The 57671-nt window shown below is 61.9% G+C and carries 46 protein-coding genes and 3 pseudogenes (1 of these 49 running past the window's edge); 32 read left to right on the plus strand and 17 right to left on the minus strand.

Annotated features, from left to right (window positions below; all coding sequences use genetic code 11):
- Positions 1–110: 110 nt before the first annotated feature.
- From recC to KCG88_RS12085, 6 genes are all read left to right on the plus strand, one after another.
- Positions 111–3563 (plus strand): exodeoxyribonuclease V subunit gamma, encoded by a 3453-nt coding sequence (gene recC / locus KCG88_RS12060; protein ID WP_047283809.1) that lies wholly within the window; start codon positions 111–113, stop codon positions 3561–3563.
- A complete protein-coding gene (gene recB, locus KCG88_RS12065) occupies positions 3560–7252 on the plus strand; it encodes an exodeoxyribonuclease V subunit beta (protein ID WP_210712444.1) in 3693 nt (1230 codons plus the stop codon). The genes recC and recB overlap by 4 nt, the downstream gene beginning before the upstream one ends.
- Positions 7249–9330 (plus strand): exodeoxyribonuclease V subunit alpha, encoded by a 2082-nt coding sequence (gene recD, locus KCG88_RS12070; RefSeq protein WP_210712445.1) that lies wholly within the window; start codon positions 7249–7251, stop codon positions 9328–9330. The genes recB and recD overlap by 4 nt, the downstream gene beginning before the upstream one ends.
- A gap of 116 nt (positions 9331–9446) precedes the next feature.
- The gene (locus KCG88_RS12075) at positions 9447–10028 is read left to right on the plus strand and encodes a YfiR family protein (protein WP_047335642.1); all 582 of its coding nucleotides are present in this window, start codon (positions 9447–9449) and stop codon (positions 10026–10028) included.
- Positions 10025–11293: a diguanylate cyclase gene (locus KCG88_RS12080; protein ID WP_047283812.1), complete on the plus strand. Its 1269-nt coding sequence runs from the start codon at positions 10025–10027 to the stop codon at positions 11291–11293. Before KCG88_RS12075 ends, KCG88_RS12080 begins: the two co-directional genes overlap by 4 nt.
- Positions 11294–11307: 14 nt before the next feature.
- Positions 11308–11802 (plus strand): OmpA family protein, encoded by a 495-nt coding sequence (locus KCG88_RS12085; RefSeq protein WP_015634043.1) that lies wholly within the window; start codon positions 11308–11310, stop codon positions 11800–11802.
- 46 nt (positions 11803–11848) lie between these two features.
- Here the strand turns inward: KCG88_RS12085 and KCG88_RS12090 are convergent.
- A pseudogene (locus KCG88_RS12090) lies at positions 11849–11995 on the minus strand (LysR family transcriptional regulator); the annotation flags it as partial.
- A gap of 37 nt (positions 11996–12032) precedes the next feature.
- Between KCG88_RS12090 and KCG88_RS12095 the strand changes: the two are divergent.
- From KCG88_RS12095 to KCG88_RS12120, 6 genes are all read left to right on the plus strand, one after another.
- Positions 12033–13418, plus strand: coding sequence for a tyrosine-type recombinase/integrase (locus KCG88_RS12095; protein ID WP_246882691.1), 1386 nt, complete (start codon positions 12033–12035; stop codon positions 13416–13418).
- Positions 13419–13937: 519 nt separating this feature from the next.
- Entirely contained in the window at positions 13938–14528 is a 591-nt protein-coding gene (locus tag KCG88_RS12100) for a recombinase family protein (protein ID WP_210712446.1), read from the plus strand.
- Between the two features lie 1257 nt (positions 14529–15785).
- Complete coding sequence (locus KCG88_RS12105) at positions 15786–16109, plus strand: hypothetical protein (RefSeq protein WP_210712447.1); 324 nt, start codon at positions 15786–15788, stop codon at positions 16107–16109.
- Between the two features lie 389 nt (positions 16110–16498).
- Entirely contained in the window at positions 16499–17179 is a 681-nt protein-coding gene (locus tag KCG88_RS12110; protein WP_210712448.1) for a KilA-N domain-containing protein, read from the plus strand.
- Between the two features lie 192 nt (positions 17180–17371).
- Positions 17372–18457, plus strand: coding sequence for a hypothetical protein (locus tag KCG88_RS12115; protein ID WP_210712449.1), 1086 nt, complete (start codon positions 17372–17374; stop codon positions 18455–18457).
- 468 nt (positions 18458–18925) lie between these two features.
- Positions 18926–19678 carry a trypsin-like peptidase domain-containing protein gene (locus KCG88_RS12120; protein WP_210712450.1) on the plus strand — a complete coding sequence of 251 codons (753 nt, stop codon included), beginning with the start codon at positions 18926–18928 and terminating at the stop codon, positions 19676–19678.
- A 140-nt stretch (positions 19679–19818) separates the two neighbouring features.
- Here the strand turns inward: KCG88_RS12120 and KCG88_RS12125 are convergent, their stop codons facing one another.
- A complete protein-coding gene (locus tag KCG88_RS12125) occupies positions 19819–21510 on the minus strand; it encodes a hypothetical protein (RefSeq protein ID WP_210712451.1) in 1692 nt (563 codons plus the stop codon).
- Positions 21511–21851: 341 nt separating this feature from the next.
- Here KCG88_RS12125 and KCG88_RS12130 point away from each other — a divergent pair, with 341 nt between their 5' ends.
- Positions 21852–22070: a hypothetical protein gene (locus tag KCG88_RS12130; RefSeq protein WP_210712452.1), complete on the plus strand. Its 219-nt coding sequence runs from the start codon at positions 21852–21854 to the stop codon at positions 22068–22070.
- An 81-nt stretch (positions 22071–22151) separates the two neighbouring features.
- Positions 22152–23261 carry a hypothetical protein gene (locus KCG88_RS12135; RefSeq protein WP_210712453.1) on the plus strand — a complete coding sequence of 370 codons (1110 nt, stop codon included), beginning with the start codon at positions 22152–22154 and terminating at the stop codon, positions 23259–23261.
- Positions 23262–23506: 245 nt separating this feature from the next.
- Here KCG88_RS12135 and KCG88_RS12140 read toward each other — a convergent pair whose 3' ends face one another.
- Entirely contained in the window at positions 23507–24454 is a 948-nt protein-coding gene (locus KCG88_RS12140) for a LysR family transcriptional regulator (protein WP_210712454.1), read from the minus strand.
- Between the two features lie 149 nt (positions 24455–24603).
- On the opposite strand from KCG88_RS12140, the gene KCG88_RS12145 reads away from it, so the two are divergent.
- Together KCG88_RS12145 and mmsB are read left to right on the plus strand one after the other, a co-directional pair.
- On the plus strand, positions 24604–26130 hold the full coding sequence (locus KCG88_RS12145; RefSeq protein WP_210712455.1) for a CoA-acylating methylmalonate-semialdehyde dehydrogenase: 1527 nt from the start codon (positions 24604–24606) through the stop codon (positions 26128–26130).
- A 10-nt stretch (positions 26131–26140) separates the two neighbouring features.
- A complete protein-coding gene (gene mmsB / locus KCG88_RS12150) occupies positions 26141–27028 on the plus strand; it encodes a 3-hydroxyisobutyrate dehydrogenase (RefSeq protein ID WP_047283815.1) in 888 nt (295 codons plus the stop codon).
- A 265-nt stretch (positions 27029–27293) separates the two neighbouring features.
- Here the strand turns inward: mmsB and KCG88_RS12155 are convergent, their stop codons facing one another.
- From KCG88_RS12155 to KCG88_RS12165, 3 genes are all read right to left on the minus strand, one after another.
- Positions 27294–27812 carry an RES domain-containing protein gene (locus tag KCG88_RS12155; protein WP_047283816.1) on the minus strand — a complete coding sequence of 173 codons (519 nt, stop codon included), beginning with the start codon at positions 27810–27812 and terminating at the stop codon, positions 27294–27296.
- Positions 27809–28294: an antitoxin Xre/MbcA/ParS toxin-binding domain-containing protein gene (locus KCG88_RS12160; RefSeq protein WP_015634047.1), complete on the minus strand. Its 486-nt coding sequence runs from the start codon at positions 28292–28294 to the stop codon at positions 27809–27811. The genes KCG88_RS12155 and KCG88_RS12160 overlap by 4 nt, the downstream gene beginning before the upstream one ends.
- Before the next feature lie 125 nt (positions 28295–28419).
- A complete protein-coding gene (locus KCG88_RS12165) occupies positions 28420–28764 on the minus strand; it encodes a cupin domain-containing protein (RefSeq protein WP_011059115.1) in 345 nt (114 codons plus the stop codon).
- Between the two features lie 287 nt (positions 28765–29051).
- On the opposite strand from KCG88_RS12165, the gene kynB reads away from it, so the two are divergent.
- The 3 genes from kynB to KCG88_RS12180 all read left to right on the plus strand — a co-directional run bounded on the left by kynB (position 29052) and on the right by KCG88_RS12180 (position 32375).
- Positions 29052–29705, plus strand: coding sequence for an arylformamidase (gene kynB / locus KCG88_RS12170; RefSeq protein WP_015634049.1), 654 nt, complete (start codon positions 29052–29054; stop codon positions 29703–29705).
- A gap of 93 nt (positions 29706–29798) precedes the next feature.
- Positions 29799–30650: a tryptophan 2,3-dioxygenase gene (kynA, locus tag KCG88_RS12175; protein WP_047283817.1), complete on the plus strand. Its 852-nt coding sequence runs from the start codon at positions 29799–29801 to the stop codon at positions 30648–30650.
- Between the two features lie 225 nt (positions 30651–30875).
- Positions 30876–32375, plus strand: coding sequence for a PLP-dependent aminotransferase family protein (locus KCG88_RS12180; RefSeq protein ID WP_210712456.1), 1500 nt, complete (start codon positions 30876–30878; stop codon positions 32373–32375).
- Between the two features lie 27 nt (positions 32376–32402).
- Here KCG88_RS12180 and KCG88_RS12185 read toward each other — a convergent pair whose 3' ends face one another.
- The 5 genes from KCG88_RS12185 to antA all read right to left on the minus strand — a co-directional run bounded on the left by KCG88_RS12185 (position 32403) and on the right by antA (position 38188).
- Positions 32403–33611 carry a benzoate/H(+) symporter BenE family transporter gene (locus tag KCG88_RS12185; RefSeq protein ID WP_210712457.1) on the minus strand — a complete coding sequence of 403 codons (1209 nt, stop codon included), beginning with the start codon at positions 33609–33611 and terminating at the stop codon, positions 32403–32405.
- A 186-nt stretch (positions 33612–33797) separates the two neighbouring features.
- Positions 33798–35198: an amino acid permease gene (locus KCG88_RS12190; protein WP_047283820.1), complete on the minus strand. Its 1401-nt coding sequence runs from the start codon at positions 35196–35198 to the stop codon at positions 33798–33800.
- A gap of 67 nt (positions 35199–35265) precedes the next feature.
- Positions 35266–36288, minus strand: coding sequence for an anthranilate 1,2-dioxygenase electron transfer component AntC (antC, locus tag KCG88_RS12195; RefSeq protein WP_047335604.1), 1023 nt, complete (start codon positions 36286–36288; stop codon positions 35266–35268).
- A 17-nt stretch (positions 36289–36305) separates the two neighbouring features.
- Entirely contained in the window at positions 36306–36797 is a 492-nt protein-coding gene (gene antB / locus KCG88_RS12200) for an anthranilate 1,2-dioxygenase small subunit (protein ID WP_047283822.1), read from the minus strand.
- A 2-nt stretch (positions 36798–36799) separates the two neighbouring features.
- Positions 36800–38188: an anthranilate 1,2-dioxygenase large subunit gene (antA, locus tag KCG88_RS12205; RefSeq protein WP_047283823.1), complete on the minus strand. Its 1389-nt coding sequence runs from the start codon at positions 38186–38188 to the stop codon at positions 36800–36802.
- Positions 38189–38557: 369 nt separating this feature from the next.
- Between antA and KCG88_RS12210 the strand changes: the two genes are divergently transcribed.
- Positions 38558–39571 carry a helix-turn-helix domain-containing protein gene (locus KCG88_RS12210; protein ID WP_011059124.1) on the plus strand — a complete coding sequence of 338 codons (1014 nt, stop codon included), beginning with the start codon at positions 38558–38560 and terminating at the stop codon, positions 39569–39571.
- A gap of 6 nt (positions 39572–39577) precedes the next feature.
- Here KCG88_RS12210 and KCG88_RS12215 read toward each other — a convergent pair whose 3' ends face one another.
- A complete protein-coding gene (locus KCG88_RS12215) occupies positions 39578–40051 on the minus strand; it encodes an Lrp/AsnC family transcriptional regulator (RefSeq protein WP_047284153.1) in 474 nt (157 codons plus the stop codon).
- Positions 40052–40238: 187 nt separating this feature from the next.
- Here KCG88_RS12215 and kynU point away from each other — a divergent pair, with 187 nt between their 5' ends.
- The 3 genes and pseudogenes from kynU to KCG88_RS30950 form a co-directional block, all read left to right on the plus strand.
- On the plus strand, positions 40239–41489 hold the full coding sequence (kynU, locus tag KCG88_RS12220; RefSeq protein WP_011059126.1) for a kynureninase: 1251 nt from the start codon (positions 40239–40241) through the stop codon (positions 41487–41489).
- Positions 41490–41600: 111 nt separating this feature from the next.
- Positions 41601–43074, plus strand: a pseudogene (locus KCG88_RS12225) (amino acid permease).
- A pseudogene (locus KCG88_RS30950) lies at positions 43001–43223 on the plus strand (IS5/IS1182 family transposase); the annotation flags it as partial. The pseudogenes KCG88_RS12225 and KCG88_RS30950, both read left to right, overlap by 74 nt.
- 466 nt (positions 43224–43689) lie before the next feature.
- Here the strand turns inward: KCG88_RS30950 and KCG88_RS12230 are convergent.
- The 3 genes from KCG88_RS12230 to KCG88_RS12240 form a co-directional block, all read right to left on the minus strand.
- Positions 43690–44061, minus strand: coding sequence for a MerR family transcriptional regulator (locus tag KCG88_RS12230; RefSeq protein WP_210712458.1), 372 nt, complete (start codon positions 44059–44061; stop codon positions 43690–43692).
- A gap of 64 nt (positions 44062–44125) precedes the next feature.
- A complete protein-coding gene (locus KCG88_RS12235) occupies positions 44126–44701 on the minus strand; it encodes an NAD(P)H-dependent oxidoreductase (RefSeq protein WP_047335609.1) in 576 nt (191 codons plus the stop codon).
- 56 nt (positions 44702–44757) lie between these two features.
- A complete protein-coding gene (locus KCG88_RS12240) occupies positions 44758–45639 on the minus strand; it encodes a LysR substrate-binding domain-containing protein (RefSeq protein WP_210712459.1) in 882 nt (293 codons plus the stop codon).
- 214 nt (positions 45640–45853) lie between these two features.
- On the opposite strand from KCG88_RS12240, the gene KCG88_RS12245 reads away from it, so the two are divergent.
- Positions 45854–46618 (plus strand): sulfite exporter TauE/SafE family protein, encoded by a 765-nt coding sequence (locus tag KCG88_RS12245; protein WP_047283827.1) that lies wholly within the window; start codon positions 45854–45856, stop codon positions 46616–46618.
- A gap of 9 nt (positions 46619–46627) precedes the next feature.
- Here the strand turns inward: KCG88_RS12245 and KCG88_RS12250 are convergent, their stop codons facing one another.
- Positions 46628–46942 carry a putative quinol monooxygenase gene (locus KCG88_RS12250; RefSeq protein WP_019095171.1) on the minus strand — a complete coding sequence of 105 codons (315 nt, stop codon included), beginning with the start codon at positions 46940–46942 and terminating at the stop codon, positions 46628–46630.
- Between the two features lie 203 nt (positions 46943–47145).
- Between KCG88_RS12250 and KCG88_RS12255 the strand changes: the two genes are divergently transcribed.
- The 8 genes from KCG88_RS12255 (at position 47146) to KCG88_RS12290 (ending at position 56997) form a co-directional block, all read left to right on the plus strand.
- The gene (locus KCG88_RS12255) at positions 47146–47736 is read left to right on the plus strand and encodes an NAD(P)H-dependent oxidoreductase (RefSeq protein WP_047283828.1); all 591 of its coding nucleotides are present in this window, start codon (positions 47146–47148) and stop codon (positions 47734–47736) included.
- 67 nt (positions 47737–47803) lie between these two features.
- A complete protein-coding gene (locus KCG88_RS12260; RefSeq protein ID WP_047283829.1) occupies positions 47804–48715 on the plus strand; it encodes a LysR family transcriptional regulator in 912 nt (303 codons plus the stop codon).
- 587 nt (positions 48716–49302) lie between these two features.
- Positions 49303–50970: a gamma-glutamyltransferase gene (gene ggt, locus KCG88_RS12265; protein ID WP_077933310.1), complete on the plus strand. Its 1668-nt coding sequence runs from the start codon at positions 49303–49305 to the stop codon at positions 50968–50970.
- A 227-nt stretch (positions 50971–51197) separates the two neighbouring features.
- A complete protein-coding gene (locus KCG88_RS12270; protein ID WP_011059136.1) occupies positions 51198–52643 on the plus strand; it encodes a SulP family inorganic anion transporter in 1446 nt (481 codons plus the stop codon).
- Between the two features lie 190 nt (positions 52644–52833).
- Positions 52834–54183 carry a gluconate:H+ symporter gene (locus KCG88_RS12275; RefSeq protein ID WP_210712460.1) on the plus strand — a complete coding sequence of 450 codons (1350 nt, stop codon included), beginning with the start codon at positions 52834–52836 and terminating at the stop codon, positions 54181–54183.
- A complete protein-coding gene (locus tag KCG88_RS12280) occupies positions 54184–55044 on the plus strand; it encodes a MurR/RpiR family transcriptional regulator (protein WP_047283832.1) in 861 nt (286 codons plus the stop codon). It begins immediately after the preceding gene.
- A gap of 1 nt (position 55045) precedes the next feature.
- Positions 55046–56512: a D-aminoacylase gene (locus KCG88_RS12285; protein WP_210712461.1), complete on the plus strand. Its 1467-nt coding sequence runs from the start codon at positions 55046–55048 to the stop codon at positions 56510–56512.
- A gap of 116 nt (positions 56513–56628) precedes the next feature.
- The gene (locus KCG88_RS12290; RefSeq protein ID WP_047283834.1) at positions 56629–56997 is read left to right on the plus strand and encodes a glyoxalase superfamily protein; all 369 of its coding nucleotides are present in this window, start codon (positions 56629–56631) and stop codon (positions 56995–56997) included.
- Positions 56998–57003: 6 nt separating this feature from the next.
- On the opposite strand, the gene KCG88_RS12295 is transcribed toward KCG88_RS12290, so the two are convergent.
- Positions 57004–57671, minus strand: the 3' portion of a protein-coding gene (locus KCG88_RS12295) for an AraC family transcriptional regulator (RefSeq protein ID WP_047283835.1). The gene runs 361 nt beyond the window's last position; 668 of the gene's 1029 nt are visible here — the last part of the coding sequence; its start codon lies off the right edge, out of view — the gene reads right to left on this strand; the stop codon is at positions 57004–57006.

Below are 57671 nucleotides of genomic sequence, written 5' to 3' on the forward strand. Positions count from 1 at the left end.
ACATAAAAGCCTGGCGCTTTCCTGTCACTGTTTGCTCGACCCGGCTGCCACTGCCCGGTGACAGTGCTAAGGTTCCGCCCTAGCTTTTTGCATTCTCCAAGGAAGCCTTTATGCCGGACGCCTCGTCCCTCAACCCTGGTTTCATGGTGGTTCACGGTAACCGCCTGGACGAGTTGCGCAGCCTGGTGGTCAGCTGGATGCGGCGTTACCCCCTGGCGCCCCTGGAAAATGAAATTGCCCTGGTACAGAGCAACGGTATCGCCCAATGGCTGAAACTGGCCCTGGCCGAAGACCCCGAAGTGGATGACGGCGGTGGCTGCGGTATTGCCGCTGCCATTGATGTGCAATTGCCGGGCAGTTTCATGTGGCAGTTGTACCGCTTGGTCTTGGGACGAGACGAAATCCCGCCCAAATCCCTGCTGGATAAAGCTCCCCTGACCTGGCGGCTGATGCGCCTGTTGCCGGAGTTGATCGATGAGCCGCATTTCGAACCCCTGCAACGCTTCCTGACCCACGACAGTGACCTGCGCAAGCGCTATCAATTGGCCGAGCGTCTGGCGGATCTGTTCGACCAATACCAGGTATACCGAGCCGACTGGCTGGAGGATTGGGCTGCCGGCCGCCACCAACTGCGCAATGGTCGTGGTGAAACCAAGGCCCTGACGCCTGCCAACTGCTGGCAGGCCGAGCTATGGCGCGCGTTGCTGTTGGATGTCGGCACCGAGGGGATGGCCCAGAGTCGCGCAGGCGTTCACCAGCGCTTTATCGAGCGGATCAACCAATTGGAGGTGGCGCCCAGTGGCTTGCCGTCCCGAGTGATCGTTTTCGGTATCTCTTCGCTGCCGGCCCAGGCCCTGGAGGCACTGGCCGGGCTGGCCCGCTTCAGTCAGGTGCTGCTGTGTGTGCACAACCCTTGTCGCCATCACTGGGCCGATATCGTTGCCGACAAGGACCTGCTGCGCCACCAATACAAGCGACAGGCGCGCAAGGCCGGTATGCCCCTGGCCCTGGATCAGCAAACCCTGCACCAGCACGCCCACCCGCTGCTGGCCGCCTGGGGCAAGCAAGGCCGTGACTACATCAACCTGCTGGACAGCTATGACGATCCCAACAGCTATCGCAGCGCTTTTCGCGATGGCCGGATCGATCTGTTCAGTGACAGCCAGCCGGCCAGCATGCTCCAGCAATTGCAGGACGACATTCTCGAACTGCGCCCGCTGAATGAAACTCGTGAGTTGTGGCCGCAGGTCGATATCCAGCACGATCAATCGATCCGTTTTCACATTGCCCACAGCGCCCAGCGAGAAGTGGAAATCCTCCACGATCAGCTCCTGGCACGCTTCAGTGCCGAGCCGGACCTGCGGCCCCGGGATGTGATCGTCATGGTCCCGGACATCGACAGCTACGCCCCGCATATCCGCGCCGTGTTCGGCCAGCTGGAGCGGGATGACCGGCGCTTCATTCCCTTTACCCTCACAGACCAGGGCCAGCGTGGCCGTGACCCGCTGCTGATCGCCGTCGAACATCTATTGAAGCTGCCGGACAGTCGCTTTCCGGTCAGTGAAATTCTCGACCTGCTGGACGTTCCAGCCCTGCGTGCGCGCTTTGGCGTCGACGAAGCCGACCTGCCGACCCTGCACCGCTGGATTGAAGGTGCCGGCATCCGCTGGGGAATGAATGCCGAGCAGCGCGCAGAACTGGGGCTGCCCCCGGAACTGGAGCAGAACAGCTGGCGTTTCGGCTTGCGGCGCATGCTCCTGGGCTATGCCGTCGGCCGCTCCGACGCCTGTGACGGTATCGAACCTTATGACGAGATCGGTGGCCTGGATGCAGCGCTAATCGGCCCCCTGGTCGCCCTTCTTGACGCCCTGCAGATCGCCTACCAGCAACTCACCCAGCCGGCGGTTCCGGCGGAGTGGGGCGAGCGCCTGCACAACCTGTTGGAACAGTTCTTTCTTGCCAGCACCGAGCACGATGATTACCTGCTGGGACAGCTCGATGACCTGCGGGAAACCTGGCTGGAAACCTGCGAGTCTGTGGGCCTGCAAGATCAGTTGCCGCTGACGGTGGTCCGCGAAGCCTGGCTGGCCGGCCTGGACCAGGGGCGCCTGTCCCAGCGTTTTCTCGCCGGAGCGGTGAACTTCTGCACCCTGATGCCGATGCGCGCCATCCCCTTCAAGCTGGTGTGCCTGCTGGGCATGAACGATGGTGATTACCCCAGGGCGCAGCCGCCTCTGGACTTCGACCTGATGGGTAGCGACTACCGCCCCGGCGACCGATCACGGCGCGAAGACGACCGTTACCTGCTGCTGGAAGCCCTGCTCTCGGCTCGTGACCAACTTTATGTCAGTTGGGTTGGCCGCAGCATTCGCGACAACAGCGAGCGCCCGGCCTCGGTCCTGATCGGCCAGTTGCGCGATCACCTGGCCAGCGGCTGGCGGCTGCCCGATGAGCAGGACTCCCTGCTCGATGCCCTGACCCAGGAACATCCCCTGCAACCCTTCAGTGCCCGCTATTTCCACGACAGCGACACGCTGTTCAGCTACGCCCGGGAATGGCAAGTGCTGCATCAGGTCCGAGAGGAACTGGGCGCAGTCGAACGCCTGGAGCCCTACGTTCAGGACGAGCCTCTGAGCCTTGCCCAGTTGCAGGATTTCCTGCGCAACCCGGTGCGGCATTTCTTCAGCCAAAGGCTCAAGGTGTTCTTTGAAGCCATGGAAGCACCGCTGGCCGACGAAGAACCCTTCGTGCTCGATGCCCTGCAGCGCTACAGTCTCAGCGACAGCCTGCTGGAAGCCGCGCTGAGCGACGCCGGGCAGCCCGAGCAAGCCTTGCAGGCCCAGGCCCAGAGGCTGCAAGCCAGTGGCCTGTTACCCATGGCCGGTTTTGGCGAATGCCTGCAGCGCGAACTGCTGGAGCCCTTGCCGGGCCTGTTGCAGCGTTATCGGCAACTGCTCGACCTGTGGCCGACCCCGGTAACCAGTGCGTTGCCGGTGAGCCTGGAACTGCAAGGCGTGCGCCTGGAGGGTTGGCTCAGCAGCCTGCACCAGCGAGCTGATGGCGGGTTGTTGGCTGTGAGCGCCATTCCCAACGGCATCGGTTCGACCAAGACCCGTAAATGGCATCGGCTGATCAAGCCTTGGGTCAATCATCTGTTGGCCTGCGCCAGTGGCTACTCCTTGACCACCGCGCTGGTGGCCAGCGATGACAGCCTGTTGTTGCCGCCGCTGGAGCAGGAGGTGGCCCGGCAGATCCTCGGCAACCTGCTGCTGGCCTGGCAGGCCGGCATGCGCCAGCCGCTGCCGGTGGCGATCAAGACCGCCTTCGCCTGGCTGGGCCAGAGCGACCCGGAAAAAGCCGCGGCCGCTGCACGCAAGACCTACGATGGCGACGGCCAGAACAGCGAGGGCGAACGCCGGCAAAGCCCGGCCCTGGCCCGCCAATTCGCCGACTACAACGCACTGATCGCCGATGAAACCTTCAGCGGTTGGGCCGAGACCCTTTATCGACCCCTGTTGAATGCTCCCTGGCGTTCGGCGCTCGGCGAGGAAGCAGGCGCATGACTGCACAAGCTCCCCTGGCCCTGGCATTTCCTCTGCGCGGCAGCCAGTTGATCGAGGCCAGTGCCGGTACCGGCAAGACTTTCACCATCTCCGCGCTCTACTTGCGCCTGGTGCTGGGCCATGGCGGCGAGGCGGCGGGTTTCGGGCGTGAATTGCTGCCGCCGCAGATACTGGTGGTGACCTTTACCGATGCCGCCACCAAGGAATTGCGCGAGCGCATTCGCACGCGCCTGGCGCAAGCCGCGCGCTTCTTTCGCGATGAAACCAGCGCCCCCGATGGCCTGATCGTCGAGTTGCGTGAGCAATACCCCGTCGAGCAGTGGGCCGCCTGTGCCAATCGCCTGGACATCGCCGCGCAATGGATGGATGAGGCCGCGGTCTCGACCATCCACAGTTGGTGCCAGCGCATGTTGCGCGAACACGCGTTCGACAGCGGCAGCCTGTTCACCCAGACCCTGGAAACCGATCACAGCGACCTGCTGGGCCAGGTTCTGCGCGATTACTGGCGGCTGTTCTGCTACCCGATGCAGGGGGATGCCCTGAACTGGGTGCGCAGCCATTGGGTCGGGCCGGCCGAGCTCATGCCCCGGGTGCGGGCAATGTTCGGCAACGAGCGTCGGGACCCACCCGAACAGACGCCGAGCGAGTTGATCGAAGCCTGCCTGCAAGAACGTCGTGAAGCCTTGGTGCAGATCAAGGCGCCCTGGCGCGAGTGGGCCGCGCAACTGCGGGAGATCTGCCTGCAAGGCGTGGCCAGCAAGAGCGTCGACGGGCGCAAGATGCAGGCCCGGTTCTTCGAGCCCTGGTTCGAAAAGATCAGTGCCTGGGCCGAGGACGAATCCGTCGAGCAACTGGACATCGGCACCGGCTTCACCCGCCTGACCCCTGAAGGCATGAGCGAGGCCTGGAAAGGCGCGGCCCCCGATCACCCCGGGCTTGATGCCATGGTCGGGCTCAAGGCCAGCCTCGATGCCTTGCCCAGCCCGGATGCGGCGGTCCTGCAACACGCCGCGCAATGGGTGGGGGCACGTTTCGAAGAAGAGAAGCGGCGGCGCGCCGAGATGGGCTTCGACGACATGCTGCTGCGCCTGGACAGCGCCCTGCAGAGCGATGGCGGCGAGCGCCTGACGACCCTGATCCGCGAGCAGTTCCCGGTGGCCCTGATCGACGAGTTCCAGGACACCGACCCGGTGCAGTACCGGATCTTTGAAAGCATCTACCGGATCGAGGCCAACGACCCCGAGACCGGCCTGTTCCTGATCGGCGACCCCAAGCAGGCGATCTACGCCTTCCGTGGCGCCGATATCTACACCTACCTGCGGGCACGCCAGGCCACCAGCGGGCGCCTGCACACCCTGGGCACCAACTTCCGCTCCAGCCAGGCCATGGTCAGTGCGGTCAACCATGTGTTCCTGCAAGCCGAGCAGCGGCCACAGGGACAGGGGGCCTTTCTGTTTCGCGAAGCGGATGGCGAGAACCCGGTGCCATTCCTGGCGGTGGCCGCCCAGGGGCGCAAGGAGCAATTGCTGGTCGACGGCCAGCCGGTGCCGGCACTTAACTTCTGGCAATTGCCTTCGCAACAGCCGCTGTCCGGGGCCCAGTATCGCCAGCATCAGGCGGCGGCTTGCGCCACGGCGATTGTCGGCCTGCTCAATGGCGGCCAGCAGGGGCGCAGTGGGTTTGTCCGTGAGCAGCAAGCGCTGAAAGGCCTGCTGCCGGCGGATATCGCGATCCTGGTGCGCGATGGCAAGGAGGCCCAGGCCGTGCGCGGCGAGCTGGCGGCCCGCGGGGTGCGCAGTGTGTACCTCTCGGACAAGGACTCGGTGTTCGCCGCCCAGGAAGCCCGGGATGTGCTGGTGTGGCTCAAGGCTTGCGCCGAGCCGGACGTGGAGCGGCCGCTGCGCGCGGCCCTGGCGTCCCTGACCCTGAACCTGCCGCTGCTGGAGCTGGAGCGGCTCAACCAGGATGAACTGGCCTGGGAAGCGCGGGTCATGCAGTTCCGTGGCTACCGGGCGATCTGGCGCAGCCAGGGCGTGCTGCCGATGCTGCGGCGCCTGCTGCATGACTTCCAGCTGCCCCAGGCGCTGATGGCCCGCAGTGATGGCGAGCGGGTGCTGACCAACCTTTTGCACCTGTCCGAGCTGCTGCAACAAAGCGCCGCCGAACTCGACGGCGAGCAGGCCCTGATCCGCCATCTGGCCGAGCACCTGGCGCTGTCCGGGCAGGCGGGGGAGGAGCAGATCCTGCGCCTGGAAAGCGATGAGCAACTGGTCAAGGTGGTGACCATCCACAAGTCCAAGGGCCTGGAATACCCCTTGGTGTTCCTGCCCTTCATCTGTTCCACCAAGCCGGTGGATGGCAGCCGCTTGCCGCTGCATTACCACGATGCTGCCGGCAAGCCCCAGGTCAGCCTGCGGCCCACTCCGGAGCTGATTGCCCTGGCCGATGAAGAGCGCCTGGCGGAAGACCTGCGGCTGCTCTATGTAGCCCTGACCCGGGCCCAGCATGCCTGCTGGCTCGGGGTGGCCGATCTCAAGCGGGGCAATCACAGCAGCTCGGTATTGCACCTTTCGGCCCTGGGTTACCTGCTGGGCGGCGGCGATGTCCTGGGCGAATCCAGCGCCTTGTTGCGCTGGCTGCTGGACCTGCAGCAGGGCTGCGCTGCGATTGGCGTGTCCGAGCTGCCCGTCGTCGATGACCAGCGCTATCGGCCACCGCGCAACGAGGCCACCCTGCTGGCGCCGCTGACGCCCAGCCGCCGCGCCGCGGAAAACTGGTGGATTGCCTCCTACAGTGCCCTGCGCATCAGCGACATCCTGGGGGCCGGCAGCACCGAGGCGCCGGAAAACCCCCAGGCGCAGAAACTCTTCGACGACGAACGCCTGGACCCCGAAGCCCCTCGGGAAACCCTGGCCAGCGGCGGCGATATCCACCGCTTCCCCCGCGGCCCGAACCCCGGGACCTTCCTTCATGGCCTGCTGGAGTGGGCCGGGGAGGAGGGTTTTGCCGCTGCCCCCGAGGCGATCGAGGACGCCGTGGCCCGGCGCTGCAATCGTCGCGGCTGGCAAGGCTGGATCCCGACCCTGAGCGACTGGCTGCAGCACCTGCTGCAAGCGCCCTTGCCCCTGGGCGAGGGCCAGGCACCGGTGGTGCTCGGGCAGTTGACCCAGTACCGGGTCGAGATGGAGTTCTGGTTCGCCAGCCACAAGGTCGATGTGCTCAAGCTCGATGAGCGGGTACGCCAGCAAACCCATCAGGGCGCGCCCCGAGTCACGGCCGAGCCGGTATTGCTCAACGGCATGTTCAAGGGCTTTATCGACCTGACCTTCGAACACCAGGGCCGCTATTACGTGGCCGACTACAAATCCAACTGGCTGGGCGCGGACGACGCGGCCTACACCGAGCAGGCCATGGAACAATCGATTCTCGACAACCGTTACGACCTGCAATACGTGCTGTACCTGCTGGCCTTGCACCGGCAATTGAAGGCCCGGCTGGCGGACTACGACTACGATCGCCATGTGGGCGGCGCCTTGTACCTGTTCTTGCGGGGCACCCGTGCCGCCAGCCAGGGGGCCTACTTCGCCCGGCCGTCTCGGCAGTTGATCGAGCAACTGGATCGCATGTTCCAGGGCCAGCCCGAGCCGCCCAAGGCCGAGCCCGCCTGGGAGCAGGGAGTGCTGCTATGACCCAGGACCTGTTCGATGCACTGGACCAGGCGCCGCCACCGGCCTTCGACCTGGCGCCCCTGAGCCGCGCCGACGACTTGCTGCTGTTGCTTGAACGCTGGGTCGAGCGCGGCTGGCTGCGTTCCCTGGACCGGGCCTTTGTCGGCTTCCTGCATGAGTTGGACCCGGGCTGTGATCCGCTGGTACTGATGGCCGCGGCCCTGACCAGCCATCAATTGGGGCACGGGCATGTCTGCCTGGACCTGTTCGAAACCCTCAAGGAGCCGGACTTCGCCCTGTCGCTGCCCCCCGAAGGCGACGCACAAAACGGCGCACCGGCGCTGCCATCACAGGTGTTGATGGGGCTTGAAGGGGCGCACTGGTGCAAGGTCCTGGCCGGCAGCCGCCTGGTGGCCCTGGCGGCGGATCATGCCGAGTCTTCCCGGCAGCGGCCGCTGGTGCTGTCCGGCAAGCGCCTGTACCTGCGCCGCTACTGGGCCTATGAGCGGCGTATCGACAACGCCTTGCGCCAGCGCCTGGCCTCGGCCGAGGCCACGCCGGAAAACCTCGCGGCGCGCCTCGACGGGCTGTTCGGCCCGGCCAAGGCGGCGGGGCCTGTCGACTGGCAGAAGCTCGCCTGTGCCCTGGCCACCCGGGGCGCCTTCAGCATCATCACCGGCGGCCCCGGCACCGGCAAGACCACCACCGTGGTGCGCCTGCTGGCCTTGCTTCAGGGCCCGGCGGTGGAAGCACGCAAGCCGCTGCGCATTCGCCTGGCGGCGCCTACCGGCAAGGCCGCGGCGCGCCTGACCGAGTCCATCAGCTTGCAGGTGCGTTCCCTGGCGGTGCCCGATGAGGTGCGGGAAATGATCCCCAGCGAGGTGACCACCGTGCACCGCTTGCTGGGCAATCGCCCGGGTACCCGGCATTTCCGCCATCACGCCGGCAACCGCTTGCCCCTGGATGTCCTGGTGGTGGACGAAGCCTCGATGATCGACCTGGAAATGATGGCCAACCTGCTGGACGCCTTGCCCATCCATGCACGCCTGGTGTTGCTGGGGGACAAGGACCAGCTGGCCTCGGTGGAAGCCGGCGCCGTGCTCGGCGACCTGTGCCGTGATGCCGAGGCCGGTTGGTACAACCCGCAGACCCGGGCCTGGCTGGAGGCGGTCAGTGGCGAGAACCTGGGAGCCAGCGGCCTGCAGGAAGACAGCGCCCACCAGCATCCCCTGGCGCAGCAGGTGGTGATGCTGCGCCATTCCCGGCGTTTCGGCGAAGGCAGTGGCATCGGCCAGCTGGCGCGTTGGGTCAACCAGCAGCAGGCCGATGAGGCCCGGCGCCTGCTGGCGGCTCGCAGCCATGCCGACCTGTATGGCCTGAGCCTCAAGGGCGAGCAGGATCGGGCCCTGGAGCGGCTGCTGCTGGAGGGTCATGGCGAGGGGCCGCAAGGCTACCGCCACTACCTGAATGTGCTGCGCAGCCAGCGCCCGCCGCCGGGTACGCCTCTGGAGGATCGGCGCTGGACCGACTGGGCGCGCCATGTCCTGCAAGCCTTTGATCGCTTCCAATTGCTGTGCGCGGTGCGCAAGGGCCCCTGGGGTGTCGACGGCCTGAACTTGCGGATTACCCAGGCGCTGTTCAAGGCCCGGCTGATCGACAGCGACCAGCAATGGTACGAGGGCCGCCCGGTGCTGATGACCCGCAACGATTACGGCCTGGGCCTGATGAACGGTGATATCGGCATCGCCCTGAAACTGCCGGAGCAGGAAGGCCCGGAGGCGGGGCGTCAGGTGCTGCGCGTAGCCTTTCCGCGCAACGATGGCCAGGGCGGGGTGCGGTTGGTGCTGCCAAGCCGGCTCAATGACGTGGAAACCGTTTACGCCATGACTGTGCATAAGTCCCAGGGCTCGGAGTTCGCCCACACTGCGTTGATCCTGCCCGACGCCCTGAACCCGGTGCTGACCAAGGAGCTGATCTACACCGGTATCACCCGGGCCAAGGACTGGTTCAGCCTGATCGAGCCCCGTGCCGGAGTGTTCGAAGAGGCGGTTCGGCGCAAGGTCAAGCGCCTGAGCGGGCTGATGCTGGAGTTGGACTGACACCCATGTTTCCGTCTTTTCTCAGGCGTCGTGCTCGGGTGCTGGTCTCGCTGCATTTTCCCGGGCTGTGCTATCGTTGCGGCATCATTTCCGTGAAAATCAAAGAGAATCCCTGCATGGACGTGGCTGTCTTGAGGACAGAGCGCATTTTGGGGTGGAGACAGTGTGTGCTGTCGACCATTCTCTGCCTGTTCAGCCTGTTGGCCTTCGCGCAGTCGGAGCCACCGGCGGCCGCGAGCCTGGCCGAGCAACGAGCCAAGGCTGTAACCCAAGTGGTGCTGGGCATTCTCAGCTACGCTCGCTGGCCCGTTGAGCCTGCGCAACTGCGTCTGTGCGTGGTCGGCCCCACCGAATACACCGATGACCTGCTCAAGGGCACGACCCAGGCCACTGGCCGCCCGGTGCTGGTGCGGCGTCTGCTGGCCAACAACCCGTCGCTGGCCAGTGAGTGCGATTCGGTCTACGTCGGCAAATTGTCCAATGATGAGCGTACCCGCCTGTTCAACTCGCTGACCGGGCAACCGGTGCTGAGCATCAGCGAGGGGGGCGACCAGTGCACCGTGGGCAGCCTGTTCTGCCTGCGGGTCGGCGACAGCCAGGTGTCGTTCGAGGTCAATCTGGATTCCGTGGCCCGCAGCGGGGTGAAGATTCACCCCAGCGTGCTGCAGCTTTCCCGTCGTCGTCCGGCGGCCCCATGAAACTGTTCAAGCCCAACGCCCGCCCTACGCTGCGGTCGGTCATCGGTCGCGGCCACCTGATCGTTGCTTTACTGGCGATCTCCATGGCCAGCCTGTCCCTGACCTTTCTCGGGGTGTTGGCCCTGCGCGTGTACGCCGATCACAACCTGCACCTGATCGCCCGCTCCATCAGCTACACCGTGGAAGCTGCAGTGGTGTTCAACGACAGTGTGGTGGCCACTGAGGCCCTGGCCCTGATCGCCTCCACTGAAGAGGTGGCCGACGCCAAGGTGTATGACAGCCAGGGCCAGTTGCTGGCCAGCTGGCAGCGCCCGGAAAGTGGCTTTCTGACCAATCTGGAAATGCACGTCGCCAGCACCTTTTTGGAAAAGCCCATCAGCCTGCCGATCCTGCACCAGGGGCGGGAAATCGGCACCATCAATGTCACCGGCCATGGCGGCAGTCTGTTGCGGTTTCTCCTCAGTGGCCTGGTGGGCATCGTACTGTGCATCGCCCTCAGCGCCTGGTTGGCGCTGTACCTGGCGCGCCGCCAGTTGCGAGGCATCACCGGGCCGTTGCGCAGCCTGGCCGATGTGGCGCACGCGGCCCGGCGCGAACGGGCCTTCGATCAGCGGGTGCCACCGGCGCAGATCGCTGAGCTGGACAACCTGGGCAACGACTTCAACGCCCTGCTCGATGAGCTGGAGGCCTGGCAGACCCATCTGCAAAGCGAGAATGAAACCCTGGCCCACCAGGCCAGCCACGACAGCCTGACCGGCCTGCCCAACCGGGCGTTCTTCGAAGGCCGGCTGATCCGTGCCCTGCGCAGCGCCAACAAGCTCAACGAGCGCATGGCGGTGCTGTTTCTCGACAGTGACCGGTTCAAGGAGATCAACGACAACTTCGGCCACGCCGCCGGCGATGCGGTGCTGGTGGCCGTGGCCACGCGGATTCGCGCGCAGTTGCGCGAGGACGACCTGGTGGCGCGCCTGGGCGGGGACGAATTTGCCGTGCTGCTGACCCCGCTGCACCGGGTCGAGGATGCCCAGCGCATCGCCGACAAGATCATCAGCAGCATGGAAGTACCGATTCAACTGCCCGGCAGCCTGTCGATCCTGACATCGCTGAGTATCGGTATCGCCGTGTACCCGGATCATGGCGCGACACCGGGCAGTCTGTTGAATGCCGCCGACGCGGCCATGTACCAGGCCAAGCGCGGTTCTCGCGGCGGGCAACACACAGTGGGGGCGGAGCCTCCAATCGTTCAGGTTCAAAACAGGAGCTAAATCCCTTGTTCTCAATGACGCAACGTTCGGTTCGACTGTTCAGCACTCTGGTGTTCATGGCCCTGCTGGCCCTGGCCGGCTGTCAGAGCGTGCCGCCCAAAGGTCTGACCCCGAAACAGATCGCGGTACTGAAACAGGAGGGCTTCGAACTGACGGATGAAGGCTGGGCCTTTGGCCTGTCGGGCAAGGTGCTGTTTGGCAGCGATGTGGAAACCCTGAACCAGGCCAGCACCGAGATCGTCCAGCGCATCGGCAAGGCGCTGCTCAGCGTCGATATCCAGAAGGTCCGGGTCGATGGTCACACCGACGCATCGGGCAAGGAGGCCTACAACGTGCAACTGTCCGTGCGCCGGGCCAAGAGTGTGGTCAAGGTGCTGACCCAGGTTGGCATGCGTGAAGAAAACATCCAGCTGCGCGGCCTGGGCAGCAGCGAGCCGGTGGCCTCCAACAGCACCGTGGCCGGGCGTACCGAGAACCGTCGGGTGTCGATCGTGGTGATCGCCGACTGATCGGCGACCAGCCGGGTAGCGGCTGCAGCCTTGCGGCCGCTAAGGGTCAGGGGGCGGCGAAGTGCATGCTGCGACTCTCGCCCATCAGCAGCGGCCGATTCTGCTCGGTCACTTCGCGGATGTAATCCCACAACAGGGTGATGCGCTTCAACTTCCTGAGATCCTCCCGGCAGTACATCCAGAACTTCAAGGAATTCAGGTTAACCCAATGATTACGGGGGCTAACCGCCATGAGCATCCTTGAAGTTCGATCTGCTGTATCAACCACTGTTACAAGTCTTACGACTCCCCTGAGGCCGGCCACAAGGCTCGCTAAGCCGTATTACTACCGACGCAACGGCATTTACTACATGCGTCTCAGGGCTACAGGCAGCACCACCAATCTCGCTTCGGTTTCCTTGAAGACCAACAACAGAAGGGCGGCTATGGATGCCGCTGAGCAGCTCTCGGGCATTGTCCGGGCTTTTCACTTGGAGAACCCAGACGCCCCTTGGAACAAGCTGAAGGAGCATTTTCGTTGTGTCTCGTTTGAGCTGTTTGGGTCTGAACGGGATAACGACGTTACGCAGGTGTGGGGCGGGTTTCATGAAGTCCACTCAGGTGATAAGGGCGGCTCAACGGGATCCATAAAGCCGACTGCGGATGTCCCGGTGTCTCTGTCTGAAGTGGCTCCAGCGATGACCTTTGAGATTCTTTCCAGTCTCTACTTGGCCGACCGTGGGCGGGATCAGAAGGCATCAACACTGAAGGAAACCAAGATTTGCCACGGCACCATCTCTGCGGCCCTAGGTGAACTGGACATGAGGACGCACTCACGGGCTGACCTCGTAGCTCTCCGTGATCGTCTTGCAGATGGTCGCATGCCTTCAACGGTCAATAAGCTGATTGTGAAGCTGTCGGCTGTCCTCGCATGGTCTGTGGAAAACGGTCACATATCCAAGTCATACGATAAGAAGCTGAAGCTTACTAAGGGTCTTGAGTCGAGCCGTAAGGCATTTACACAGGATCAGGTGGGCTTGCTGGTGGCTTACTCCAACACGCTCCCTGAGTACTCATGGAAGCGCTGGCTATTGAGTCTGGGTGCTATCACTGGCGGACGCCTCAATGAAATCTCACAGTTGACGGTAGGTGACGTGCAGACCCTTGCTTCAGGTATCACCGCCATACATATCAACGAGGTCGGTGAGGGTAAGTCGATCAAGAACAAACGTAGTGAGCGGCTAGTGCCACTGACAGACGGTGCCTATGGGTTCGACCTCACAGCCTTCATGCGGTATGTCGATGCGCGCAAAGTCAGCGGGTCAGACTCGTTAGCTCAGATCGGCTACAAAACAGCCGGAGAGTGGGTAAATCAACAAGCAATCCCAGAGGCTCTTGGTGACACGTATGGCCCAGGCTTGGTGTTTCATTCGTTGCGTCACTCGTTGGCTTCGCTAATGCAAGTCAAAGGAGTTCCTACGACGCATGCTCAGGCTGTGATGGGTCATGCTTCTGGCACGATTACTTTTGACACATACGGCTCTGGCGTTCCCGTTGAAACCATCGCTGAGGTGCTCAGGGGGCTTTTTGTCAGTAGCAATCACCTACCCCGAATCAAAAATGGTTTGCACCCGTGAGGGGTTTCCCGCCGGTGTGGCGCCCGTGGTTCCCCCGTGGGGGAGGGGCAATGGCCTCTGTGCTACGTCTGGCGGGCGAACGGGAGCCTTTATTGCCCTAGCCGGGGCGGTGCATGCACTCCGTTGTACCGGGGCGATGCGGTCTGATGGGGCTTGTCGGGTGGCTTGCCTCATGTATCACTCAGGGCCATTGCCGCAGCTCAAGTCGTGTTGGCGTATAGCGCTGTATGACGGGCTGTGAGGGCCGTTGCCCGTTACGCTGACTATGCCGAGGCTGTCGCTTTGTGTCCGCTGGTGGTTGGCTGACGAGCTGTGAGGTGCTGTCGAGTGATGCCGGTCTAGCTTGTCGCTGTCAGAAGGGGCTGAGGTCATGTGGTGTCAACAATCATCCGTTTAATGGCACTGGCTGGAAAGGTCGTGAAGCGGTGACATCAAACTATGGTTGAAACTTGTTGGCACCATCTGTATTCTTGTCACCATTAAATGGCACCACCGCCATTGACTACAGGATGACAGACCATGACCACTACAGGCCGCACCTTCGCCTACTGCCGGGTATCGACTGCCGACCAGACCGCCGAAAACCAGACACACGCGATCAAGTCAGCCGGGTACACCCTGCGCGCTAACCGTGTGGTGTCCGAGACTATCAGTGGCAGCGTGCCAGCGATGGAGCGTCCGGGCTTCCTGTCCCTGCTCAATAAGATGGAAGAGGGTGACACGCTGGTGGTGCTGAAGCTCGACCGCCTTGGCCGTGACAGCATCGACATCCAAACCACTATCCAACAGCTTGACGATGCGGGTATTCGTGTCGTTTCCCTCGACCTTGGAAATACCGATCTAACCAGCGGCGCGGGTAAGCTCTTGATGCAGGTAATTGCAGCCGTGGCAGAGATGGAGCGCGACCGAATCCGCGAGCGTACTCGTGAAGGTCTAGCTCGTGCGAAGTCCGAAGGCGTGAAGCTGGGGCGCCCTGTTGCCGATGACGTGACCGCACAGGTTCTTTCTTATCGCCGCCAAGGCTACAGCCAGTCAGCTACAGCCGCAGCACTGGGCATCTCTGTACGAACCGTGAAGCGACATTGTGCAAAGCTGGAAGCCGATGCATGACTTTTGGCAAAGGGCCGTTTCAGGGCACGCTCAGGGCGTTCTATAGCATCGAGGCGCTGACTGCCCCGGCCTTATCTAGCTACCCGAATGCATTACGCATAGGTCGAGATGCACGGTGAGAAATGCGGCCAGAGGCCCGCGAGAGGCTATTACAGCTCAACCGAGCAGCATCTGGGATTCGCTTAGGGGTGACGGCTTGAAATGGCTCCCGCGCGGCCAGATCCGCCGACTGTGGCGCTGGCGTTATTCATCGTCACTCACATTCCGCTATTGGTCGCCTGGCTCTTCCGTGACTGCATGTATTCCAATCAGCCTCAGACCACACTCAGACAGCGACCGGGCAGAATATAGATTGCCCCCCACCCAAAGCCTCAGGCGCTCAACGCGAGCCTCTGGGGCTTTCTCGTTTGAGGATATTCGCCCAAGTCTGACAAAAAGTCTCACACGTGAGACTAATACCGGATCGAGTTTTAAATTGCAGTATAGAAATAAACCTCCCGCGTGACTCGATTGGTAGATCTGGTCACAAAGTCTCACAGCGCCACAGCCCTTATAAACCGTGGTTTCGAGAGTCTCACACTATTTAAGTTGCAGTATAGAAGAATCCCCAGTAGCAACAGTAGTGTAGAAGCTACAGTAGCACCCTAGGGGGAGTAGGTTTAGTAGTCTCCAGTGGAAGATGTAGTGCATTAGCCTAGTAGAGATAGTTGTATTCCTCCCTTCTTCTCCTTATGGAGAAAGGGAGAGCAATATCTGCAATGACGTATCCCCTTCAGTAAGCCCTAGGCCGCTCACAGGCAGTTATGGGTAGAGTGCTGAGCCGAATACTGCCTAGCGCTTAAAAGACGAATGGCGGGCCTCTGGGGATTCTGGATTTGGCTTTAAGTCTCACGCGTTAGACAGATTTAAGTTGCACTATAGATAAGCGAGTCGAGTCTCGGCAGTAAACACCATTCAGTGAAACGCCCCCACCACTATTTCCCTATCTCAGGTCGATGCCCAAATGAGAATGATTCATGGGTTCATCGGTCTGTATCCCCATCGAAGATGGTAGCCACCAGTAGAACAAGTTCCACTAGTAGCCGCTCTTCTTGTTCTTCCTTGAAGAACAAAGCCAACGCAGTTGGTAGCAACCAGAAGCCGTTAGCAGCCCTTTCTTTCCGGGGAGGTTTGTTAGGACATCGTTTCAAGAACTAGACGATGCCCAGAGCGTCCAGCACTGAGCCAGTAACCACCTACACCAGAGAGGTAAGACCAATGTCCAATCAAGACCCAGAAGATTACAACAGCACCCATATCACCGGTGACCGAGCAGAGAACAAACGACGTTTCGGCATCACCCTGCACAACATGCCCGCAGTCCCTCTATCGGCCATCACTGACCCTAAGCACAGCATCAATATTAGTTCGGAGTCAGGTAAGCGCATGGGCGCTTTGGTGCTGGCTGTCGATGAACACTTCGAACTTACCGGTCGAATGCAGCTCATGATTGCCCACGGTAGCCGCATTACTGACGGCTGGTCGGCCATCTGGTCGAGTTTCGTGGAGCAGCCTCAGTTCATCCCCGGTGCATCGGAATGAATCGCGGCGTGCAAGTCCTAACTAGCGCGAGCATGGTAGACCTGACGGGCAAAGGCAGAACGCCACGTCAACCGGGCCAACCTATGGGCGTCATTGCCACAGGCCGCTTTGCTCATGAACCAGACCCGATAGAGCCGCAGGGCACCACCAGCACTACAGGCATGTATGACATGTCCAAGATGCGACGTAGTTAAGTTGCAGTAATGAATGAGGCAGGCGGTCGCTTGCCCATCTGCTACATCCTATTACATCTCCCTAGATAGAACATATAAGTCAATCATCGTGGCCGGTGGTTACGGTTGGTCGCCGCTCTTTGGCTGGCTGCTCGATGGTTGACTTATATGTTCCGTCTGCACACCAAATTCAAAACAGATTTCGAGAGGTCTACTATGACTATCGCACTGCCTATTAAACTGCCCGACGCACAGGGTAACTTGCACACCTTCCTGTCAAACAATGATGGGATGTATAACCTGACTGACATCTGGCGAGAGCTGGGCCTACCAAAGAAGAATCTACCCAGCCAGTGGGATAATGCGACTAAGCGCTACTTAGCGCAGAGTGGAAATTTCCATTCTGCAAATACTCAAGACAAGAACACCCTCGCCACTGAGATTGGAACCATCGCATATGCAATGTGGGTTAGCCCTGCATTCTTTGAACTGGTTGTTTCTGTCTTCATCACTGTCCGCAATGACGAGAAGTTAGCCGCTGCCACCTATCGCAAGCTGGCCGATGAGCATCAAGACATGTTCGCTGCCAATGCCCGGAAGGTTAAGGCATACGCACGATTGGATCGTACCTTGTTGCACTGGAGACATAGCTGTTACTTGGCAGACATTAACAGTCCCGACCTGGCTTACAAGTATGTAGTCAGCAAGTACATGCTTTGGTCTGTCCGTTACGTCGGCAAGATTACCCGGTATTCCCTCACCGCTGAGGGGAGGGCCGCAGGGTTCTACGTGGTCAATGGAGGAAACATGAGCGATGGCCTTCGCGTTACATCGGCAGGTCGCTGCTGGCTTATGGATCACGCCGACGAGATTAACGAGGCAACCCGTCATGCGTAAGTTGATCCCCGGATATTCCCCATCGTTCAACTACGGCGGGCCAATTGGTCACGCTGATGAAGACGACACAGTTAACGGGCGAGCGCCCTACCTACCGGCACCTACTAACTTCCTTGCTGCATTCCAGCCGGGGAAAGGTGCGCAACTAATGCAACAGACAATGACCAACTAAACAGAGAGGTTTAAGACCAAATGGACAACGTACAGAATATCAATGCACGATTCGACGCACTCAAAGGCGCAATGACCCATTCCCAACTGCTCAACGCAATGAAGGTGCCATCTGCTCAACAAGCTATCCAGCAAGTTGGCGAAGCCGAAGTTATCAAGATGCTGCAAATGAATGGCTTGGGCTACGCCGAAGGACAGGTGTGCAAACGCTTCACTGTGTTCACCTCCCAGCTAATCCCCGGTCGTGATAGCGATGACCAGAAGTTGCGGGAGTTCGCCCGCACTCGACAGGACGTTATCAACTCGCTCAAGCATTACAACGAGTTCGGCTATCTGAAACACCAGACTCCGAAGGGTATGCCGTCGCCATATGACGCTCAGTGCTTGTTCAAGTGGCTGAGCGACCTGCGATCTTTCATCACGACCCAGCTACCAGAAACTGACATGTTCAAGCAGGTAGGGGTGGGGAGTAGCCGTAGCAGCTTCCCAGAGTTCTCCGAGGTGCTGAGCAAGTACAGCCCTGACATCCTCGACCTTCTGGACGCGGTAGACCACGGGCGCTATCACAACTACGCCTACCACTCTGCGAAGGTGGGGAGCGATCTGGGGCGCACTATGCACTCGCTGCTGTTCGGTGCTGAAGGTTGGGGCAAGAGTACTGCTGAGAAACTCGCCGAGCTGTCGGCTGCTGCAAGCGGCCCGTACAACCAGCGCAAGCCAGCGACTGAGGCATTCAATCTGCTGACCACTGGCCTGCTGTCGGCTGAGGACTGCGCTTCACTGGTTGCTACCGGCACCTATACACCGTTGTTCGTGGAGCAGATGTTCCAGATGGCGGCTCAGGTCTACGGGCAGTTCAAGATGGGCGATATCGGCTATCAGGTCTACGAGTTCAACAGTGGCCGACTGAGTGATGCCGTTCGGGAGGCTGAGCGTCAAGCCAAGCTACTGGCGGATTTAGAGGCACAAGAAGAGGCTCGGCGCACCCGGATGGAGCGTGCCCAGAAGATCCTTAAGCGACTGGAAGAATTGAAGGCCAAGATGGCTGACGGTTCTATCACCATCAGCGAGCTGGATGAGCTGGAGCGCATGCAGGTCTTCGCGTAAGCATCAAGCAGCATAGGGAAGGGGCTGGCATAAGCTGGCCCCACCCAGTAGCAGCAAACGCCCAAGGCCACAGCGCACGGGTGACTATTGAAGGACAGGCTTAGCTCGGGGTATCTGTCTTTTGCAACCTGGCCCCACGCTCCGACCTCGTTACTGCCCTTCGCCTGTTGATGGTGAGATGATTCCCGCTGTCTTAACGTCGACCTACCTTGTGTGATTAATCTGTCATTCTAACCGAAACCGCGTTGGTATTTCGTTTCGGATTCAAGGACCGATTTTTATCCTCAGAAGGCGCAATCATTATCAGTTATTAGGGGATTTTAAAAGAGGTAGTGATTCACGGCTATTTGGGCTTTCATGATCCATCGGAATTTGGAACAATTGGGGGTGTAGAGGTTTATGAGCGTAATCCTACGAATCATCAACCTTGATAAACTAATAAGCTAGTCGAACTCAAGGAAGTACAGGATGCAGCAACTGAAAGATTTCGTTAATACGAAAGAGTTTGCTGACATGTTGGAAGGGTTGGTTCATCCTGTAATTCTAAGTCGCGAAAGCCAGGATGAGTACTACTCCCATTTTGGCGTGGGTACAGCTTTCGTATTGGCACTCGAGGGTGAGCTTTTCGTGGTTACAGCCCAACATGTGCTGAACAACCAAGGCGCGAGCCACGATGATTTGCGAATTTTGCTTCGCAATGCTCCCCTCTCGATCATTTTTGATCGAAGATCGGTCTTTCGTGATGAGATAGACCCTGACCTTGATTCGGATCTCGTTATCTTGAGAATTAAGAAATCTCAACATGAGTCACTGCTCGCGGCAGGACTTACTTGCGTGCAAGCAACAGATTGTATTCGAACTTCTCAGAATGAACTCGTTGACCTATTTCATGTATACGGCTATCCAGATGAGGGGAGAGGTTATGAATACGAAGAAAAATCAATTACTGCTGACTTGATGTACGTAGGTGGGGTTCTTTCTGAGTCTTTGGTTCCGGGGTTGAATACCATTCGAATCCAGAGTACGCGTCCAGCTGATCTAAATGGCATGAGTGGCTCGATGGTCATTGCTGAAATTCACGGTGAGTGGAAGTTTGCTGGGTTGGTCACGCTAGGAGGAAACAAGGAGGGGGTTTTAAGCTTCATTCCAGCTGATAAAATTCTCAACTATCTGTACAAAATGCTATTCATGGAGATAGCGGACTTAGTAGTTTCCAAGTAGCACGATTTTCATAGATGCTTTCAAAATCCGCATCGGTCGGGAACTTTCGCTTCTGGCCGTCTGCTCCCAGAGGAGTAGCCCCGGTAGTCAGTTAAATGTGGCATGTATCTGTTATTTAATGCTGTTTAGTGCCAGTGATGTCATCGCCTTCTTAAGGTTTTAATTTTGTACGCGCCGATCTTGAATGCGAAGTGAGCAAGTGTAATGATGCTTATTACAGCAGCTAGTGATGCGCCTATGCTGTAAAGTTTATTAAGGCTTTCGTCCGTTGAAACGAGTCCGAGGTATTTTAATAGCGGCAGTGTCAACTCGGGAGGTAGCGTTGCAGAAGCGATAATTCCAAAAATAATTGTGAGTCGCCGCGTGTTAGATTCCGATATTATTTTCTCCTCAAGTTCAAGTGATTTGCGGATGGTATCTATTTTCTTTTGTAATTGTTTGTATGTTGTGCTTAGCTGGCCGCCGACTTGCACTTCTTCAATGTATTTTGCTATCTCTCCATATTTGTGTGCCTGCAACAGCGTTTCTTCGAATTCGAGGATGTCTAATTCCAGTTGCGCTACATGAATTGCGGTTTTGCACTTCTTTAAGTTAAGGCCGGCATATGAGTAGTAGATAAGTATGTAGTCTGCTGCCTCGTTGAGAACTTGAATGTCTGAGGTAAGGTTTTGGAATGTATAATGATCCTGCTCCTGAATAAACTTTTCAAATTTTGCAGACGATAGTAAGAGTGAGACGGACTCTGAATAAAAGTTGTTGTAGTCATCAGCCTGTCGCATATCTCTTGCGAGCAGAACTGGGGAGTTACTATCTTTTTTAGAAGCTACGCTTCGAGCCATCACGCTATTCACTAGTTGAGAGTGATGCGACAGATTTTCTGATGCGCTCCATTTTTGTTGAGTGTGAGATTGAATGTAGACGATTGGTTTCCCCCGCCAGTGGTGTCCAATAGAATCATCTTCATATCGACCGGCATGCCAGTTGGCTTTTGTTTGTAGTGCCCCCATTTTTATAGTGCGAGCCACCACGGACAGAAGGTTTCTTGCTAGATCCGAGAGTGAAAATTGATCGGTGTGTACAAGCTCGAAGACTGTAAGTTTTTCTTCTAAGAATTCAATTGTCTCCGGGTTGTCAAACGCGGTTTTAATGATTGAGTCAAATGATTTTCTCTGCGTTAGTCTTTCTGTTCTCGACATCTGGGCAAGAAGCGATTCTGTGCAGGCTTGGTGAAGTTTTTTCTCGCATAGCAGGGATGTGATATTCCTTCTGGATTTGTTGACTTCACAATGGATGACTTCTGAAGTTGAAGCATTAGTAAACCCTGGCATAGTAGGCAGGACTATGCTGATAACGCCGCCAATATACACCCTTATATGTGGTGTTATAAATTCGTACGCTTTGTCACCGTCACATTTTATAGCGATTGGGCGCATGAATATCCGAGCGCTTTCTGTGGGGAAACCATAAGCAGTATTAAAAAGGTGCTTGTCGGATAGGATTAAATTGAACGCTGTGAGTAAGGAGTATGTGTTGGAGTCGCCGGGGTTGGTACGCAGAAAATTGTTGTGTCCAGAGACTTTTAAACCTTGCTCAGATATTTCATGGCGGATATTAAGTTGTTGCGATCTTAGTCTTCCAGCGTCTGTGAAGTATATTTTTCCGCGGTTAGTAAGCGCAAAGCTAAATGCGTCAGATTCCGCAAGTATTTCACATATTCCCTCTAAATTAACATTGCCTGTGATTTTTGATGAGTAGAGGTAAGTTACATTTCCAGAGTAGGTGCTAGCTGTTTCATCTGTGTTGTCGCTGGCTTCTGTGTTGTTTGCGGTCATCAACTATTCTTCCCTGTAAATAAAAGGGGTAGGAGTAATCATATATTCCAATCTTTACACGAAGCTACCGAAGCTTGCTAGGTGTCAAGGATCTAAGTGAGCAGTCGGAGCTGAAAGAAAAAATCGCCGATGATGAGTCTGTAGCGAACGTCCGCATAAGGCCGTAGCTGAAGGTCGCAGAGGAGCTGCAACGTGGATAGTTAGGGAATGTGCTGGTCAAAGCCGATTGCAAGGTACGTCAAATTAAACGCAAATGATGGAGAGGTCTGAGCAATGACCATCAAGCCGCAAACGACGGTAAGGTGAGCTAGGATCCACTTCAACACTTGAGGACGGTAGCCATGTCGAATAACTCAGAAGCCCAGATCGCAACGGCGGACGCACTCACATTGCTTTTGCATAACCAGCATGCCATCGCTGCGGCAATTGATGAGCTGACTTGTTGGCTCTCAGAGAATGGAGCTTCAGTTGTTGCTGACAACGCGACCATGGCCTTGGAAACGCTGGACGTGAATGCTCAAGGGATTACGGACGCCATCATGCGAATACGGCGGTCGTAGCCCCGCTCAGCCGTCTGACTTCCCACCGTGTCACCTACCTATTTCTTGGTCTACTCCTTGTAATTCTGGGAATTAGCCAAGATGGACCTCTGGTCGAAGGCCTTGGGGATGTCGTCTGCGTTCTACTTGCTGGCTGTGATGGGTGACCTTGCCGTGGTGCTAGCAGAGCACACTCCAAATGATTTCAATTTGCCTAAGGCGTGGAGCTATGCTTGGGCTTCCACTGAACGGGGAAGTGACGAAATGGCGGTAGTCGACCTTTATTCCAAAAGGAAGGAACGAGAGCGTAATGGTGTTAGCGATGTCTTCATCTATGACACGTTCTCGCCAAACTTTCGTGTTCAACTGTCCATGATGATCGATGACCTTTTAGGGGACCGCAATTCTGTGCGGGACGAACGCATGCCCTTGGCCGTCTATGGAGCCATCGTTCAGAGCTTAAAGAAAGAATATGGCGTTAGGAGCCTGTCCACCATTGTCCAACAGAATCCTTACGACGAGTTGCACCTCTTTCTATCGTCTGAACCCGACGTGGAACGATGCTTGGATGCCGTAGAGCTTTGCTACAAAATGGGGAATAAGCATGCGCGAGGGCAAGTCTACAGAACGATTCATCGCTGGGATGCGGATGACCACGTAGACAGCTGTATTGAGGAGCTGAACACAAGGTTCAAGGAAGCCCGTTGTGGTTATGAGTTCATTGATGACGAAATTATTCGTATCGATTCAGGATTCCTACATGCGGAGGCGGTTAAGCCTGCTATCCACTTCTTGAATTTTAAAGGGTACGAGGCTGCGCGTAACGAGTTTTTCGGAGCTTACGACCATTACCGACACAAGAGATACAAAGAGGCGCTGGTCGACGCGGCAAAGTCCTTTGAGAGCACTTTTAAGATCATCTGCACTCTGAACGGCTGGGTGTATGGGCCGAGGGATACCTCGAATAAACTCATTCAAATTCTCGTGGACAATGGCTTCATACCCGCCTTCAACCAAGCACATTTGTCTGCGATACAGACTGCCCTGACTTCAGGGATTCCAACACTCAGGAACAACCTTGGAGGTCATGGGGATGGCACTGATATTGTCGAGGTGCCCGCCGAGGTAGTGGCGTATGGTTTGCACCTGACTGCATCCGCCATCGTTATGCTCGCAGGTCTTCAAGCAAAGCGTGACAGATTGGACCTTTGAGAATCTGGCAGAAAAATCTGAATGACCACCTCACTACGGGTACGTGCGCGCATCCCCCCATGGGTGCCCTCGCGTGGTCCTTATCGCGCCTGCGTGGGTCCTTATCGCGTGCCCATGCGCGCCTCTGGATGAGGACTTTGAGGCACTTTCAGGTGTTACAAGTCACGTATCAACCCCTGACACAAAACCTTGGCAAAGGCCTGCTGACCTCGCTACGATGCGGCCACCTGATTCCTTGAAGATCATTAATCGGCAAACCGCATCTCGCGGGTCTGCCCCATCAGCAGACCCTGATTGCGCTCCGTCACCTCACGGATGTAATCCCACAACAGGGTAATCCGCTTGAGCTTGCGCAGGTCCTCCCGGCAGTACATCCAGAATTGCCGGGTCAGGTTGATTTCCTTGGGCAGCACTGGCAGCAGGCGCGGGTCCTGGGCCGCCAGGAAGCACGGCAGGATCGCCAGCGAGCGGCCCTGCTGCGCCGCCACGTACTGGGCAATCACGCTGGTGCTGCGCAGGTTAGCGCTGGCCCCGGGCACCACATTGGCCAGGTACAGCAGCTCGGAACTGAACGCCAGGTCATCCACATAACTGATGAATTGATGCTCGCCCAGGTCGCTTGCGCGGCGGATCGGTGGGTGGCGGTCGAGGTATTCCTGGGTGGCGTACAGCTGCAGGCGGTAGTCGCACAGCTTGCAGCACACGTAAGGGCCGTGTTCCGGGCGCTCCAGGGCGATGACGATGTCCGCCTCGCGCTTGGACAGGCTGATGAAGTGCGGCAGTGGCAGGATATCCACCGAGATTGCCGGGTAGGCGTCGAGGAAGTGGCTGAGTTGCGGGGTAATGAAGAAGCTGCCGAAGCCCTCGGTGCAGCCCATGCGCACATGGCCGGACAACGCCACTCCGGAGCCCGAGACCTGCTCGCACGCCATGTGCAGGGTGCTTTCGATGGACTCCGCATAACCCAGCAGGCGCTGGCCCTCGGCGGTGAGGACAAAGCCGTTGGTACGGGACTTTTCGAACAGCAGGGTGCCCAGGGCGGTTTCCAGCGAACCGATGCGCCGCGACACCGTGGTGTAGTCCACCGCCAGGCGCTTGGCCGCGCTGCTGGCCTTGCGGGTGCGCGCCACTTCGAGGAAAAACTTCAGGTCGTCCCAGTTCAGGGTGCTCAGCGAGGTGATGTTTTTTTGCATGTTGGACCGGATTTTATGTGCGTTCTTATTAGTAATTTGCACATCTATACTCCAAAAACCGTCCGACACCAACTCGCGACAGCCCCTCTTTCAAGGCGCTTGCCCGCCTTGGTTTCCCTGCATAAGAACTCAAGAAGTCAGGAGACCCCATGAACGCATCCCTCAAGCCCGACGGCACCACCCTGCAACAGGTCAAATTGCTGATTGACGGTGAATGGGTCCAGTCCCAGAGCCAGGAATGGCACGACATCGTCAACCCGGCGACCCAGGAAGTGCTGGCCAAGGTGCCCTTTGCCACGGCCGCTGAAGTCGACGCCGCGATCGCTGCTGCCCAGCGTGCCTTCCAGACCTGGAAACTGACCCCGATCGGCGCGCGGATGCGCATCATGCTCAAGCTCCAGGCCCTGATCCGCGAGCATTCCAAACGCATTGCCGCAGTCCTCAGCGCCGAGCAGGGCAAGACCCTCGCCGACGCCGAGGGCGACATCTTCCGTGGCCTGGAAGTGGTGGAGCATGCCTGCTCCATCGGTACCCTGCAGATGGGCGAATTCGCCGAAAACGTCGCCGGCGGTGTGGACACTTACACCCTGCGCCAGCCGATCGGCGTGTGCGCCGGGATCACCCCGTTCAACTTCCCGGCGATGATTCCGCTGTGGATGTTCCCGATGGCCATCGCCTGCGGCAACACCTTCGTCCTCAAGCCTTCCGAGCAGGACCCACTCTCTACCATGCTGCTGGTGGAGCTGGCGCTGGAAGCCGGAGTGCCGGCCGGCGTGCTCAACGTGGTACACGGCGGCAAGGATGTGGTGGATGCGCTGTGCACCCACAAGGACATCAAGGCGGTGTCTTTCGTCGGGTCGACCGCGGTAGGCACCCATGTCTATGACCTGGCAGGCAAGCACGGCAAGCGTGTGCAATCGATGATGGGCGCCAAGAACCACGCCGTGGTGCTGCCCGACGCCAACCGCGAACAGACCCTCAATGCCCTGGTGGGCGCCGGCTTCGGCGCGGCCGGCCAGCGTTGCATGGCCACCTCGGTGGTGGTGCTGGTGGGGGCAGCGAAACAATGGCTGCCGGACCTCAAGGCCCTGGCGCAGAAACTCAAGGTCAACGCCGGTACCGAGCCGGGCACCGATGTTGGCCCTGTGGTCTCCAAGCGTGCCAAGGCGCGGATTCTGGAACTGATCGAAAGCGGCGTGAAAGAAGGCGCCAAGCTGGAGCTCGATGGCCGCGACATCAAGGTTCCGGGCTACGAGCAGGGCAACTTCATCGGCCCGACCCTGTTCTCCGGGGTGACCACCGACATGCAGATCTACACCCAGGAAATCTTCGGCCCGGTGCTGGTGGTGCTGGAAGTCGACACCCTGGACCAGGCCATCGCCCTGGTCAACGCCAACCCCTTCGGTAACGGCACCGGCCTGTTCACCCAGAGCGGTGCGGCGGCGCGCAAGTTCCAGAGCGAAATCGACGTTGGCCAGGTCGGCATCAACATCCCGATCCCGGTGCCGGTTCCCTTCTTCAGCTTCACCGGCTCCCGCGGCTCCAAGCTCGGCGACCTGGGCCCCTACGGCAAGCAAGTGGTGCAGTTCTACACTCAGACCAAGACCGTCACCAGCCGCTGGTTCGACGATGACAGCGTCAATGACGGTGTGAACACCACCATCAGCCTGCGTTGAGGAGCCTGACATGAACATTGCATTTATCGGCCTGGGCAACATGGGCGCGCCCATGGCCCGCAACCTGATCAAGGCCGGCCATCAGCTGAACCTGTTCGATCTCAACCAGAGCGTGCTGGCCGAGCTGGCTCAACTGGGCGGGCGCATCAGTGCTTCGCCCAAGGCCGCCGCCGAAGGCGCCGAACTGGTGATCACCATGCTCCCCGCTGCGGCCCATGTGCGCAGCGTCTGGCTGGGCGAGGATGGGGTGCTGGCGGGTATTGGCCGCGGCGTTCCGGCGGTGGATTGCAGCACCATCGACCCGCAGACCGCCCGTGAAGTGGCCGCAGCCGCCGCCAAACAGGGCGTGGCCATGGCCGATGCACCGGTATCCGGCGGCACCGGCGGTGCCCAGGCCGGGACCCTGACCTTCATGGTCGGCGCCAGCGCCGAACTGTTCGCCACCCTGCAGCCGGTGCTGGCGCAGATGGGCCGCAACATCGTGCACTGCGGTGAAGTGGGCACCGGACAGATCGCCAAGATCTGCAACAACCTGCTGCTGGGCATCTCGATGATCGGCGTCAGCGAAGCCATGGCCCTGGGGGATGCCCTGGGCATCGACACCCAAGTGCTGGCGGGGATCATCAACAGCTCCACCGGCCGGTGCTGGAGTTCCGATACCTACAACCCGTGGCCGGGCGTGATTGAAACCGCTCCGGCAGCCCGCGGCTATACCGGCGGCTTTGGTGCCGAGCTGATGCTCAAGGACCTGGGGCTGGCCACCGAGGCTGCTCGCCAGGCCCACCAGCCAGTGGTGCTCGGCGCCGTGGCCCAGCAGCTGTACCAGGCCATGAGCCTGCGCGGGGAAGGGGGCAAGGACTTCTCGGCCATCGTCAACAGCTACCGCAAGCCGCAGTAAGGCAAAGATTGTGTAGCCGCTGCCGCAGGAGACGCCGCGATCTCAAGGCTGGATAGCGCCAAGCAAGGCCCTGCGGTCCTTTGCGCAGCTTCGCGGGCTCAGCAGCGGCTACAAGGATAGGTGTAGCCGCTGCCGCAGGCTGCGAACGGCCCGAAGGGCCGCAGCGATTTCAAGTCTGGCGAAGTTTGGTATTGAACGCAGCCCCTTCAGCCGGGGCATTTGCGGGAACCTGCGTCGGGCAGGTTCCCGCTTTTTTTTGCCCGGCTCAGTTCGGCCGGCTGGCAACTGTGCCGGAGGGAGGGTTGAGGCGGGTGTCGAGGCCGAAGCGTTCCTGGATCACCACCTGGTACAGCCCTTTGGCCAGCAACGGATTGATCAGCACGTTCCAGCTGTGGCGCGACACCGAGGAGGGCACCAGCACGAACGGATGGTCCGCCAGCAACTGATCGGCGAACTTCTGCTGGCCGGCGCTGGGAATGCCCGGCACCAGCCAGTTGGGGTTGGGAATGCTGTGTTCATCGACCCGGTAGATGGCGGTCGGGTCCTGGATCAGAGCGCCGGTGAGCACATGGGGCACGCTGTCCAGGGCGGCAAAACCCTTGTGCACCGCCACTTCCAGAATCGCCGTGGCCGGGTCGGCGCTGGCGTACACCGCCTTCACGCCCTTGGAGTTCCAGCGGCCGCCACACAGCTCGGCGCCAATGCCGCTGTCCCAGCTGTCGGCGTGCCGGGCGGCGTCCAGCCGCCAGAAATGAAGGGTGCTGCTGCCCGGCACACTGATCACTGATAGACCCCGTATTCCAGGCGGGTGAGGAACTCGTCCACCAGTTCGAAACCGATGGGGTTGGTCAGCAGGTCCACCGGTTTGTGGCCGTCCAGGCCCATCACCGGCTTGGCCATCCACTCCTGGGCCTCTTCACTGCTGCCGAAGATGTCCTCGGCTTTGGCCAGCACCTGGGCGAAGCGCACCGCACGGGCGCTCTGCTCCGGGTTCAGCGGCTCGTCCGGGGTTTTCAGGCGCCGGTGCAGGGTGCGTTCGGAAAGGCCGATGATCTTGGCCAGGACCTGTTCGTCCTTGAGCATGGGCACCGAGGAGACGAACTTGATGATCGCCGTCAGCGGGATGCCCTCCTCGGTCAGGCGATAGATCGAGATACGATCGTCAAAGCGTGCCCGGCCACCCAGAAGGATGTCCGAGGACTGCTCTTTCAATACCAGTTTGCCTCGCCGCTTGGGAACGAGGCCGGTGCCTGTCAGCGCGACCATGAGTGCTGCTCCTGCCTTTTGCCATTTGGCAGTGATTATATAGCCATTTGGCAAAAGGCGCTGGCTTGAATCGCAACACGGTCAGGGGAGCCCGGCTGGCGCGGGCTCCCGGTATCGAGGGAGGCTCAGGCGAAGACGAAGTACTTGCGCACGGTTTCCACCACTTCCCAGGTGCCTTTCATCCCGGGCTCCACCACGAAGATATCGCCGGCGCGCAGGTGGATGGGGTCGCGGCCGTCCGGGGTGATCACGCAATAGCCTTCCTGGAAATGGCAGTACTCCCACTTTTCATAGGCCACCCGCCATTTGCCCGGGGTGCAGATCCAGGTGCCCATGATCTTGCTGCCATCCTCGCTGGTGTAGGCGTTGAGGTTGACGGTGTGCGGATCGCCCTGGAGTTTTTCCCACTTGCAGGCGTCGAGCACCGGCAGCGGATGAGTGTCGCGAAGAACGGTGATGGGTTGGGACATGCTGGGCTCCTAGCAGGCAGAGAACTGAAGCCGCACCCTATAGCGCCTGGCGGGCAGGGGGTTGTCTGTACTCGACCTCGGGGTATCCAGAAGCGCAGTGCCGGCCCCGGGTCGAGGTGGCTGGGCGCAGAGCTGGGAAGGGGGAGGAGGGTTGCAAGATTCATTCGGCAAACGGGGCTTTGTTAGCAGTAATTGCGAAATTTCTGCGGCTGCCCGAGTTATTTCGCAAGAATCTTTACTGGTTTCGCTCGTATCATTCAGTTCGGAGTGACCTAAGAGCCGCACGAATGGAAAATACACCACGCTGGTGGGATATCAGCCCGCCGTTGAGTACCGCAACCCCGACCTGGCCTGGGGATACGCCGTTCCAGGAGGAGCGCGTCTGGCAGTTCGGCCCCGAGTGCCCGGTGAATGTCGGGCGGGTGACCCTGTCGCCCCACACCGGTGCCCATGTCGATGCGCCCCTGCATTACCGCCCGGACGGCCTGCCCATCGGTGAAGTGCCGCTGGATGTCTACATGGGCCCGTGCCGGGTTCTGCACTGCCTGGACAGCGGTGCTCTGGTGCAGCCCGAGGCGCTGCTCGGGCGCCTCGAAAACTTGCCCGCGCGAGTGTTGCTGCGTACTTACCCACAGGCTCCGCTGAGTGCCTGGGACCCGGACTTTACTGCCGTTGCTCCAGCCACTGTCGAGCTGCTGGCCAGCCTTGGCGTGCGCCTGATCGGCATCGATACCCCGTCCCTCGACCCCCAGCAGTCCAAGACCATGGACGCCCACAACACCGTGGCCCGCCATGGCATGGCGATCCTCGAAGGCGTGGTTCTCGATGAGGTTGCCGAAGGCGACTACGAACTGATTGCCCTGCCACTGCGCTTCGCTCACCTGGACGCCAGTCCGGTGCGGGCGATCCTGCGCCCCCTGGCCGATTCATTCCTACAATAAATACACAGCTGGCCCTTCGCGCCGTTGTGCATCCCGATCCGGGCTGCGCAGCCAGCGATGGGCAACCGCTGCCTGAGGCGAGGAGCCCACGCGATGAGCCAATGTCCTTTTTCAAGCAATCCGCCGGCTGAATGGCATAACGCCGAGCTGAATTTTTCCGACTCCATGAGCTACGGCGACTACCTGGACCTGGGGCGCATCCTCAGCGCCCAGCACCCCCTGTCGCCGGACCACAACGAGATGCTCTTCATCATCCAGCACCAGACCTCGGAGCTATGGATGAAGCTGATGCTGCACGAGCTCAAGGCCGCGCGCGAGCATGTGCGCCAGGGCCAGTTGCCGCCGGCGTTCAAGATGCTGGCGCGGGTTTCGCGGATCTTCGATCAACTGGTGCACGCCTGGGCGGTGCTGGCCACCATGACGCCGTCCGAGTACAAGTCGATCCGGCCTTACCTGGGCCAGTCCTCGGGCTTCCAGTCGTTCCAGTACCGGGAGATCGAATTCATCCTCGGCAACAAGAGCGCGGCCCTGCTGCGGCCCCATGCTCACCGCCCCGAGCTGCTGCAATCCCTGGAAGCCTCGATTGCCACCCCGTCCATGTATGACGAGGCGATTGCCCTGATGGCCCGCAGCGGCTTGAGCATCGACCCTGCGCGCCTGGCGCTGAACAGCACCACCACGACTCAGCATGACCCGTCGGTGGAGGCGGCCTGGCGTGAGGTCTACGCCAACCCTTCGGCCTATTGGGACCTGTATCAGTTGGCGGAAAAATTCATCGACCTGGAAGACTCCTTCCGCCAGTGGCGCTTTCGCCATGTGACCACGGTGGAGCGCATCATCGGCTTCCAGCCCGGCACCGGTGGTACCGAGGGCGTGGGCTACCTGCGCAAGATGCTCGATACCGTGCTGTTTCCTGAACTGTGGCGAGTGCGCTCCTCGCTCTGACCCGAAAACGCCCCGCCTGCCGGGGCGTTTTCATGTGCCTGCCGGCGTCTGATGGCCTGCACAGCAGACGCGCTCTTGAGGTCTGGAAGGTCCTTTGGACCTTATCGCAGCCTGCGGCAGCGGCTACAGAGGTCGTTAGCGAGCAGCGGGCGCTGGCGGCAGTTGTGCTCTGGGGATAAGGTGGCCGCCTTCGATGCAGTATTTTTACTCTCCAAGGCAGACCACATGTCCCGGACCTTCGAGCTTGAAACCCTCAAGATGCGGCTCAGCGATCCCGAGTTCCGCCCTTTGGACCTGCACCAGCGCATCCAGCGCGCCTTGCGCGGGCTGATCCTCGACGGCGCCCTGGGCCCTGGCGTGAAGCTGCCGGCGACCCGGGCCCTGGCCAAGTCGCTGGCGGTATCGCGCGACACCGTGGAAAACGCCTATGTGCAGTTGCAGCGCGACGGTTTTGTCCTGCGGCGCAAAGGCTCGGGGAGCTATGTCTGCGAAACCATCGGTGCCCAATTGCGTGGCCCGTCCCGCCGACGCCAGCTCCAGCAGGGGTTGCCGGCCAACAGCCCGGAACCGGGAGCGGGCCTGAGCCGGCGCGGCGCGGCACTGTTGGCGCGGGGTGGGGTCAGCGATCAGCAGGCGGTCACGGCCTTTGCCACCGGTTTGCCGGAAACCCGCAGCTTCCCGCTGGAGGTCTGGGAGCGCCTGCAACGCCAGGCATTGAAGGATTACCGTGCCAGTGTGCTGCTGCATGGCGATCCCCAGGGCGCGCTGCCCCTGCGCAAGGCCATTGCCGCCTACCTCAACCTGGAACGCGGGGCCAAGGTGCAGCCCGAACAGATCCTGGTGCTGAGCAGCACTCGCCAGGCGCTGTTCCTGTGCGCGCAACTGCTGGTGGACGCCGGCAAGCCGGTCCTGATGGAGAACCCGGGCTACTTCGGCGCGCGCAAGGCCTTCGAGGCGGCCGAGGCGCGGATCGTGCCCATTGATGTGGATGGCCAGGGCATCCGCACCGACCTGTTGCGGGCCGACCGCAGCGGCGCCCGCTGTGTCTATGTGACGCCCTCGCACCAGTACCCCACGGGGGCCACCCTGTCCCTGGAGCGCCGCCTGGAGCTGACCCGCTGGGCCGCCGAGCACGACCGATGGATCATCGAAGACGACTACGACAGCGAGTTCCACTACGAGGGCCTGCCCACCGCCTGTGTCCAGGGCCTGGACCCGTTTCGGCGCACCCTGTACATCGGCACCTTCAGCAAGACTCTCTATCCGGGCCTGCGCATGGGCTACATGACCCTGCCCGCCGAGCTGGTGGGGGCCTTCACCAGTGCCCGCAGCATCCTGGACGGGCACACGCCGCAGATCCTCCAGCTGACCCTGGCGCGCTTCATGGAGGAGGGGCACTACAACGCCCATGTACGGGCCATGCGCAAGCTCTACGCCGGGCGCCGGCAGGCCATGCTCGAGGCCATAGGCCGGCATTTGCCGGGCATTGCCAGGGCCTTGCCGCCACCCGGCGGGTTGCAGGTCCCGTGTCTTCTGGAGCCCGGCTGGAGCGAGGAGCTGACCCAGCAACGCGCGGCCAGGGCTGGCATCCAGTTGCCGGGGCTCAGCCGGCTGTATGCGGGTGAGCAGAAGCAGCAGGGCTGGCTATTGGGCTATGCGTCCCTGAGCGCCCATGAGATCGAGGCAGCGATGGCGCGTCTGGCCCAGGCCCTGGGAAAGCCCTAGCCAGCGGCCTTTTTCCCGCGCCGGCGGTCAGGGCTTGGCGCGTTCCAGTGCCAGGGCGCTGCGCGGGCCCAGGATCAACAGGTGCACGGTCAGCCCGGCAACCAGCCCCCAGAAGGCACCCCCGATCCCCAGCAGAGTGACGTTGGCGGCAGTGGCAAGGAAGGTGATCAGCGCGGTTTCCCGGGTGGCCGTATCGGCCATGGCGTTGGCCAGGCTGCCGCCGATTGCCCCCAGCAATGCCAGGCCGGCCAGGGTGGTGATAAAGGCCTTGGGCAAGACCATGAACAGGGTCGCCAGGGTGACCCCGAAGGTCCCCACCAGGATATAGAAAACGCCACAGGCGATACCGGCAATGTAGCGTTTGCCCGGGTCCGGGTGGGCATCCTCGCCGGTACAGATCGCCGCGGTGATCGCCGCCACGTTGAATGCGTGAGCGCCGAACGGCGCCATGATCAGCGAGCCCAACCCTGTGACCGTGAGCAGCGGGTTGGCGCTGGTCTGGAAGCCGTCATTGCGCAACACCAGCATGCCCGGCATGTACTGGCCGGTCAGGGTGATGACGAACAGTGGCAGCGCCACGCCGAGCAAGGCCGACACGGAGAACTGTGGCGCAGTGAACAGGGGAGTGGCCAAGCTCAGGTGCACGCTGGCGAAATCGACCCGCTCCTGGACGATCAGCAACGCCAGGCCGATGAACAGGATGCCCACCACGGCAAAGCGTGAAGTGAAGCGCCGCAGCACCGCATAGGACAGTACCAGCACGATCACCAGCAGTGGATCGGCACTCGCGCCGCCAAAGGCGTTGATCCCGAACTGCAGCAGGATGCCGGCCAGCAGGCCGGCCGCGATGCCCTTGGGAATCAGGCGCACCAGCTTGTCGAAGGCCCCGGACCCGCCCAGGACGATGAACCCCAGAGCGCAAACCAGGTAGGCGCCGATCACCTCCGCGTAGGGCGTGAAGGGCATCACCGTGGCCAAGAAGGCCGCCCCGGGGGTGGACCAGGCGGTGATGATCGGTGCCTTGTAGCGCAGGCTCAGCCACATGCCGCTCAGGCCCACGCCCAGGGACACGGCCCAGACCCAGGAGGTGGTCTGGGCGGGTGTCAGCCGGGCCAGTTCAGCGGCCTGGAACACCAGGATGAAGGTCCCGCCATAGTTCACCAGCACTGAAATCAGTGCCGCCACGGTGGGAGAGAAAATATCGGCCGGTCTAAGGCCTGTTGCGGTTCTGTCCATAAGCCACTCTCCGTCGAGGAACAGGCTCCCTGGCCCAAGCGCCGGGAGAGGCCCGATTCTAGGTAACGGATGGACTATCGTTTCGAGCCACATTCTTGTTTGCTGGCAGACCACTTTGGCGGCACCGACAAAAAAGCCCGGCCTTGGATAAGGCCGGGCTCGGGGGTGTGGCGTGAACCTTTGGGCTTAGCGCAGGGCCGGTTGCGAAGCTTTCTTCGCCCGGCTCAGAAGGTAGAAGCCCCAGATCACCAGGACCCACACCGGGATCGCGTACACCGAGGCACGGATGCCTGGGATCATCCACATTACGCCGACGATCATCAGCATGAAGGCCAGGCACAGGTAGTTGCTCAGCGGCGACCAGAAGGCCTTGAACGAAGGCACCACGCCCTGCTCGGCCATGGCCTTGCGAAAGCGCAGGTGGGTCAGGCTGATCAGCGCCCAGTTGATCATCAAGGCGGCCACCACCAGGGCGAACAGCAACTCCAGCGCTTCATGGGGCGCCAGGTAGTTGACCAGCACGCAGAGCAGGGTGATCAGCGCGGAAATACCCAGGGCCAGGATCGGCACGCCCTGCTTGTTGAGCTTCATCAGCGCCCTGGGTGCGTCACCCTGTTCGGCCAGGCCATAGAGCATGCGGCTGTTGCAGTACACGCCGCTGTTGTACACCGACAGCGCCGCGGTCAGGACCACGAAGTTGAGGATCTGCGCTGCGGCATCACTGCCGATCAGCGAGAAAATCTTCACGAACGGGCTGCTGCTGTAGGCATCGCCGCCGGCGTTGAGGCTCACCAGCAGTTCGTCCCACGGGTACAGCGACAGCAGCACCGCCAGGGCGCCGACGTAGAAGATCAGCACCCGGTAGACCACCTGGTTGATGGCCTTGGGAATGACCTTGCGCGGTTCGGCGGCTTCGGCGGCCGTGATGCCCACCAGTTCCAGGCCGCCGAAGGAGAACATGATGAAGGCCATGGCCATCAGCAGGCCGGTGCCGCCGTTGGGGAAGAAACCGCCGTGTGACCACAGGTTGCTCACCGAGGCCTGGCTGCCGCCACTGCCGCTGAACAGCATGTAGCAGCCGAGGACGATCATGCCGACGATGGCCACCACCTTGATAATGGCGAACCAGAACTCGGCCTCGCCGAAGAACTTCACGTTCATCATGTTGATCAGGTTGACCAGCACGAAGAACACCGCGGCGCTGACCCAGGTGGGGATCTCCGGCCACCAGAACTGCACGTACTTGCCCACCGCAGTGAGTTCGGCCATGCCCACCAGGACATACAGCACCCAGTAGTTCCAGCCCGCGAGAAAGCCGAAATAGCCGCCCCAGTACTTGTGCGCGAAGTGGCTGAAGGAACCGGCCACCGGCTCCTCGACAATCATTTCCCCCAGCTGGCGCATGATCAGGAAGGCAATGAACCCGGCAATCGCGTAGCCCAGGATCATCGAAGGTCCGGCAGATTTGAGAACCCCGGCCGAGCCGAGGAACAATCCGGTGCCGATCGCCCCGCCCAGGGCGATCAGCTGAATATGGCGGTTCTTCAAGCCACGCTTGAGTTCACCCTGCTTCAAGGTTTGATCCACTAATGTGCGCTCTCTTCTAGTTGTTATCAGGATCGATCAGGGTCGATCACGGCGAATGCTGACGGGATCAGATATTACTCTCGGTGAACCGCTCGTAATACAGCTGAACGCGGTTAAGTTGCTGTTCTTGCAGCCAGATCCGAATCGAATCGACCATTGGCGGCGGCCCGCAGACATACATATCGGTGTCCTGGTCCCGCAGTTCGCTGCTGTCGAAGTGTTCGCTGATGTAGCCACGCTTGCCCGACCAATCCGGGTCGGGGTCGCTGATCACCGGGGTGAAGCGAAAGTCCGCCAGGCGTTCGCCATGGGCCTGGATCCGCTCCAGCTCGCACAGGTCGCGGCTGTGGCGCACGCCGTAGTACAGGTGCACCGGCTGCTGGCAGCCCTGCTCGACGATCTGTTCGAGCATCGCCAGCAGGGCCGAGAGCCCGGTGCCGCCGGCCACCAGGATCAGCGGACGGCTGATCTGGCGCAGGTAGAAGGCCCCCAGCGGTGCCTCCAACTGGAGGGTGTCGCCCACCAGGCAGCGTTCGCGGATGTAGTTGCTCATCACCCCGTCGGGCAGCAGGCGGATCAGGAACTGCAACTGGTTGTCCGCCGCCGGCCGGTTGGCGAAGGAGTAGGCCCGGCTACTGTCGGTGCCGGGAATCCGCAGGCGGGCGTACTGGCCCGGGAGGAAATCCAGTGGTGCCTGATTGCCGCCCAGGTCCAGGTGGAGGATGGCGGTGCTTTCGGACACCTGGCGCACGTCGATCACCGAGCCCTGCAACTGCACCGGGTCGGCGCTGTGGCACAGGCTGGATTCGAAGTCGAAGTAGAACGCCGCATCCGACTGCACCCGGGTCTGGCAGGTGAGCATCTTGCGCTGCTCCAGGTCCTGGGCGCTGAGGGCTTCTTCGTCCACATAGTCCTGGCTGTACTGGCCGGATTCGCAACGGCCCTGGCAGGTGCCGCAGACCCCTTCGCGGCAGTCCAGGGGGATTTTGATGCCGTTGCGCAGGGCGGCGTCGAGCAGGATTTCATTGGCCTTGACCGGGAAGAACAGGGTCTTGCCATCGGCAAAGCTGAACGCGACCTTGTGCGTCATGGGAGAACTTCCGTGGGTCAGAGGTGATAGAAATCGAGCACCGAGTTGATCGTGTCGTTGAGCAGCAGCACGTGCTTGCGCTGGATCAGCCAACTGTCGCCCTGGGGCTTGAGGTCGTAGGTGGCATGGCCATAGAACTCCTCGGAGGTGGCCAGGCGGTAGAACAGCGTGTGCCAGTTCAGGCGCACCCGCAGCAGGCCGTTGCTGCCCTCGGCGATGCGCAGGTTGCTGACCATGTGCAAGGTGCGCGGCATGGGAATGGTCGAGGCCGCCTTGCCGGTGCGCAGGCGGAACACCCGGTCCTCCAGGCCCGAACGGTTGGCGTAGTAGATCAGCGACATCTCGCGTTTCGGGTCCTGGGTGTAGACGTGTTCCGAGTCCCACTGGGGCAGGTGGAACTCGCTGTCCACGGCAAACAGTTGCAGGTAGGCGTCCCAGTCCTGGGCATCGCAAAGCTCGGACTTGCGGTAGAAGAATTGCTCGATCTGGTACTGCAATTGCGCATTCATGTTCACACCTCACGCAGTTTCAGGGGCTGGCGCTGCAGGCCGTCGAGAAGGAATTTCTGCCAGTTGCGGTGCTGGTTGACGTACAGCCCTTCATGGGTAATCTCGGTGCCGGTCATGGCCGGCTGGATGCCCAGGTTCTCGCTGTTGGCGGTGGGCCCGCTGACCCAGTGCTGGCGGCCGCGGGAGATGTCGCTCCAGCGCTCCAGGCGCCCCTGGAAACCGCGCTGGGCTTCGCGGAACTCCACCAGGTCGTCCGGCGTGCCCATGCCCGAGACGTTGAAGAAATCCTCGAACTGGCGGATGCGGTTTTCCCGGTCGGCGTCGCTCTCGCCCTTGACGCCGATGCACTGGCTGATGATCTCGGTCTTGTTCCAGGCGATGGGGCGGATGATCCGCAACTGGGAGCTGATCTGGTCGAGGAAGAACAGGCTGGGGTAGATGTTCAGGTTGCGCAGGCGGTGCATCATCCACTCGGCCTTGGCCTGGCCGTGCTCGGCCACCAGGCGCGGCATGATGCTGGCGTAGCCGGAGCGCACCGCCGGGTTGGGCATTTCGCTGAACAGCACGCTGTGGCCGTTCTCGAAGGCGAACCAGCCATCGTCGGTGCTGGCGTCGCCGGCGCCGAGCTTGCTGTAGTCCAGGGTGGCGCTGCTGCCGGCGCCGCTGTCGGCGTTGACCTGCTGGCGGTGCTGCACCGTGGCCACGTAGTTGTAGTGCACAGTGCTGACGTGATAACCGTCCAGGCCGTTCTCGTTCTGCAGCTTCCAGTTGCCGTCGTAGGTGTAGGCGGACTTGCCCGGCAGCACCTCCAGCTCACCGTCGGGGGACTGGGCGACCATCATGTCGAAGAAGATCCGCGCATCGCCGAGGAAGTCCTCCAGGCTGTTGTCGGCGGCCACGTCCAGGCTGATGAAGACAAAGCCCTTGTAGCTCTCGATGCGGGCCTTCTTCAGGCCGCGGGTGGCCTTGTCGAAGCCCTCGTCGTATTCCCCTGGCGCCTTGACCTTCACCAGGCGCCCGTCGCTCTTGTAGCACCAGGCGTGGAAGGGGCAGGTGAAGGTGGACTGGTTGCCCTTGCCGACCCGGGTCAGGGTGGTGCCGCGGTGCTGGCAGGCGTTGATCAGGGCATTGAGCCGGCCCTCGCCGTCGCGGGTGATGATCATCGGCTGGCGCCCGGCGCGCATCGTGATGAAGTCGTGGTTGTTGGGCAGCTCGCTTTCGTGACAGGCGTAGATCCAGTTCTTCTCGAAGATCAGCTCCATCTCCAGGTCGAACAGCTCGGGCTCGGTGAACATGTCCCGGGCGATACGGAACACCCCGTCCGCGGGACGAAAATCCAGGCAACTGCCGATGAAGTCTTGCCACTGCTCGACGTTTCTTGCACCACTCATGAGTCGGTACCTTTTTTATTCAGGCCAATCGGGTGCAGTCATTAGAGAGAGGGGAGGGGGCCTGCGGCTATCCGCTTAGTCGGCCAAGGTCATCCACAAAATTGCCCGTTCCCGGCAAGGCATGGAGCAGCAGGCCCCTGGGTAGCATCTACCCAGCATCGTGCAGGCAAGCGATGGAGGGCTGCCTGTTGGTGCGCTGATCGGCTACTGTGAGCGCAGCCAATGAGAGTGATGGGGCCCGGTTATCCACTTAGTCGACGATTGCTATCCACTGGGTTGGCAGCGTCGCCGGCTGGCGCAAAACTTGCCCTGTCATACAAGACGCGCCGTCAGAGCGCGCTGAATAAAAATTGCCGTGGGTGCGCCGTGATGAATAGCAAGGCTGATGGGCAGTTTCGCGAGATTCGTATCGATCGCTTTGACCTTGAAGGGGCCAGGAACTGGATGGCGGGAATCTGTGGGCCTCACCGCCTGGAAACCGCCAACCCCGAACGCATTCGTTTCCACCACAGTGCCAACGTGCTCAGGTCCCGTTCCACGACCCTGGGCATCATCGAATACGGCACCGATGTGGTGGTGGATATCCAGGACACCGAGCGCTTCAGCAGCTACAGCCTGAGCCTGCCGTTGTGCGGTGAGCAGGAACTGAGCAAGGACGGGCGCCTCTTGCGCTCGGACCGCGGCCAGGGGGTGATCATCGCCCCCAACGAAAGCCAGGTGCTGGCCATCTCCGGAGACTGTCGCAAGCTGCAGGTGGTGATTTCCCGGCCGGCCATGAGCGAGGCCCTGGAAGGCCTGTTGCAGCGCCCGGTGCTGGAGCCGCTGCGTTTCGAGCCCGGCATGGATGCGCTGCACGGTGCCGCCGCGGCCTGGTGGCGCATGGCGCAGCATTTCATCGGCGAACTGGCCCAGGGCAACGAGCTCTATGAACAGCTGGCCTTCACCCGGGAAATCGAAAGCTCATTGATCAAGGGCCTGATCCTGGCCCAGCCCAACAACTACTCCAGCGAGTTGCGGGCAATGCTCGGGGTCAAGCTGCCCCACTATCTGGTACGGGCCCGCCAGCACCTGCATGAACATGCCCGCGAGACCGTACACCTGGAAGACCTGGAGGCCGCCGCCGGCGTCTCGCGCTTCAAGCTGTTCGAGGCCTTTCGCAAATACTTCGCCCTGTCGCCCATGGCCTACCTCAAGCGCCACCGGCTCAATGGCGTGCGCCAGGAAATTCTCGAGCACGGCTCGGCGCGCAACATCTCGGAGATTGCCCTGGGCTGGGGCTTCACCCACCTGGGGCGGTTCTCCGCCGAGTACCGCAAGCTGTTCGACGAAACCCCGAGCGTCACTGCCCAGCGTCACCCCGCGCGGCGCCCGGCCGGGTTCTAGGACGCCTTACTTGCGCTGCACCAGGTCCAGCAGGCTGTTCTGTTCCTTGATCTTCTGCAGGACGATTTCCGAGCGGATGTCGGTCACGCCCGAGGCACGGTTCAGGTGGTTGACGATGAAATCCGAGAAGTGCTTGAGGTTGCGCGCCTGCACCCGCAACACGTAGTTGCTGGCGCCGGTGATCACGTAGGCGGCCACCACTTCCGGCCACTGCTGGACCTTGCCGATGAAGGTCTCGTGCCAGCCTTCCACGTCCTGGCGCAGGGACACGTGGACGATGGCCTCCAGCTCGATGCCCAGGCGCTCGGCATTGAGCTGGGCGCGATAGCCGCTGATGATCCCTTCCGTTTCCAGCAGGCGCAGGCGGCGCAGGCAGGCCGAGGGCGAGAGGGCGACTTTCTCCGCCAGTTCCTGATTGCTGATACGCCCGTCCTGTTGCAGGAAGTAGAGGATGCGCAGGTCCGTGGAGTCGAGGGTCATGGTTGGCATAAATCCGCGTTTTTTATTGGAGGATTAGAATTTTATTCGAGATTAGTACGACAGCGCGCTGCACTTTGCACGAAAATTCTCCCGGTCTTCGTCCATTATTTCTCAAGTTTCCGGGTTTCCAGGACCCCGTGCCCGGCCCCTTACGGCGGGCATGACATTGACCAAGACAGGACTGCCAATGATCGATAAAAACCACTGCCTGCGTCTCGATGAACAGGACCCCCTGGCGCCGCTGCGCCAACAGTTCAGCCTGCCCGAAGGGGTGATCTACCTCGATGGCAATTCCCTGGGAGCCCGCCCCGTGGCGGCTGCCGAGCGGGCCCGGCAGGTGATCGAGCAAGAGTGGGGCGAGGGCCTGATTCGCAGCTGGAACACGGCCGGCTGGCGTGACCTGTCCCAGCGCCTGGGGGATCGGCTGGCGCCGCTGATCGGTGCGGGTGCTGGTGAGGTGGTCATCACCGATACCACTTCCATCAACCTGTTCAAGGTCCTCAGCGCTGCCCTGCAGGTCCAGGCCGGACGTGCGCCCCAGCGGCGGGTGATCGTCTCCGAAAGCAGCAACTTTCCTACCGACCTGTACATAGTCGAAGGCCTGACCCAGCTGCTGCAGCAGGGGTACTCCCTGCGCTTGGTGGACAGCCCGGAACAACTGCCGGCGGCCATCGACCAGGACACCGCGGTGGTGCTGCTGACCCACGTCAACTACAAGACCGGCTACATGCACGACATGCAGGCGACCACCGGGCTGATCCATGAGGCGGGCGCCCTGAGCATCTGGGACCTGGCCCACTCGGCCGGCGCGGTGCCGGTGGACCTGGGCCGCAGCGGCGCCGACTACGCCATCGGCTGCACCTACAAGTACCTCAATGGCGGCCCCGGCTCCCAGGCCTTCGCCTGGGTCGCTCCAGCGCTCTGCGACCTGGTTACCCAGCCGCTGTCCGGCTGGTTCGGCCATGCCCGGCAGTTCGACATGGCCACCCGCTACGAGCCTTCCAGCGGCATTGCCCGCTACCTGTGCGGCACCCAGCCGATTACCTCTCTGGCCATGGTCGAATGCGGCCTGGAAGTCTTCGAACGGACCGACATGCAGAGCCTGCGGCGCAAGTCCCTGGCGCTGACCGACCTGTTCATCGAACTGGTGGAACAGCGCTGCGCCGGTCACGAGCTGAAGCTGGTGACCCCGCGTGAGCATGCCAAGCGTGGCAGCCACGTGAGCTTCGAACACCCCGAAGGCTACGCGGTGATCCAGGCCCTGATCGCCCGGGGCGTGATCGGCGATTACCGCGAGCCGCGGATCATGCGTTTCGGCTTCACTCCGCTGTACACCCGCTTCAGCGAGGTGTGGGACGCGGTGCAGATCCTCGGTGAAATCCTCGACCAGAAAACCTGGGCCCAGGCGCAATTCCAGGTGCGCCACAGCGTGACCTGAGGCGTGTTTCACCCCCTTGGTTGCCGCCCTGTGCGGCGACCAGGCCTGCGGCACAAGGACGGGCCGTCACAACGATTCATACGTGCACACAACAATAAAGAGGCACTCAAAGTGACCACCTCCAACAAGGGTTTCGAAGCGATATCCAATCGCGAGCACGGCCTCAGGCGGCAGTTGACCGCCGGCCAGATGAGCATGATCGCCATCGGCGGGGCCATTGGCACCGGGCTCTTCATGGGCAGCGCCTACGCCATCGGTTATGCCGGCCCCAGCGTGCTGTTGAGCTACGCCATCGGCGCGTTGATCACCCTGATCCTGATGGGCTGCCTGGCGGAAATGACCGTGGCCCATTCCACCTCCGGCTCCTTCGGTGCCTACGCCGAGTTCTACGTCAGCCCGCTGGCCGGTTTCCTGGTGCGCTATGCCTACTGGGCGGCCATCGTGCTGGCGGTGGGGGCCGAAGTCACGGCCATCGCCATGTACATGAAGTACTGGTTCGCCAACGTTCCGGAGTGGGTGTGGATCATCTCCTTCTCCAGCGTGCTGATCGTGCTCAACGGCATCAGCGTGAAGACCTTCGGCAACTTCGAATACTGGTTTTCCACCATCAAGATCGCCGCCATCGTCGGCTTCATCATCCTGGCGGTGTACGTGGTGTTCGGCTCTGGCAACCCCGACTACGGGCTGCACAACTACAGCGCTCACGGCGGCTTCTTTCCCAACGGTTTCGAAGGCATGTGGATTGCCGTGATCGTGTCGATCTTCAGCTACCTGAGCGTGGAGATGATCGCGGTGGCGGCGGGCGAGGCCAAGGACCCGCAACGCGCGGTGAAACAGGCCTTTCGCGCCACCATCGTGCGCCTGGTGGTGTTCTACCTGCTGACCCTGGCGCTGATGCTGGCCATCGTGCCCTGGGCCCAGGCCGGCAAGGCCCAGAGCCCGTTCGTCACGGTGATGCAGACCATCGGTATTCCCGGGGCCACCGGGGTAATGAACTTCGTGATCCTGATCGCCGCGCTATCGGCGATGAACAGCCAGCTCTACATCACCACGCGGATGATGTTCAGCCTGTCTCGCGCCGGCTATGCGCCCAAGTCCATGGGGGCCCTGAGCAAGAACGGGATTCCGCTCAATGCCCTGCTGCTGTCCAGCTCCGGCATCGCCCTGGCGACCCTGGTCAACGTGCTGTACCCGGAAAGCTCGTTCACCCTGATGATGGCGATCTCGATGTTCGGCGCGATCTTCACCTGGTTCATGATCTTCCTCACCCACTACTGCTTCCGCCGCTATCACCAGCGCCACGGCGAGCAGCAGCTGTCGTTCCGCATGCGCCTGTTTCCCTACAGCACCCTGCTGGGGCTGGTGCTGATGGGGGCGGTGATGATCACCACCTTCTTCACCGAGGCGTTCAAGATGACCCTGGTGTTCGGCGTGCCCTTCCTGTTGTTGCTGACCCTGGTCTACTACCTGTGCTTTCGTAAGCCCAGGACGGTCGCCGGACTGTCCGAGGTCTGAGGCCACGCCTTCCGGATGTCCAGCAGCTTGGCGTGTTCTCGTACGTACCGGCCGATCAGCCCATTCGTAGGCATCGTCTCCTGGTCGATACGATTCTCCGCGAGCTGAGCGATCTGCTGGACACCCGCTATGCGGACGCTGGGCGGCCGTGGATTCCCTGAGCGGATTCTCCGAGCATCGCTGGTGCAGGTTGTGTATAGCGTGCGTAGTGAGCGACTAAGGAGGGTGGTCAGGTCTCGCCACCGTGCGAGGCTGGGTCACCTGGGCCTTAGCGGCTTACAATCTGATCCGCCTGGGCGCAATCGCTGGGTGGTGGCAGCCATCCCCGACTTGAGTTGTGGTGAGTGTCGCGCTTGCGACGAACGAGCCGACTTGAAAATCGAAAGCCTTCAAAGGTGCTGCGCATGACAAATTGGCAACGTGGTGACTTAGTCGAGCTAGACGGCCTTCTGGCGGTCGTGGTCGGCATTGAGGGGGACCCAAATGTCCCCGAGGAACACATCGCAGTTTGGTTTGGTGCCCCAAGTTGCATCCGAAAGTCTAAGGGCGGAGCTGGTGGAGCGAATCCGGAGGTCTGGACGGTGCCTGCGTACTTGTTCGTGCGAGCCGCTGAGCCTGATTGGCGCCACTAATTAATTGAGTTTTCTATCGGGATGCACTTTTCTGCTCCTTTCTCAACGACCCGCTAGAGGCTGTCCAGGGGGCATTCCTCGCGGGCCTGTTGCAGGCGGGTTTCGAAGATTTCGAGCCGGCCCTGCAACTGCTGCAAATCATCGATCTGCCGTTGCAGCTCGCGCCTCTTTTGCGTCAGGGCGGCTTGTGCGCGGTCCCAGGGAAAGGCCTGGCCCTGGTGCGTGGCGAACACCTGCTGCAACTCCTTGAGCTTGAAACCCAACTGCTGCGCGCACTTGATGAACATCAGCTGCTCGATGCTCTGCGCGTCATACAGGCGGTAGCGACCCTGGCGTGGCGCCTCGGGCAACAGGCCGATGGCTTCGTAATGACGGATGCTCTTGACCGTGGTTCCGGACAGTTGCGCGGCTTGGCCGATGTACATGAAGGCTCCTTTTCCAGTACCGGGTCGTCGGGCGGTGGACGGCGTTGCGCATTATCCGGCGCTTTCACTGCCTGGCAAGGTGCTCCACTTGCAGTAGCCAATCGGCCCGGCGTTCCTGGCTGGCGTCCAGCACCGGGCCGAAGGTCAGGGTGCGCAAGGGCTTGATGCCGCAGAAGGCCAGGGTGGTGCGGCGCATCTGCTGCAAGCCGGGCATGCGGTAGAACCAGCGGAAATACCAGGGCGGTGTATCCATGGTCACCAGCAGGTGGGCGCTGCGGCCCTTGAGCAGTTGCTCCGGGAAGGCTTTGCCGGGGCGGTACTTGAAGGCGAAGCCCGGCAGCAGCACGCGATCGAGAAAACCCTTCATCAGCGCCGGAATGCCGCCCCACCAGATGGGGAAGACCCAGGTCAGGTGCTCGGCCCAGAGGATGTCGGCCTGGGCCTTGCGCAGGTCTTCTTCCAGGGGCTGGATCTGGCGATAACCTTCGCGCAGCACCGGGTCGAAATGCAGCTCTCCGAGCCTGAGCTGGCGCACTTCATGGCCGGCTTCCTGCGCCGCTTTCACGTAGCGCTCGCTCAATGCCGCGCACAGGCTGTGGCGCGAAGGGTGGCCGAGAATCACCAGGATGCGTTTGCTCATTGCCGTGGTCCTTGAGGAGTAAACCCCAAGGCTAAAGTCTGCCCCTAAGGGGAGAGTCAAGGCTCCAGCAGCGCACGGCACAAGCCCTGGGCATACAGGGGCAGGGCGTCGAAGTCGCGGGCGCACAGCAGCAAGCGGCGGCGCGCCCAGGCTTCGTTCAAGGGGCGGCTTTGCAGAGCCAGGTGCGGGTTGCGTTGCAGGGCCGCCAGGGGCACCAGGGCCAGCCCGGCGCCGCGGGCCACCATGCGCAGCACGGCGTCGAAGCCTTCGGCGCGGACGCGCAACTGCATGCGCCGGCCCAGGTGCAGGGCCTGTTCCTCCAGGTACACCGCCAGGGCGCTGTGGCTGGCCAGGCCGACATAGTCGTGGGCCAGGCTGTCGCTGAAGCTGGGGGCCGCCAGGGCACCCAAGGGGTGGTCCGGGGGCATCACCAGCACCAGTGGGTCGTCGCGAAAGGCCCGGGTCATCAGGCCCTGGGTGTCCACCGCGTCGGAGACGATCCCCAGGTCCGCCGCGCCCTGGCGCAGGGCGTGGGTAATGCGCTGGCTGGGCAGCTCCTGCAGCTCGATATCGACATGGGGCTGGCTGTGCAGGAAGTCTGCCAGCAACTCTGGCAGGTACTCGCTGAGTGCGGTGGTGTTGCACAACAGGCGCACCTGGCCCTTGACCCCCCTGGCGTATTCGCCAAGGTCCTGCTGCAGGTGCTCGGCGTACAGCAGCAGCGTTCGCGCGTGCTGGGCCAGGGCCTTGCCGGCGGCTGTCGGGCGGATGCCACGACGCCCGCGTTCGAGAAACTCGATGCCCAGCGAGGCCTCCATGGCGCGGATTCGAGCGCTGGCGGCGGCCAGCGACAAGTGGCTGCGAGCGGCACCGGCGGTGATGTTGCCGGCCTCCAGAATGTTCAGGTACAGGCGCAGGTCGATCAGGTCGAAGTGCATGGGGCATCTCTCGGGGAACATCGTTTTTGTAGGAGCCGGCTTGCCGGCGAAGAGGCCGCTGGGTTCTGCGCAAATCTCGAAATCGCTTTCGCTGGCAAGCCAGCTCCTACGGCGCTACGGGCCATAGGTTTTTATATGTGCCTATTGCCGGGCAAGAGGCTGGCTCAGTATATGGCAGATTTTCAGCAGGGCGTGCAGGGCGCAGCATAGGCCCATGAACAGCTCACTCGCGTTTTATCAAAATCTCGGAATGGCCCTTTCCCTGTTGGTGATCGGCACTTTTGTGCTGGCCGGCATGGTCAAGGGGGTGATCGGTCTTGGCCTGCCCACCGTGGCCATGGGCCTCTTGGGGCTGGCTATGGCACCGGCGCAGGCTGCGGCCCTGCTGATCATTCCGGCGACCCTGACCAATCTCTGGCAACTGGCCTTTGGCGGGCATCTGCCGGCCTTGCTCAAGCGCCTGTGGCCGATGTTGCTGGCGATCTTTGCCGGCACCGCCGCCGGCTCCCTGTGGCTGGGAATCGACGCCGGGCATTGGGTGGTGCGGGGCTTGGGGGCGGCGCTACTGCTATATGCCCTGAGCGGCTTGCTGTTGCCGACCCTGCGGGTGTCGGCGGCCCAGGAGCGTTGGCTGGGACCGCTGTGCGGGCTGGTCACCGGGGTCATCACCTCGGCCACCGGGGTGTTCGTGATCCCGGCGGTGCCCTACCTGCAAGCCCTGGGGCTGAACAAGGATCAGCTGGTGCAGGCCCTGGGCCTGTCGTTCACCGTCTCGACCCTGGCCCTGGCCGGCGGCCTGCTGTGGCGCGGCGCCCTGGGGGGCACCGAGCTGGGAGCCTCGCTGCTGACCCTGGCCCCGGCGCTGCTGGGCATGGGGCTGGGGCAGTGGTTGCGCCAGCGCATCAGCGCCCAGCTGTTCAAGCGGGTGTTCTTTGTCGGCATGGGCCTCTTGGGCGGGCACTTGCTGATCAGCGGCTAGACCTTTGGCTCAGCGGCCAGCCGCGGCCGGGCTGAGCATGTCGATGGCGCGGATCTGGAAGTCTTGCTCCAGGTAGTCCATGCGCGCGTCGAGGAACTGCTGCATGTGCGGCAGGCTGGAGTGGCTATCCAGCGCCTCCTGGGAAGCCCAGACCTCGTAGAAAATGAACAGGCTCGGGTCCTGCCGGTCCCGCAGCATGTGGTATTCGATGCAGCCGGCTTCAGCGCGGCTGGCGGCTACATGGCCGAGAAAGAACGCCTCGAAGGCATCAGCCCGCTCCGGGCGGGTCTTGGCGTGGAGGATGAAGGCCTGGGGTGTGGGCATAAGGAGCACTCTTGCTGATGGGGAGGTCGGCAAAAATTCTAAGGCAACAATCCGCTATCGATTCGTGCGTTTGAGTCAAATGTATTTTGAACAACCCGGGCTTATTCTCCGGCCCTGGCCTGATTAACCTGCCGCCATCGTTTTCAATCTTTACAGCCCGCCGCCACCGATGCGCAACGGGTTGTTCCCGATGAGGCTGGATCATGAAAAAAGTACTGCTGCTCAATGGCGCCAAGCAATTCGCCCACTCCGATGGCCGCTACAACGCGACCCTGCACGACACTGCCCTGGCGGTGCTCGACCGGGGTGGTGTGGAGGTCAAGGTCACCCACATCGACGAGGGGTATGACATCCGGGAGGAAGTGGAAAAGTTTCTCTGGGCCGACGTGATCGTCTACCAGATGCCCGGCTGGTGGATGGGCGCGCCGTGGATCGTCAAGAAATACATCGACGAGGTGTTCACCGAAGGCCACGGCAGCCTCTACGCCAGCGACGGCCGGACCCGCTCCGATGCCTCGCAGAAGTACGGCAGCGGCGGCCTGATCCAGGGCAAGCAGTACATGCTTTCGTTGACCTGGAACGCCCCGCAGCAAGCCTTCGACGATCCCACCGACTTCTTCGAGGCCAAGGGCGTGGACGCGGTCTACTTCCCGTTCCACAAGGCCAACCAGTTCCTGGGCATGAGCGCCCTGCCAACCTTCCTCTGCGTGGATGTGATGAAACGCCCGAACATCGAAGGCGATGTGCAGCGTTACGAGGAACACCTCAAGGCGGTGTTCAATCTGCCGAGCTGAATCCGGCTACTATTGAGTGCCTTGAAATTCAGGGGCGATGTCGCCCCGCTGCCGCCAGAGGACTCATGTGAAAGCCCGATCCGACGAGTTGCAAGTCTTCGTCTGTGTCATCGAGTGCGGCTCGATTTCCGCCGCCGCCGAGCAGTTGGCCCAGACCCCTTCGGCGGTCAGCCGCAGCTTGTCGCGGCTGGAGGCCAAGCTCGACACCACGCTGATCAATCGCACCACGCGACGCATGGACCTGACCGAGGAAGGGCGCTACTTCTTCGAACAGGCCAAGCTGATCCTCGATCAGATGGACGAGCTCGAAGAGCGCCTGTCGTCGCGCCAGCGCAACCCGTCCGGGCGCCTACGGATCAACGCCGCATCGCCCTTCATGCTGCATGCCATCGTTCCCTACGTGGCTGAGTTCCGCAGCCTGTACCCGGATATCCAGCTGGAGCTCAACAGCAACGACCTGATCATCGACCTGCTGGAACAGAGCACCGACATCGCCATCCGCATCGGCGTGCTGGCGGATTCCACCCTGCATGCCCGCTCCCTGGGCTGCAGCCCGCTGCACATCCTCGCCAGCCCCGACTACCTGGCCCGCCACGGTACGCCGCAGAGCGTGGCCGAACTGGCCGGGCACACCCTGCTGGGCTTTACCCAGACCGAGACCCTCAACCACTGGCCGCTGCGCCATGTGCAGGGCGACCGCTGGCAGATCCAGCCGGGCATCAGCGCCTCCAGTGGCGAGACCCTGCGCCACCTGGCGCTGGAAGGGCAGGGCATTGCCTGCCTGTCGCACTTCATGACCATCGACGACATCCGCGCCGGGCGCCTGCTACCGGTACTGGCCTCGTTTAATAGTGGCTATCGCCAGCCGATCAACGCCGTGTACTACCGCAACTCGCAACTGGCCCTGCGCATCCAGTGCTTCCTGGATTTCATCCAGGGCAAGCTGGCCGATTACGCCCACCCCGAGTTCCAGGGCTGAAGGCTCCCCCCATTCCCCGCCTATCCCCCGTAGGAGCCGGCGTGCCGGCGAAGGGGCCCCCGGGTTTTGCGCAACTCCCGAAATTGCATTCGCTGGCAAGCCAGCTCCTACCGGGTTGTATGCCCCGGTTCTGTCTGGCAACCGATCCCTTGTAGGAGCCGGCTTGCCGGCGAAGAGGCCCCCGGGTTTTGCGCAACTCTCGAAATTGCATTCGCAGGCAAGCCAGCTCCTACCGGGTTGCATGCCCCGGTTCTGTCTGGCAACCGACCCCTTGTAGGAGCCGGCTTGCCGGCGAAGAGGCCCCCGGGTTTTGCGCAACTCTCGAAATTGCATTCGCAGGCAAGCCAGCTCCTACCTGGTTTTATGCCCCGGTTCTGTCTGGCAACCGATCCCTTGTAGGAGCCGGCTTGCCGGCGAAGGGGCCTCCGGATTTGGCGCCAGTCCCGAGATCGCCTTCGCTGGCAAGCCAGCTCCTACGGTTATCCATGGCGGAGGCTTGGGACGTTCGTGCCACGATTGGCGATTGCTCAAACCCGGGTCTGGGGCCTAAGGTTCTTGCCGTTCAATAACAAGAAAAGGAAGGACCTATGCGCATTCTGTTGTTCAAGACCCTGGCCCTGACGGCCGCTATCGCCGCCAGCAGCTCGGCCTTCGCCGTGACCCTGGAAGGCGGCGCGGTGGCCGCGCCCAACCAGTACGGCGCCGATGTCGCGGCGCAGATCCTCAAGAAGGGCGGCAACGCGGTGGATGCCGCGGTGGCCACGGCCTTCGCCCTGGCCGTGACCTACCCCGAGGCCGGCAACATCGGGGGCGGCGGGTTCATGACGATGTACATCGACGGCAAGCCGTACTTCCTCGACTACCGGGAAACCGCGCCCAAGGCCGCGACCCGGAACATGTACCTGAATGAAAAGGGCGAGGTGATCGAGAACCTGAGCCTGGTGGGCGCCCGCGCCGCCGGGGTGCCGGGTACGGTGATGGGCCTGTGGGAGGCGCACCAGAAGTTCGGCAAGCTGCCCTGGAGCGAGCTGATCACCCCGGCCGTGGGTTATGCGAAGAACGGCTTCAAGGTGGCCGACAAGCAGTACCAGTACCGCGAGGATGCGTTGAAGCTGTTCAACGGCACCACCAACTTCGGCGACTACTTCGGCAGCATGAAACCGGGCGAGACCTTCCGTCAGCCGGAGCTGGCCGCGACCCTGGAGCGCATCGCCGACCAGGGCGCCAAGGAGTTCTACAGCGGCAAGACCGCCGACTTGCTGGTGGCGCAGATGCAGGCCGACAAGGGCCTGATCACCAAGCAGGACCTGCAGGACTACAAGGTTCAGTGGCGCCAGCCGCTGCAGGTGAGCTTCCGTGGCAACACCCTGTACACCGCGCCGCCACCCAGCTCTGGCGGGGTGGCCCTGGCGCAGCTGATCAGCATCAAGGAAGAGCGCGCCGCGGACTTCAAGGGTGTGGAGCTCAACTCGGCCAAGTACATTCACCTGCTGGCGGAAATCGAAAAGCGGGTGTTCGCCGACCGCGCCGATTACCTGGGCGACCCGGCGTTTTCCGATGTTCCGGTCAAGCAACTGACCGACCCGGCGTACCTGAAAAAACGCGCCGCCGAGGTCAACCCCAACGCCATCTCGGCCACCGAGAAAGTGCGCCCCGGGCTTGAGCCGCACCAGACCACCCACTTCTCCATCGTCGATGCCCAGGGCAACGCGGTGAGCAACACCTACACCCTGAACTGGGACTATGGCAGCGGCGTGGTGGTCAAGGGCGCAGGCTTTTTGCTCAACGACGAAATGGACGACTTCAGCGCCAAGCCAGGCGTGGCCAACGCCTTCGGCGTAGTGGGCGGCGACGCCAACGCCATCGCCCCGGGCAAGCGCATGCTGTCCTCCATGAGCCCGAGCCTGGTGACCCGCGATGGCAAGGTCACCCTGGTGCTGGGCACCCCCGGTGGTTCGCGGATCTTCACCTCGATCTTCCAGGTGCTGAACAACCTCTACGACTACCACCTGCCCCTGGAAAAGGCCGTGGCCGCGCAGCGCGTGCATCACCAGTTGCTGCCCAAAGACACGATCTACTACGACGCCTATGCGCCGCTCACCGGCAAGGTGGCCGACGAGCTCAAAGCCATGGGCTACACCCTGGAAGACCAGGGCTGGGAGATGGGCGATATCCAGGCGATCCGGGTCAATGGCACCGCGCTTGAAACCGCTTCCGATCCACGTGGTCGTGGTGTCGGCAAGGTCGTCAAATAACCGCTGCCCCCGGTAGGAGCTGGCCGGGCGGCGTTCCGCTTGCCGGCGAAGAGGCCTTCGGGTCTTGCGCCAGCCACGAAGGCGCCTTCGCTGGCAAGCCAGCTCCTACCTTCGTTGTGCAGGCGCCGACGGCCGGCTGGTCGGCGGCGGCTCAATTCCGTAACATTCCCCGCCTTCTTCCCGCTCTTCCCAGGGCCGCGTCTGCCGGTCCGTCTATCAGGTCAATCATGAAAGCAAAACGTCTGCGTGCCGATGTCCTGGCCGGACTCACCACCTCCTTTGCCTTGCTGCCCGAATGCATCGCCTTCGCCCTGGTGGCCCACCTCAACCCGTTGATGGGCCTGTATGGCGCCTTCTTCATCTGCACCCTGACGGCGCTGTTCGGCGGGCGGCCGGGCATGGTCTCCGGCGCGGCCGGCTCCATGGCGGTGGTGATCGTCGCCCTGGTAGTGCAGCACGGTGTGCAGTACCTGTTGGCCACGGTGCTGCTGGGCGGGCTGGTGATGGTCGCCTTCGGCCTGCTGCGCCTGGGCAAGCTGGTGCGCATGGTGCCGCACCCGGTGATGCTGGGCTTCGTCAACGGCCTGGCGATCGTCATCGCCCTGGCCCAGCTGGAACATTTCAAGAGTGGCGAACACTGGCTCAGCGGCCAGCCGCTGTACCTGATGGCCGGGCTGGTGGCATTGACCATGGCCATCGTCTACCTGCTGCCGCGCCTGACCCGGGCGGTGCCACCGGCCCTGGTGGCGATCCTCGGGGTCGGCGCGCTGGTCTACCTGCTGGGCCTGCCGACCCGCACCTTGGGGGACATGGCCCACATCGCCGGCGGCTTGCCGAGCCTGGCGCTGCCCCAGGTGCCGTGGAACCTGGAAACCCTGGGCATCATCGCGCCTTATGCGTTCCTGATGGCCATGGTCGGCCTGCTGGAAACCCTGCTGACCCTCAACCTCACCGACGAAATCACCGAAAGCCGCGGCTACCCGGACCGCGAATGCGTGGCCCTGGGCGCGGCCAATGTGGTCTCGGGAATGTTCGGCGGCATGGGCGGCTGCGCGATGATCGGCCAGACCGTGATCAACCTCAGTTCCGGTGGTCGCGGGCGTTTGTCGGGCGTGGTGGCGGGCGCTCTGATCCTGCTGTTCGTGCTGTTTCTGTCACCGTTGATCGAGCGCATCCCCCTGGCGGCGCTGGTGGGGGTGATGTTCGTGGTGTCGCAGCAGACCTTCGCCTGGGCGTCCCTGCGGGTGATCAACAAGGTGCCGCTCAACGATGTGCTGGTGATCCTCGCGGTGACCGTGATCACTGTGTTCACCGACCTGGCCATGGCGGTGTTCTGCGGCATCGTCATTGCCGCCCTCAACTTCGCCTGGCAGCAGGCCCGCGAGCTGTACGCCGACAGCCACCTGGAAGCCGACGGCAGCAAGCACTACCAACTGCACGGCACCCTGTTCTTCGCCTCCACCACACCGTTTCTCAACCAGTTCGATCCGGCGGGCGATCCTCGGCACGTGACTGTCGACTGTCGCCACCTGAGTTTTGTCGACTACTCGGCCATCGCCGCGCTGAAAACCCTGCGCGAGCGTTATGCCAAGGCCGGCAAGCAGCTGCGGGTGCTGCACCTGTCCGAGCGCTGCAAGAAGCTGCTCAAGCGTGCCCGAGAGCATCACGACTGAGATCGGCCACCGCGGCAGTGGATGAAAATACCCACTGCCGATTTTCATAAGCCGCCCTTTCACTTAGCTGTTCGCGACAAAGCCTGCCTCTTTACGAAAATAAGTTTCACTCGGTTTGAAGTTCACTTGCCTAAGTGATTAATGAATTTCACAACCATTGGAAAGTGATGCTGTTTTCAAGGAGGACGCCATGGCTCCCGCTACGGGTTCTTGGCTGCTGGGCTATGCCGCAGTCGCCATCATTGCGCTGATCGTGTTGATCGCCCGCTACCGACTCAACCCCTTTATCGTCATCACCCTGGTGTCGGTGGGCCTGGCGCTGATGGCCGGCATGCCGCCTTCCGGAGTGGTGGGCGCCTACGAGGCCGGGGTTGGCAAGACCCTGGGGCATATCGCCCTGGTGGTGGCCCTGGGCACCATGCTCGGCAAGCTGATGGCCGAATCCGGTGGTGCCGAGCAGGTGGCGCGCACCCTGATCGACCGCTTCGGCGAACGCAACGCCCACTGGGCCATGGTCTGCATCGCCTTCCTGGTGGGGCTGCCGCTGTTCTTCGAAGTGGGCTTCGTACTGCTGGTGCCAATTGCCTTCACCGTGGCGCGGCGGGTCGGGGTGTCGCTGCTGATGGTGGGCCTGCCGATGGTCGCCGGGCTCTCGGTGGTGCACGCCCTGGTGCCGCCGCACCCGGGAGCGATGCTGGCGGTGCAGGCCTATCAGGCGTCGGTAGGGCCGACCCTGGTGTATGCGCTGCTGATCGGTGTGCCCACGGCGATCATCGCCGGGCCGCTGTACGCGCGGTTCATCGTGCCGCATATCCACCTGCCGGCGCAGAACCCCCTGGAACGCCAGTTCATCGCCCGCGAGCCGCGCCTGCGCCTGCCGAGTTTCCGCCTGACCTTGGCCACCATCCTGCTGCCGGTGGTGCTGATGCTTCTCGGCGGCTGGGCCAACCTGCTGGCCGAGCCCGGCACCGGCCTCAACCAGTTCCTGCTGTTTATCGGCAACTCGGTGATCGCCTTGCTGGTGGCCACCCTGGTGAGCTTCTGGACCCTGGGGCTGGCCCAGGGCATGAACCGCGAATCGATCCTCAAGTTCACCAACGAATGCCTGGCGCCCACCGCGAGTATCACCCTGCTGGTGGGGGCCGGTGGCGGTCTCAACCGCATTCTCATCGACTCCGGGGTGACCGAGCAGATCGTCGGCCTGGCCCATGAGTTCCAGCTCTCGCCGTTGTGGATGGGCTGGTTGTTCGCGGTGCTGATGCGGGTCGCCACCGGTTCGGCCACCGTGGCCCTGACCACCGCTTCCGGGGTGGTGGCGCCGGTGGCCGTCGGTCTGGGCTACCCGCACCCGGAGCTGCTGGTGATCGCCACCGGCGCCGGCTCGGTGATTCTGTCCCACGTCAACGACGGCGGCTTCTGGCTGGTGAAGGAATACTTCAATATGACCGTCATCCAGACGTTCAAGACCTGGACCGTGCTGGAGACCCTGATCTCGGTGATCGCCTTTGGCCTGACCCTGGTCCTCGCGGAGTTTTTGTAGATGGACATCCTTTACCAGATCCGCTCGCGCCTGGAATTTCTCAGCGCCGGGGAAGGGCGGATCGCCCGGCTGATGCTCGACGATGTGGGCTTTGCCGCCTCTGCCAGCCTCGACGAACTGGCCCGCCGCGCTGAAGTCAGCGCCGCCACGCTGTCGCGCTTTGCCCGCAGCGTCGGCTGCCGCGACTTGCGCCAGTTGCGCCTGCAGCTGGCCCAGGCTAGTGGGGTGGGCAGCCGCTTCCTGGACCCTGCCGGCACCCCGGAACAGTCCGGGTTCTACCGGCAGATCGTTGGCGACATCGAGTCCGTGCTGCATCGGCACCTGGCCGGTTTCGAGGAAGCCCAATTCGCCGATGCGGTGCGCCTGCTGGGGCGCGCACGGATGATCCACGCCTTCGGCATGGGCGGCTGCTCGACCCTGTGCAGCAGCGAGTTGCAGGTGCGCCTGGTACGCCTGGGCTACCCCATTGCCGCCTGCCACGACCCGGTGATGATGCGCGTCACCGCCGCCGCCCTGGGGCCGCAGCACGCGGTGATCGCCTGTTCGCTGACCGGCATCACCCCCGAGCTGCTGGAGGCGGTGGCCCTGGCCCGGACCTACGGCGCCGGGATCCTGGCCATTACCTTGCCCGACTCGCCCCTGGCGCAACTGGCGGATGTGCTGCTGCCGCTGCACAGCGCCGAAACCTCGTTCATCTACAAACCCACTGCGGCCCGCTACGGCATGCTGCTGGCCATTGATGTGCTGGCCACCGAGCTGGCCCTGGCCCAGCCGGACGACAACCAGGAACGCCTGCGACGGATCAAGCTGGCCCTGGACCATTACCGTGGCGGCGAAGACTGCCTGCCCCTGGGAGACTGACATGCGCTACCACACGCTGATCCGCAACGCCTTGATCATCGACGGCAGCGACCGCCCGGGTTACCCCGCCGACCTGGCCATCCTCGACGGGCGCATAGCGCGCATCGGCGATCTGTCCGCGGCCAGCGCCGAGCAAGAGATCGACGCCGCCGGGCGGGTGCTGGCCCCGGGTTTCATCGATGTGCACACCCATGACGACACGGTGGTGATCCGCCAGCCGCAGATGCTGCCCAAGCTCAGCCAGGGGGTGACCACGGTGATCGTCGGCAACTGCGGGATCAGCGCCGCGCCGGTGAGCCTCAAGGGCGACCCGCCGGACCCGATGAACCTGCTGGGCGGGCGCTCGATGTTCGTCTACCCGCGTTTTCGCGACTACCGCGCGGCGGTGGATGCCGCGCGCCCGGCGATCAACGTGGCGGCGCTGGTGGGGCATACGGCGCTGCGCAGCAACCACCTGGCGGACCTGTATCGCACCGCCAGCGCCTGCGAGATTGCAGCCATGCGCGAGCAACTGCGCGAAAGTCTGGAGGACGGCGCCCTGGGCCTGTCCAGCGGGCTGGCCTACGCCAGCGCGTTTTGCGCCGAGACCGATGAAGTGCTGCAACTGGCCCAGGAACTGACGGCGTTCGGCGCGGTGTACACCACCCATTTGCGCAGCGAGTTCGAGCCGGTGCTGGAGGCCATGGACGAAGCTTTTCGGATTGGTCGCGCGGCCCGCGCGCCGGTGATCGTCTCGCACCTCAAGTGCGCCGGCGCCGGCAACTGGGGGCGCAGCCCACAACTGCTGGCGGCCCTGGAAAACGCCGCCCGGGAACACCCGGTGGGCTGCGACTGCTATCCCTACGCCGCCAGTTCCTCGACCCTGGACCTCAAGCAGGTCACCGATGCCTATCGCATCACCATCACCTGGTCCACACCGCACCCCGAGCAGGGCGGTCGCGACTTGAGCCAGATTGCCGCCGACTGGGGCGTCAGCCTGCTGGCCGCCGCCGAGCGCCTGCAACCGGCGGGGGCGGTGTACTACGGCATGGATGAAAACGATGTGCGGCGCATCCTCGCCCATCCGCTGTCGATGATCGGCTCCGATGGCCTGCCGGAAGATCCTTTCCCCCATCCAAGGTTGTGGGGCGCCTTCCCCCGGGTATTGGGGCACTTCAGCCGCGACCTGGGCCTGTTCCCGCTGCACACCGCGGTGCACAAGATGACCGGGCTGTCCGCGGCGCGCTTCGGCCTGCACCAGCGCGGCGAGATCCGCGAAGGGCACTGGGCCGACCTGGTGCTGTTCGACCCGGCGCGGGTGCGTGACGTGGCGGATTTCAAGGCGCCGCAGCGCGCCGCGCAAGGCATCGATGGGGTCTGGGTCAATGGCGTGTGCAGTTTTGCCCAGGGCCTGGCCAACGGCGAACGCCAAGGGCGCTTCCTGCCCCGGGAAGGTGACCTGCGCCCGGGATTTGCATCCGCTGGCTGATTTGTTGACCTCCGTCACAATGATGGCGCTGTGCTATTAAAGAATCCCTGAGCGGCGCCGAACTGCTGATAATCGCCGTCTGTATAGTCGGCTCATTTCAGTCAGGGAGTCGCGCAATGAGCTTTGGCAAAACCACCCCCATCCTGCGGATCTTCGATGAAGCCAAGGCCCGGGAGTTTTACCTCGACTTCCTGGGGTTCAACCTGGATTGGCAGCATCGTTTCGAGGATGACTTTCCGTTGTACATGCAGGTGTCCCGAGGCGAATGCGTGCTGCACCTGTCCGAGCATCACGGCGATTGCACCCCGGGCGCGGCGCTGCGCATCGAAACCGACGAGCTGGAAGCCTTCCAGCAGCAATTGCTGGCCAAGGACTACCGCTTCTCCCATCCGCAGATCCAGGCCATGCCCTGGGGCAGCCAGGACATGACCATCAGCGATCCGTTCGGCAATCGCCTGGTGTTCACCAACGCCATCAGCGTCTGAGCGGGCTCAGGCCTTGTCGGCGCCCAGCGTGGCCTGACGGAACTGCCCAGGGGTCAGCCCGGTGCGGTTCTTGAAGCTGCGGTGAAAGGAACGGGATTCGCTGTAGCCCAGGCAATCGGCGATGTCCTGGATCGACAGGGCGCTGTGGCGCAGGTGGTGCTCGGCCAACTCCTGGCGCAGGTCATCGAGAATCTGCTGGTATGAAGTGCCGGCCTGTTGCAGTTGGCGCTGCAGGGTGCGTTCCGACATCTGCAGTTGCTCCGCCACCTGCTCCTTGCGCGGCAGGCCGTCCTTGAGCAACTGGCGCAGCACGTTCTGCACCTGCAAGGCCAGGGGCGCATCGCCCAGGGAGGCCATCATCGCCTGGGCATGTTCTTCCAGGGTCTTGAGCAGGCGCGCGTCGGCCTGGCGCAGGGGCATCTGCAGGTACTCCAGCGGCGCCAGCAGCGCCGAGCAGGGTTGCTGGAACAGCACCGGGCAGCCGAACAACGCCTCGTACTGCGCCGCCTCGGCGGGTTCAGGCAGGGCGTGCTCGAACCACACCGCGCTGGGCGACAACTGCGAATCGGCGATCCAGCGCGCATACAACAGCCAGGAGGCCAGGACGTTTTCCACCAGGTGGCGGCGGATGTCCGGGCGCTGATGGCGGCAATTCCAGATCAACCTCACCTGAT

Source organism: Pseudomonas sp. MWU349, from assembly GCF_017947325.1.
Lineage (GTDB): Bacteria > Pseudomonadota > Gammaproteobacteria > Pseudomonadales > Pseudomonadaceae > Aquipseudomonas > Aquipseudomonas protegens.

Excerpts from the sequence above, each read along its gene's own strand:
- KCG88_RS12210 (WP_011059124.1), top strand. The coding sequence starts at position 38,558 with ATGAATAGCAAGGCTGATGGGCAGTTTCGCGAGATTCGTATCGATCGC.
- kynB (WP_015634049.1), top strand. The coding sequence starts at position 29,052 with ATGGAAAATACACCACGCTGGTGGGATATCAGCCCGCCGTTGAGTACC.
- KCG88_RS12145 (WP_210712455.1), top strand. The coding sequence starts at position 24,604 with ATGAACGCATCCCTCAAGCCCGACGGCACCACCCTGCAACAGGTCAAA.
- KCG88_RS12095 (WP_246882691.1), top strand. The coding sequence starts at position 12,033 with ATGAGCATCCTTGAAGTTCGATCTGCTGTATCAACCACTGTTACAAGT.
- KCG88_RS12290 (WP_047283834.1), top strand. The coding sequence starts at position 56,629 with ATGAGCTTTGGCAAAACCACCCCCATCCTGCGGATCTTCGATGAAGCC.
- KCG88_RS12115 (WP_210712449.1), top strand. The coding sequence starts at position 17,372 with ATGGACAACGTACAGAATATCAATGCACGATTCGACGCACTCAAAGGC.
- KCG88_RS12130 (WP_210712452.1), top strand. The coding sequence starts at position 21,852 with ATGTCGAATAACTCAGAAGCCCAGATCGCAACGGCGGACGCACTCACA.
- KCG88_RS12230 (WP_210712458.1), bottom strand. The coding sequence starts at position 44,061 with ATGTACATCGGCCAAGCCGCGCAACTGTCCGGAACCACGGTCAAGAGC.
- KCG88_RS12270 (WP_011059136.1), top strand. The coding sequence starts at position 51,198 with ATGAAAGCAAAACGTCTGCGTGCCGATGTCCTGGCCGGACTCACCACC.
- ggt (WP_077933310.1), top strand. The coding sequence starts at position 49,303 with ATGCGCATTCTGTTGTTCAAGACCCTGGCCCTGACGGCCGCTATCGCC.
- KCG88_RS12080 (WP_047283812.1), top strand. The coding sequence starts at position 10,025 with ATGAAACTGTTCAAGCCCAACGCCCGCCCTACGCTGCGGTCGGTCATC.
- KCG88_RS12280 (WP_047283832.1), top strand. The coding sequence starts at position 54,184 with ATGGACATCCTTTACCAGATCCGCTCGCGCCTGGAATTTCTCAGCGCC.
- KCG88_RS12215 (WP_047284153.1), bottom strand. The coding sequence starts at position 40,051 with ATGACCCTCGACTCCACGGACCTGCGCATCCTCTACTTCCTGCAACAG.
- KCG88_RS12135 (WP_210712453.1), top strand. The coding sequence starts at position 22,152 with ATGGACCTCTGGTCGAAGGCCTTGGGGATGTCGTCTGCGTTCTACTTG.
- mmsB (WP_047283815.1), top strand. The coding sequence starts at position 26,141 with ATGAACATTGCATTTATCGGCCTGGGCAACATGGGCGCGCCCATGGCC.
- KCG88_RS12285 (WP_210712461.1), top strand. The coding sequence starts at position 55,046 with ATGCGCTACCACACGCTGATCCGCAACGCCTTGATCATCGACGGCAGC.
- KCG88_RS12075 (WP_047335642.1), top strand. The coding sequence starts at position 9,447 with ATGGACGTGGCTGTCTTGAGGACAGAGCGCATTTTGGGGTGGAGACAG.
- KCG88_RS12105 (WP_210712447.1), top strand. The coding sequence starts at position 15,786 with ATGTCCAATCAAGACCCAGAAGATTACAACAGCACCCATATCACCGGT.
- KCG88_RS12240 (WP_210712459.1), bottom strand. The coding sequence starts at position 45,639 with ATGCACTTCGACCTGATCGACCTGCGCCTGTACCTGAACATTCTGGAG.
- KCG88_RS12110 (WP_210712448.1), top strand. The coding sequence starts at position 16,499 with ATGACTATCGCACTGCCTATTAAACTGCCCGACGCACAGGGTAACTTG.
- KCG88_RS12255 (WP_047283828.1), top strand. The coding sequence starts at position 47,146 with ATGAAAAAAGTACTGCTGCTCAATGGCGCCAAGCAATTCGCCCACTCC.
- KCG88_RS12165 (WP_011059115.1), bottom strand. The coding sequence starts at position 28,764 with ATGTCCCAACCCATCACCGTTCTTCGCGACACTCATCCGCTGCCGGTG.
- kynA (WP_047283817.1), top strand. The coding sequence starts at position 29,799 with ATGAGCCAATGTCCTTTTTCAAGCAATCCGCCGGCTGAATGGCATAAC.
- KCG88_RS12245 (WP_047283827.1), top strand. The coding sequence starts at position 45,854 with ATGAACAGCTCACTCGCGTTTTATCAAAATCTCGGAATGGCCCTTTCC.
- KCG88_RS12235 (WP_047335609.1), bottom strand. The coding sequence starts at position 44,701 with ATGAGCAAACGCATCCTGGTGATTCTCGGCCACCCTTCGCGCCACAGC.
- recD (WP_210712445.1), top strand. The coding sequence starts at position 7,249 with ATGACCCAGGACCTGTTCGATGCACTGGACCAGGCGCCGCCACCGGCC.
- recB (WP_210712444.1), top strand. The coding sequence starts at position 3,560 with ATGACTGCACAAGCTCCCCTGGCCCTGGCATTTCCTCTGCGCGGCAGC.
- antC (WP_047335604.1), bottom strand. The coding sequence starts at position 36,288 with ATGACGCACAAGGTCGCGTTCAGCTTTGCCGATGGCAAGACCCTGTTC.
- KCG88_RS12100 (WP_210712446.1), top strand. The coding sequence starts at position 13,938 with ATGACCACTACAGGCCGCACCTTCGCCTACTGCCGGGTATCGACTGCC.
- KCG88_RS12275 (WP_210712460.1), top strand. The coding sequence starts at position 52,834 with ATGGCTCCCGCTACGGGTTCTTGGCTGCTGGGCTATGCCGCAGTCGCC.
- antB (WP_047283822.1), bottom strand. The coding sequence starts at position 36,797 with ATGAATGCGCAATTGCAGTACCAGATCGAGCAATTCTTCTACCGCAAG.
- KCG88_RS12085 (WP_015634043.1), top strand. The coding sequence starts at position 11,308 with ATGACGCAACGTTCGGTTCGACTGTTCAGCACTCTGGTGTTCATGGCC.
- KCG88_RS12180 (WP_210712456.1), top strand. The coding sequence starts at position 30,876 with ATGTCCCGGACCTTCGAGCTTGAAACCCTCAAGATGCGGCTCAGCGAT.
- antA (WP_047283823.1), bottom strand. The coding sequence starts at position 38,188 with ATGAGTGGTGCAAGAAACGTCGAGCAGTGGCAAGACTTCATCGGCAGT.
- KCG88_RS12125 (WP_210712451.1), bottom strand. The coding sequence starts at position 21,510 with ATGACCGCAAACAACACAGAAGCCAGCGACAACACAGATGAAACAGCT.
- KCG88_RS12140 (WP_210712454.1), bottom strand. The coding sequence starts at position 24,454 with ATGCAAAAAAACATCACCTCGCTGAGCACCCTGAACTGGGACGACCTG.
- KCG88_RS12120 (WP_210712450.1), top strand. The coding sequence starts at position 18,926 with ATGCAGCAACTGAAAGATTTCGTTAATACGAAAGAGTTTGCTGACATG.
- KCG88_RS12160 (WP_015634047.1), bottom strand. The coding sequence starts at position 28,294 with ATGGTCGCGCTGACAGGCACCGGCCTCGTTCCCAAGCGGCGAGGCAAA.
- recC (WP_047283809.1), top strand. The coding sequence starts at position 111 with ATGCCGGACGCCTCGTCCCTCAACCCTGGTTTCATGGTGGTTCACGGT.
- kynU (WP_011059126.1), top strand. The coding sequence starts at position 40,239 with ATGATCGATAAAAACCACTGCCTGCGTCTCGATGAACAGGACCCCCTG.
- KCG88_RS12250 (WP_019095171.1), bottom strand. The coding sequence starts at position 46,942 with ATGCCCACACCCCAGGCCTTCATCCTCCACGCCAAGACCCGCCCGGAG.
- KCG88_RS12185 (WP_210712457.1), bottom strand. The coding sequence starts at position 33,611 with ATGGACAGAACCGCAACAGGCCTTAGACCGGCCGATATTTTCTCTCCC.